Genomic DNA, 54,989 nt, shown 5'->3' with positions numbered 1-54,989 from the left:
CGCCCTCATCCGGCTCTGGGTCAACGGGGAGCCGCTGGACATCCGCACCGGCACGCTGCGTACCCACGAACGGGTGCTGGACCTGCGGGCCGGTGTGCTGCGCCGCGACACCGAGTGGATCTCACCGGGCGGCCACGGCGTGCGGATCCGCAGCACCCGGCTGGTGTCCCTGCCCCGGCGCCCGGTCGCCGCCGTCCGCTACGAGGTGGAGCCGCTGGACGGGCCGGTCGAGCTGCGGGTCTGCTCGGACCTGCTGGCCAACGAGAACGTGCCGCAACGCTCCGACGACCCGCGGGCCGCCACGGTCGTCCAGGACCCGCTGACCGCCGAGGCCCGCCGCTCCGACGGACTCGACGGCGTGCTCGTGCACCGCACGGACCGCAGCGCCCAGCGGGTCGCCGTGGCGGTCGCCCACCTGGTCGACGCGCCGGCCGTGGTCGCGGTCGACGGTGACTGCACGCCCGACCGGCTGCGGCTGACGCTCACCGGTCCGCTGGCGCCTGGCGAGCGGGTGCGCCTCACGAAGTTCGCCGCGTACGAGTGCGCCCCGGTGGACGGGACGCCTCCGGACGAGCTGGCCGACCTCGTGGTGGCCGAGGCGGCCGCCGCCCGCGCGGACGGCTTCGACACCCTGCTGGCCGCGCAGCGGGCGGCGCTGGACGCCGCGTGGCGCACCGCCGACGTGGAACTCGACGGCGACCCGGAGCTCCAGCAGGCCGTCCGGTTCGCGATCTTCCACCTGCTCCAGGCGGGCCGCCCCGACGGCGACCGGACCATCGCCGCGAAGGGGCTGACGGGCAACGGCTACGACGGCCACGTGCTGTGGGACACCGAGGGCTACGTCCTGCCGGTGCTCACCTACCTCGCCCCGGAGGTGGCCCGGTCGGCGCTGCGCTGGCGCCACGCTCACCTGCCGGAGGCGCGGGAGCGGGCCGCCGAGCTGCGGCTGGCGGGCGCCACGTTCCCGTGGCGGACCATCGGCGGCCGGGAGTGCAGCGGCTACTGGCCGGCGGCCACGGCGGGACTGCACGTCAACGCCGACATCGCCGACGCCGTCCTGCGGTACGTGGCGGCCACCGGCGACACCCGATTCCTCGCCGGGCCGGGCCTGGAACTGCTCGTGGAGACGGCCCGGCTGTGGCACCGTTTCGGTCACCGCTCCGACGACGGCGCCTTCCATCTGTTCGGCGTCACCGGCCCGGACGAGTACAGCGCGCTGGCCGACGACAACGTCTTCACCAACCTCATGGCGCGGCGCAACCTGCGCGGTGCGGCCGACGCCGCCGAGCGCTGTCCCGAGGCCGCCGCCGCGCTCGGGGTGGACGCCGCCGAGGTGGCCGCCTGGCGGGCCGCCGCCGACGCGATGGCCGTCCCGTACGACCACGAGCGCGGCGTGCACCAGCAGTCGGCCGGCTTCACGGCGCAACCCGAGTGGGACTTCGCGAACACCGGCGAGGACGACTACCCGCTCCTGCTGCACCACCCCTACCTGGAGCTGTACCGCCGGCAGGTGGTCAAGCAGGCCGACCTGGTGCTGGCCATGCTGCGCTGTCCGGGCGAGTTCACGGCCGAGCAGAAGGCCCGCAACGTCGCCTACTACCAGCCCCGCACGGTCCGCGACTCCTCGCTGTCGGCCGCGCCGCAGGCGGTGCTCGCCGCCGAGGTCGGGCACCTCGACCTGGCGTACGACCTGTTCGCCGAGTCCGTCCTCCAGGATCTGGCGGATCTCGGCGACAAGACCGCGGACGGGCTGCACCTCGCCTCGCTGGCCGGGGCCTGGCTGGCCCTCGTGCAGGGCTTCGGCGGGATGCGCGACGACCAGGGGGTGCTCTCCTTCGACCCGCGGCTGCCGCGCCGGATCGACCGGCTCGCGTTCCACCTGCGCTGGCGGGGCCACCGGCTACGGGTCACGCTGACCGCCGGGGAGGCCCGCTACGAGCTGCCCGACGCGGGACCGGAGGCCACCGTGGAGGTGTGGCACCACGGTGAACGTCTCCGGGTCGGCGTCGCGCCGGTGACCCGGCCGATGCCCCCGGTGCCGGACGCCGGGCCCGAACCGCCCTGCCCACCCGGCCGCCGGCCGCCGCGCCGGGCCTGACGGGACCAGCGGCGACGGCGGTCGAGCCGGGCCGCCGGGCTCGACCACACTCGCGACGGCGCCGGCCGAGCCGCGCCTGACCGGACCCGCGGCGGGCCCCCCGGCGGCTACTCGGCGGTGAGTCCGCCGGACATCCGTTCCCGGACCTTCGCCAGCTCCTCGAAGGCGTACGCCCAGTTGTGGCACTTGAAGCTGCGCAGCCCGTCGATGGCGGTGTGGCAGTCGGCGCAGCGGACGCCGGGGATGGCGTCGGGCACCTCGGTGTTGACGTACTTGCGGTCGCCGAGGATCACCATGGCGATCATCGTGCGGTCGTGGACCCCGTCGAGGGCCGACGAGACGATGTCGTACCAGGTCAGGCGCCGGCCGCACTTCGGGCAGTCCGGTTCGTCGCCGCTCACCCACAGGGGCGCGCCGATGCTGCGCGGCGGGATGCCGAGCAGCTTCTCCAACCGCCGTACGTCGGCGTCGGGGGTCGTCCACCGGTGCCGGCCGGGCAGCGCGGCGGGCGAGTCGTAGACGGCACGGAACAGCTCCGGTTCGACCTCGACGGTCTCGCGCTGACGGGTCATCGGCGTCCTCCTCGACGGTCGGTGCCCCCACCGTGGGTCCGCCCTGGCGGGGGGTGCAGCCGGATCAACGACACGACGGCCCGCCGGGTCGCCCGTCGGGCGGGCCTCCCGCCGAACGGGCGCCGGACGCCGGTCAGCCGATGATCTTCGCGAGGGCGCGGAGGCCCTCCACCACGTCGGCGCCGGTGGGCGCGTGCTCGGGGTCGGAGAGCATCTGGATGACCACCCCGGACATGAGCGCGACCTGGACCATGCCGAGGGTCCGCACGGAACGCTCCGACACGTCCGGCTCGGGGACGCTCTCCAGGATCGCCGCCATGCCGCTGCGCCCCTGCCGGATCCCGTCGGTGAGGTGCGGGAGGAGTTCGGGCTGCCGCTGTGCCTGCATGAACAGCTCCATGGAGGCCAGCCACGTCTTCGGGTGGGCGCGGGCCTGCGCGAGGAGTTCGTCCCACATCCGCTCGTACGCCTCGGCGGCGCCGAGGTCGGGCGCGTCGGCGGGGACGAGCGCCCGCCCGGACAGGTCACCCCACTCGTCGAGGATCGAGAACAGGGCCTGGAACAGCAGGTTCTCGCGGGAGCCGAAGTGGTAGCCGATGGCGGCCATGCTGACGCCCGCCGTGGTCGCGATGTCGCGGACCGTCGTGCGCTCGAACCCCTTCTCCAGCAGGCAGGTCTTCGCCCCGGCCAGCAGGGCCTCCCGGTTTCCCATGCCGAACAGGCTAGCAAGCCCTGGATCGAACGACTGAGACAACCGACTCAGGCGACCGCCTTGCGCAACCGCCTTGGGCAAACGCCTTGCGCGTCCGCCCAAATCTGCCCTACGGTTCTCCCCGACACCCGGTCTCACGACAGGAGAACCACCATGAACACCTCCCCCCGGCGCCGGAGGCGGCTCCTCACGGGCCTCGTCCTGGCCGCCCTCACGGCGACGGTCGGCGTTGCCGGCCCCGCGACCGCGGCACCCGGCCGTCCCGCCGTCGTCGAGACCGACAAGGGCGCCGTGCGCGGCACCGTGGCCGGTGGTCTCCGGACCTTCCAGGGCATCCCGTACGCCGCGCCGCCCGGTCGCTGGACCTCGCCCCGGCCCGCCGCACCCTGGTCCGGAGTCCGCGACGCCACCCGACCGGGAGCGGCGTGCGCGCAGCCCGTGGGCCTGCCGGTCGGCGTGCCGAGCGAGGCGGAGGACTGCCTCTACCTCAACGTCACGACCCCGGGCAGGAAGGGCGACGACCTGCCGGTCATCGTGTGGATCCACGGCGGCAGCCTGATGTACGGCACCGGCGACATGTACGGGCCGGACCGGCTCGCCGAGGACGCCGTCGTCGTGTCGATGAACTACCGGCTCGGCGTCATGTCGTTCCTCACCGACCCGGCGCTCGACGCCGGCACGGCGTACGGCTCCGGCAGCCTCGCCCTCGAGGACCAGCAGGCGGCGCTGCGCTGGGTCCGGGCGAACATCCGCGAGTTCGGTGGCGACGCCGGCAACGTCACGATCATGGGCCAGTCGGGTGGCGGATACGCGGTCTGCGACCACCTCGCGTCCCCCATGTCGGCCGGACTGTTCCACCGTGCCGTCGTCCAGAGCGCACCCTGCGCCACCGGCGGCTCCCGCACCCGCGCCGAGGCCGAGGCCGACAGCGCCGCCGTCATCGAGGCGGTCGGCTGCGCCGACGCCACCGACGTGGCGGCCTGCCTGCGGTCGGACGAGACCACGGTCGCCGAGCTGCTGGCGGCGTACGGCCCGTGGGGTGAGCCGCGACCGGTGTCCGGCACGCCGCTGCTGCCGCTCTCCCCGGCCGAGGCCTTCCGCACCGGGCGGTTCAACCGGGTGCCCGTCCTGATCGGCGTGAACCACGACGAGGAGAACGGCAGGTACGGCGGGCTGGAGGTCAACCCGGGCGGGGCGCCCATCCCCGCCGAGGCGTACGAGTCCGCGGTCCGCGACGAGTACGGCGCCGACGCCGACGCGATCCTGGCCCGCTACCCCCTGTCCGAGTACGGCAACTCGGCCGGCCTCGCCCTGTCGACCATCGGCACGGACCGGAACTGGTCGAACCCCACGTACGACACGGCCGGGCTGCTGTCGAGGTGGACGAAGACCTGGATGTTCGAGTTCGCCGAGGAGGACACCCCGTGGTTCGTGGGGTACGACGAGCCGAGCTTCCCCTGGCGCGCCCAGCACATGGCGGAGCTGGCGTACCTGTTCGACCTGGACCTCTTCCGGCCGTTGGACCGGACGCAGGAGCGGCTCGCCGACCGGCTGATCGGCGCCTGGACCCGGTTCGCCGTGGCCGGTGACCCGAACGGCGGCCGGGAGGGCGGCTGGCGGGCGTTCACGCAGCGGCGCCCGTACGTCCAGTCGCTGACCTCGGGTGCCTGGACGGCGACGGACTTCACCCGCGACCACGAGTACGCGTTCTGGTCGAGCCTCGCCTGAGACCGACGGCGAGCGTGGCGTACCTGTCGGCTATCGCCACGCTCGCCGCCCGTCCCGTGGTACGACAAGGTGGAGCGGCCGGAGGAGCGGCGATGGTGAGCGGACCGGAACGGCTGCTGCGGCACCGGGACGATCCGGCGCACGCGACCTTCCTCGAACTCTTCTTCGACCTCGCGTTCGTGTTCGCGCTCAACCAGCTGAGCACCACCCTGCTGGCCGACCTCAGCATCGGCGCCGCACTGCGGACCGCGCTCCTGCTCGCGGCGATCTGGTGGTTGTGGGTCACGACCACCTGGGCCGCCGACTGGTACGCCCCGGGCACGCGCGTCCTGCGGGTGCTGCTGGTCGGCTCCGCGCTCGGTGGGCTGCTCATGGGAGCGGCCACGCCGGAGGCGCTGGGCGAGCGGGCCGGGCTCTTCGCCGGCGCCCTCGTGGCGGTCGGAGTGTGCCGGGGCCTGCTCGGCATCGTCGTGCTGCGCCACCATCCACGCCGCCGGCGCAGCCTGCGGATCCTGTGCTGGTTCACCGCCGGCGGCCTGCTGTGGATGGCCGGGGTCTTCGCGCCGGCGGCCCGCGTCCCGCTCTGGACGCTCGCCCTGGTGATCGACTACAGCGGGCCCAGCCTGGGTTGGCCGGTGCCCGGCCTGGGCCGGGCCGCACCGGAGGAGCTGCGGCTCACCGGTCGCCACCTCGCCGAGCGGTTCCAGCAGGTCTTCGTCATCTCGCTCGGTGAGCTGATCCTGACGGCCGGTCTCGTCTACAGTGAGGTCGGCGCCCGTCCCGCCCACACCGCCGCGTTCCTGCTGGTCTTCGCGACGGCGGTGTTGCTGGGCCTGCTCTACGTCACCCCGGCCGGCCAGCAGCTCGCCCCGGCCATCGAACGCGCCGACCCGACCCGGCTCGGTCCGACGTCCGCATACCTGCACTTCGTGATCGTCGCCGGGGTGGTGACCACCGCCGCCGGAGCGGAGCTGGCCATCGCCCACCCCGCCGAGGCCGGGGCCGTGGCCGTCGTGGTGGCCGGGCCCGCGCTGTTCCTCACCGGGCGGTTGCTGCTCTCCGCCGCCATCCACCGGCGGATCTCCTGGCCGCGGCTGGCCGGGATACCCGTGCTGGCCGCGGTCGGCGTGCTGGCGGCGGATCTTCCGCTGCTCGCCGCGAGCGCGGGCATCGTGGTGATCCTGTCCGTGGTGAGCGTGGTGGACCGGGCGGGGGTCCTCACCGCGCGTCAGGTCGTCTGACCGCTACGCCTCCTGGCCGCGGAGCGCCTGGGCGACGGCGTCCCGCACGCGGGCGTCCTCGCGCTGCTTGCGCCGCGCGCGGCCACGGCGGGCGAGGCGGAGGGTCACGACGACCACCGCGACCAGCGCGGCCACCAGCAGCATCAGGGCCCAGGGACCGGCCCAGCCGTACGCCGTGCCCGTCACCGCCTCCAGCGGGGTGACGGAGCCGGACGGGTCGGTGAGCAGCGGGGTGAGGGTGGCGGTGGCGGCGAGCCGGATGGCGGGGCTCACGTTCCGGACCGGTGCCGTGACCGTCCAGCTCTCGCCGGGGAGCAGCTCCGGTGCCGCCGGAAGGTCGTCGGCCGTCGCCCGCAGCAGCCCGAACGGGCCGGCGACCGTGGCCTTCTGCTGGCTCGACAGCGCCGCGTTGCCGGTGTTGCGGATCCGGTAGGTGACGGTCGCGTCGCCCCGGCCGAACGGGTTCCACGTGCCGGAGTAGTCGACGTGCAGGTCCTCGACGGCGAGGCTCGGCTTCAGCTCGCCGCCGACCCGCAGCTTGATCCGGATGCCGAGGCGGCGGTCCACGTTGATGCCCTGGGCCTGGTCGGGCTGGGTCAGCGAGGTTAGGATGCCGCCCACGTAGTCGCCGGGCGTGGCGTTGTCGGGGACGTCGACCGTGAAGGGGACGGTGGCGGTCTTCCCCGGCTGGATCGCGACGCTGGCGGCACCGGCGCGGACCCACGCCCCGACGGCGACGGACTTCTTGTCCCTGGTGAGCAGGTCGAGCTGGCCGGCGTCGGTCGTGAAGCCGTCGGCGGCGTACACGGTCAGGTTCAGCGGCGCGGGACCCCGGTTGGCGACCACCATGGCGTCCTCGAGGTGACCACCGGGATTGACGGTGTAGCTGAAGCTGGACCGGGTCGCGCCGTAGCTGTTGGAGGCCGTGCGGACCGTCCAGGCGACGTCGCCGTCCGCCGCCGAGGCGGGGCCGGCACCGACGCCGACGGCCGCGACGGCGGCGAGCAGGAGGGCGGTCGTACGGAGGAACGTGGTGGTCGTGGTCTTCCAGCGCGTTGCGGGCGCGTGCATCTCTGGTCCTTGATCTTGGAGGGTGTGGAACGGGTGGCGGGGTAGGCGCCCGTAGGTGCCTACCCCGCTCTGCGGAACCGATCGGTCAGCTGCTCAGGGCAGTAATCGTGAGGGTGGCGCGGTAGCTGCCCTTCGCGACCTCGTTCGGGAACTTGAGGTCGAGGTCGGCGCCGAGCTTCGCGGTGCCGCGGGCGTGGCCCTGGTCGGCCGCACCGAGGCCGCGCGAGATCGCGAGGCCCTGGCCCTGGTCGTCGTACCCGGAGACCACGGCCGAGCCGGCCTGGGCCCCGGCGCCGGCCTCGACGACCTTCGGCGACCACCCGAGGTAGGAGCCGGAGAAGGTCTTGTCGCCGTCGCGGAAGTCGCTCACGTTGGCCGAGATCGACCACGGGGCCAGCGAGAAGCGGCTGTCCGACACGACGATCGGGTTGATCGAGCCGGTCGCCTCGAAGTACCAGCCGTTGCGCTCCTGGGCGGTGCCCAGGTTCACCAGGCCGTTGTAGCCGTCGATCGTCCAGCCGAACTCACCCGTCGCGGTGGGCACGTTGACCTGGATGTCCTGGCCGTTGCCGTGGTACGGGTGGATCGTCACCTTGTCGACGATCGAACCGACCGGCTCGCCCTCCGGTGTGTTGGTGCAGGAGAGGCCCTTCTCGACCGCCGCGTTCGGGGCCGCGCAGGTGCCGCTGCGGATGTTCTCGACGACCAGCTTGTCGGCCTTGACCTGGACCTTCACGTAGCTGCGGACGTGCTCCTGGTTCTGCACCGAGTTGTACCAGTAGCTGTCCGGGTTCAGCGGGTCGGGCCCGTTGCCGTGCGGGTCCTTGTCGGCCGGGTTCGGCTTCTTGATGTCGTAGTACTTCGAGCCCGAGGCCGAGTTGGCCGTCACGTAGATGACGCCGCCCGGGCCGGGGAACACCTCGGCCGCGCCCGGCTGCTCGGCCGGGTTCTCCTTCTGGCCGTTCTTGATGGCGTAGCTGCGGGAGTAGCTGTGGTCGTGCCCCTGCAGCACCATGTCCACGCCGAGGTCGGAGAACGCGGTCGTGAAGTCCTTCCGCCGCTGCTTGTTGTCGCCGTCGGTGGCGTGGCTGGCCGGCGAGTAGATGGAGTGGTGGTAGACCAGCACCGTCCACTTCGCCTCGGCGCCGTGCTTCTTCACGACGTCGGTGACGTACGCGACGTGCGCCGCGTCCCCGCCGAGCGAGCCGTCGGTCGGGTTGACGTAGCTGTTGCTGTTCAGGTCGATGAACAGCACGTCCTTGTAGATGTACCAGAAGTCACCGCCGGAGCGGGTCGACTGGTCCCCGTTGTAGTACTGGCTCGACCGGTCCGTGTTCGGGGTGAAGTGGTGCTGCTCCCAGGACTTGCCGCCCACGTCGTGGTTGCCGATGGTCGCCGCGACCGGGTACTTCCGCAGCTCGTCGGGGGCGAGGAACGCGCTCCACTGGGCCTCGTTGTTCGCGGACTCGACGTGGTCGCCGCCGGAGACCAGCAGCTCGATGTCCGGGTTCGCGGTGGTGGCGTACCGCAGGGTCTCCGCCCAGCCGGCCTGGTCCTTCGCGATGTCGCCGGAGGAGCCGATCTGCGGGTCGCCGAAGAACAGGAAGTCGTAGTCGCCCTCGAAGTCCTGCGTCCGGAAGGAGTACGCCGGCGACCAGCTGCCCTCGGAGCCGACCCGGTACGAGTAGGCCGTGTTCTCCTTCAGGTTGGTGATGGTGACGTGCCGGTTGTAGCCGGTGGTGGAGGTGTTCGCCGCGCCGACGGCGTCGAAGCTGACGGCATCGGCCGGGAACTCGCCGTTGACGATCGAGGCCGTCGGGGCGACCTGGACCTTCTGGGCGGTGTCGGCGGACGAGTACCAGGTCACGATGCGCTGGGTCTCGTTCGCGCCCACCCCGAGGATGATGCCGCTGTAGGTGGAGGCCTCGGCGGCGCTGGCGGCGGTGGTCAGACCGCCGGCCAGGGCCACGCCCAGCCCGAAGATGGCGGCGGCGGCCCCTGCGGCCACCCGACGCCGCGCACGCCCGGGGGCCTGCGCTGTGGTGCTCGGTCTCATCGATCTCCGTCCTTTTCCTGATGAGAGGTGTTGCGAGAGCGTCCTCAACGTGGCCCCGTCCGATGAACCGATCATGAATCCGGCCGGACCGGCTGGCATCGCTCCCACGAAGACCCGTGCGAGGTCACGCCCCGCTGACCCGCTGCACGAACCAGAACAGCCCCATGACGGTCACGCCCGCCGAGACCGCGCCCGTCGCCCAGAGGCCGGCCACCGGCGAGCGACGGCGCAGCACCGCCAGCAGCGGGAAGACCACGGCGATGATCGCGAGCTGGACCACCTCGATGCCGACGTTGAACACCAGCAGCGACCAGAGCAGTTGCCACGACCACGCCTCCTCGATGCCCAGCGCGCCCGCGAACCCCAGCCCGTGCACGAGGCCGAAACAGAAGACGACACCGAGGCGGATCCAGCCGGAACGGTCCAGGCTGAGGTGGCCGTGCCCCGCCGTTTCGAGGTCGGTGGCGTGGTCGCCGCGCCGCCAGATCCGCCACAGGTGCCAGCCGGCGACCACGGCGATGGACAGCGCGATGACGGGCTCCACGACGGCCGCCGGCACGTCGACCACCCCGAGGGCGGCCAGCATGAACGTCACCGAGTGCGCCAGGGTGAAGCTCGTGGCCGCGAGGACGATCTCGCGCAGGCGCCGGGACCCGGCGATGAGCGCCAGCAGGAACAGGATGTGGTCGAGGCCGGTCAGCAGGTGTTCGGCGCCCAGGCGGAGGAACTTCCAGAACCGCTCGTACCACGACTGGGCGGTGGAGAAGGACGGGTGGCCGGCGTCGAGCGCCGCGCTGCCGGAGGCGCCGTCGATCTCGTACGTGAGGATCGTCCTGGTGCCCCTGACGTAACCCTCGTCGTCGGCGAAGAGGACACTGCGCACCTCGTGCGCGTCGCCCCGCACCGGGCACGCCCAGTCGAGCAGCAGCCGGGCGTACGGCACACCCTCCCGCACACCCATCGTGTACGCGCCGACCTGCGTCGGCGTGCACTCCGCGCCCCCGGAGGCGACCGAGAACCGCTTCGTGACGTACCCGATCGTGGAGCGCTGGTGCGCGTTCAGGGCCGCGGCCATGGCCTCGCCGTCGCGGTCATCGAACGCGGGCTGGCCCTGCCGGAAGAGGGGGTCGTCGTCCTCGCTGTCGGCGGCGGAGACGACGAACAGGTCGTACTCGAGTTCCAGCGTCGTCCGTACGTGGCCGTCGTCGCCGACGGCGACGTCCCCGTAGACCGTCGACGTGAACCCGTGGGCGAGGGCCGGCGCGGCGTGCAGAAAAGTGATCACCGCCGCGGCGAGCCCCACGACGGTGATGACGATGCTTCTGGCGATCCGTTGCGACATGCTCATTCCTTCGGTTGGCCAGTGCACCGTGCACGTCCCGGATGAACGGGAACCGGTCGACCGACGAACCGTTGGCAAACAAAGACCCAGGCCAGGGCAGGGGCAGCGGGTATCCGGCGTGCCGTGCGATAGGAAGGAGCACGCACCCTCGTACGCCTGGAAAGGACGACCACGTGCGCCCCCCGCTCCGGGCCGTTGCCGTGCTGGCCGCGGCCGCCGCCCTGCTCGCCGGATGCAGTTCCGGCGACGACTGGTCGCAGCCGCGCCCCAAGCCCATCCCCGTCGGCGCCCTCGGCCCGGGGTTCGTCGACCCCTCCCACCCGCCGATCCCGGAGGGGACCGTCACCCCGCGGCCCGGGAGCTGGGACGCGGTCCACCCGCCGAAGGGGTACCGGGTCGTGCTGCTCACCGCCGGCGACGACGCCCCGACCCGGGCGCTCGCGACGGCGGTGAAGAGCTGGGCCGAGGACGAGGACGTCGACCTGCGGACCATCGTTCCCGCGGACGCGCACGACTTCGTGCCCAGCGTCGACCGGGCCGTCCGGATGCGCCCGGACCTGATCGTCAGCGCCGGCAACGACCTCGTCGACCCACTCGCGATGGTCACGCCGAACCACCTGTCGCAGCAGTTCCTCGTGGTGGGCGCCGAGCTGGCCGAGCCCACGCACAACGTCACGGCGGCCGACTGGTCCGGGGCGTCGTTCCGGGGGGAGGGGCTGGGCATGTCCTCGACGTACGACCCTGGCTCGTTCACGGCGGAGCGCTGCGCGGCGGCGGTGCGGGCCGGCGTGGCGGCCGTCCTCCACGACCTGACCGGCGTCGTGATCTGGCTCGACGAGCACCCGCCCGCATGAGGAACGGCCCCGGCGCGGGTCGCACCCGGGCCGCTCGACGAGCGTCGGTCAGCCAAGCGCCGGCGCTGGTCACGTACTCGCCGCCGTGCACCGGGTCCGATCCCGGCGCGCCACCGTCGATCCCCGCCGGGCGCCAGAAACGGCGCTGCCCGGCCGGTGACGCGCACCGGCCGGGCAGTCGTCCGGCTCTCGTCAGTTCCCGGCGGCCAGGTCGCCGAGGCCCTTCAGCATGTCGGCGAGATCGGTCGTCTCCCCGGCGGGCGGCGTCTCGATGGTCACCGGCTTGCCGTAGTCGGTGTAGTCCATCGTCATGTCGCTCATCGTGCCCATCACCATGTGGACCCGGCGCGGCCGGTACTGCTCGTCGACCCAGAGGTCGAGCGTGACCTCCTTGACGCCCTGCTTCGTCAGCTCCTGCTCGACCTGCGCCCGCATCTCGGCGTCGACCTGCCCGAGGTAGTTCGCCACGGGCGCGGTGACGGTGTAGTGGACCGTCCGGGCCCCGTTCACCGTCTCCTCGCCGACGACCGTGACACCCTCGGTGGCGAGCAGCGTCTTGACCTGCTTGGTCGGGTCGACGTCCTCGAACTGCTTGGAGAAGTCCATGCCCATCGGGGCACCGGCCGCGGCCACGTCCAGCTTGATCCAGCGCTTCCCGCCGATGCTGGCGCGGTCCGCCTCGGGGATCTCCACGTAGACGACGGCGCCGATCATCCGGACGGTGACCGGGGAGCCGTCCGGGCCCGTGGTCTTCATCTCGGCCTTGACCGGGTCACGGAGGTCCAGCACACCCTGCATCGAGAGCTTCTGGCCGGCCGCCGTGCCCTCCATCGCCACGGTCACCGAGTCGGACTTGTCGGTGGCGTCGACCGTCTTCTGCAGCGAGCCCTTGAGGTCGCTGGCGAGCAGCTCCAGCACGGTGGGCTGCTTCGGCTCCTCCGACGAGCCGGGCTTCGCGCCGCAGGCCGACACGGCGAGCGCCGTGAACGCGGAGACCGCGACGACGGTCGTCTTCTTCCACAGTGACACGTGACAGCTTCTTTCCCCGAAGGAGTCTGGGGGAGCCCCCAGATAGACGGACGACACGCTATATCAACGGGTCAACCCCGGACGGCCGCCCTCCCGCCGCACGACCGGCGGCGGAACCCGTCGATTCCGCCGGTCACGGGTTGCCGGCCGGCCCGCGGTCGGGGGACTCGTTCTCGCGCGCGTCGCGCTCGCGGGACCAGAGGATCGTCGCGGCCAGCATGCCGGCGGCCAGCAGGATCACCCCGGACACCGTCACCATCTTCGTCCCGTTGCCCACCTCGGGCAGCAGGAAGGCGGCGATGTCCAGCAGGAAGGCCGCGGACGCGACCACGGTCAGCGCGGCGGCCACCCGGTTGAGCCGGCCGTCCAGCCGTTCGCTGCGCAGCGAGGATTCGGCGAGCAGCGAGGCGTTGACGTGGGCGAGCAGCTTCTCCGCGCGTTCGTGCGTACCGTCGAGGCCGATCGTCTCGCGGGCCGCTATGTACGTGGCGCGGTGATCCTGGCCCGACTCGACGCGGTACGCGTCGAGTCGGTGGTAGTCGGCCCACACGCCGTCGAGGAAACGCCGGAACTCCGGCCCCTCCAGTCGGCCCGGCGCCGCCCGGGCCAGCTCGGTCAGTATCTGGAGCCCGCCGACGCTGGCACCGACCAGCACCGACTGCTGGGCGACGGCGATGTCCGCCGGCTCCAGCATCGTCAGGATCTCGTCGATCCTCTCCGGGGCCGGGTCGTCGTCCCAGGCGTACGTGTAGGGCAGCAGGATCCGGCAGTGGGCGCCCAGCACCAGGCCGGGCACCCGGCGGTCCGGCTCCCAGACGGGGTCCCGGGCGATGAAGTGGCAGTTGTAGCGGACGGCGCGGGGGTGGACCTCCGTCCAGTCGTCGGCGGAGGCCCCGCCCGGCGGCACCACCACGTGGGCGAAGAGCCCCGACTGCCGCGCACCGGCGAGCACGTCCCGCAGCAGCGCGCGGTCGGCCTCGCGGAGCTGGCGGTTGACCGAGGCGTCCATGGTGGCCAGCTCGTGGGCGTCCAGCTTCCGGAGATCGTTCGCGTGGCGCAGGGCGTACGTCAGGAGGACGGCGCCGGCGGCGAGGATCCGGATCCGGCAGGCGACGATCGTGAGGTCGGGGAGGCTGATGGCGGCCCGGACCATCGCCGTCAGATCGACCTCGACCGTCTCCTCCGAGTTGTAGGCCACCGAGCCGAGCGTCCCCGGTACGGGCCGGAGTTCACCGCGTCCCGGGACCACCACGCGGTCCACCGTCCGGTCGACGGCGGTGTAGTGCAGGGGATAGGCCCTCGTCTGTACGTGCAGGACATCGGTCATATCCCGGCCACCGCGACGTGCTCCGGGATCAGCTCCGTCTCGGGCACGACGGCCTCGCCGAGGTACCGGCGCTGGAGGTCCTCCGGACTGTGGTTGTCGACCGGACCGCCCACGACCGCCGCGATGTCGCTGGTCGTCAGGTACGTGGCGTCCTCGGGCACCGACCGCCTCCGGAACCACCGGCGCTGCGCCTCCAGCACCGGATGGTCCGCGGCGGCCGACGGCCAGTAGCTGACCACCGTGAGGGAGTCCGGGTCCGCCGAGACCCCGAGCCCGGTCACCGCCCGCGCGTCGTCCGGGGGCAGGTAGAACACCAGTCCCTCCGCCACGTACGCGATGGGCCGCCCGTCGGCGAACCGTCGGATGCGGTCCAGGAGCCGGCGGCGTGCCTCCGCGTCGTTGAGGTCCGCGGCGACGTGCTCGACCTTCCGCTGGTCGAGCACACCGGCCGCCCGCAGCTCGGCGGCGCGTCGCTGCTTGGCGGCCACGATGTGGGGCAGGTCGATCTCCATCGCCGCGGCGAACGGCAGCAGCCACGGGTACGAGGAGAAGCCGGCCCCGCACACCACGAGCACCGTGTCACCGCGCTTGTCCAGCGCCTGGCCGAGGGTCTCCAGGACGACCCGGCCGCGCAGCGACACGACCAGGTCGTCGTGCGGGTACACCTCGGCGGCGAATTCGTCCCACAGCTCCCGAACCGCGCCGCGTTGCTCCGCGGAGATCCACTCTGCCGCCAGCGGATCGGCGGCGAGATCCTCGCGCCGCGCTCGCGATTCGTTGACCAGGTAGGCGGTGAGTCCGACGTCGTCACGCACGTCCACATAGAACCACGGGGTGACAACGGGGCGGAACCGAGGACGTGAGCCGGCCGGAGTGTCGCAGTGTCCGGTGTGGATCGACGGTGCAGTGAGAGACGTGGATGTGCGGTAGTCTGCCGCGGAGCGTGATCACGCTGGGCGACCGGAGGGACACATGGGGGCAAGCCGGACCTCGTCGCACTGCCGACCGCCGGGGTCCGCACGATGACGAGACCCAGGAACCCGGGCGGGGGCAACGGCGACGGCGGGAACCCGCGCCCGGACGGCGACGGCGACGGCGACACCGGTACCCCTTCCGGGCGACGGCCCGGCACCAGCAAGGTCCCGGACAACATCAGCCAAGCCCACGACGAGCTGGCGAAGACGGCGGAGCGGGGCCGCCCGGAGGAAGAGGGACAGCAGCCGACCAAGCAGCCCGACTCCGACTCCACCACCTCCGACGGGGAGACCCCGGACGCGTTCGTCGACTCGATCGTCAGCGACCCGAAGTCGGTCGCCGGCCGGTCCGCCGAGGACATCGCGCAGCAGTTCAACGACGCGGGTTACCCGGCCACGGTGCAGCAGAGCACCAAGAAGGGCACCTCGGGCAACGCCGTGCAGGTGCGGATCCAGGGCCACCCGGAGATCACCAACATCCAGGTCCATCCCGGCGGCGGGCGCCACACGCCGGAGGGCTCGCCGTACTGGAAGATCTCGACGAGCACGGCTGGGAAGATCTGGGTGATTCCCGAGGACTTCCGGGGCGCGGACGACCTGAACGGAAATGTGGTGCGGTATGACGAATAAGCTCATCAAGGTCGATCGCGTCCGCTCCGTCGCCGAGGCGGTGGCGGTCGAGGAGCTGGGCGCCGGACTCGTCGGCGTCGCGCTCGACGAGGATCCCCGGTTCGCCGACCGGCGGGTTGTCTCCGCGGACCTGGCCGCGGAGATCGGCAGGTCGTTGAGCCGGGCGAAGTTCGTCGTGGAACTGGACTTCCGGGAGGACCCCCGCGAAGCCCTTCGCAGGGCGGAACTGCTCCGGCCCGACCTCGTCCAGCCGATCACCGGCGCGGTCCCGCCGGACGAGATGCGGGCCGCGCTGAGCGGGGCCGGCGTGGGCATCGTCTACGCGGGCATCGAGATCGCCCACGATGACGACCCCTCCTGGGTGCTGAGCCGGTACGCCGACACGAACGACCTCAACGCCGCCCTCTTCCAGGCCGACGTGCTGCCCGAGTACCGGAACTCCTGGGAGTTCCTGCGGGACGAGGCGCCCGAGTTCGAGGACGAGTTCCAGATCGGCGACCTGAACCAGCTCGGCCGTGACCACCCGCTGGTGGCCGCGTTCAATTTCACCCCGCGCAACGTGGGCGAGATCGTCGCCACCCTTCCGGGGATCCGGGGCATCGCGCTGACGCTCGCCGACAACGCCACCCGCACCGACCTGCACTTCCTGCGGTACGAGGCGGCGGTCGAGGTGTTGCACGCGCTGCGGTCCTGACGACCCGTCCGGCTCCACCTCCTGGCCGGTGCGGATGCGCACCGGCCAGGAGCCGCAGCGCCAGCCTGGTGTTCGTCGATGGCTGTTGGGACCATGGCGCCATGAACCCGGGCCCGCCTGACACTCAGGTCGAAGATCAGGTCTCGCGAGACGTTCTCATTGCGGCGTACACCGTGGTCGGCGCGCGTCGCACGTCACTGGACACGATGATGTGGCAGGTCCCCGCACTGGCCACCGCGGCGCAGGCCTTCCTTCTCACGATCGCCCTGCAGACGGACGGTTCGCGTGCCGCCCAGGCCATCGCAGCCGCTCTCGGCGCCGTCCTCGCTGTGCTGTCGGCACAACTGATGGCCAAACACCGCCACCTCGAAATGAGCGACAGCCGGTTGACGGAGCGGATCGAACGGCAGTTGGGGCTTGAGCGCGGTCTCGGAGTAGCTCCCCACGCCGCCGGCCGGCTCCGCCTCGGCGAACGCCAGCCGTGGTGGATCCGGCTGTCGTCGTACCGACTCTGGCTGGTCGGTGTGGCCACGTTCGGCGTCGCGGACCTGGTCGTGGCCTTCGACGCGATGGCGAACCTGGGTCTCCTCGGTTGAGCCAGGGCGTGCCGCGGGTCAGGCGATCGCGGCCTTCACCACCTCGATGATCTTCTGCTCCACCTCGGGGCTCCACTTCTGGATGGCGTACGACACCGGCCAGATGTCCCCGTCGTCGAGCGTGGCCGCGTCCTGGAACTCCAGCGTCGAGTAGCGGGTGTTGAACTTGCCGGAGTTCTTGAACGCGACGATGAGCTTGCCGTCGGCGTTCGCGTAGGCGGGCATCCCGTACCAGGTCTTCGGCGACAGGTCCGGAGCGGTGGCGGTGATGGTCATGTGCACGCGCTCGGCGAGCGCCCGGTCGTCCGGCGACATCTTCGCGATGCTGTCGAGGGCGGCCTGAAGCTCGTCGGCCTTCTTGGCGCCCTTCTTGCCCTGGGCGCGCAGCTCGGCGGCGCGCGCCTTCATCGCGGCGCGCTCCTCGGCGCTGAAGCCGTCGGATCCGGTGTTGACGTTCTCAGCGGACATGTCCAGGCTGCCTTTCGACGTTGCAGGGCTCGGCGCGGTGCCGGCCGTATGAAGGAAGGCTAGGTCGCGGCACATCCGGCCGCTTCTTGAATCCTGATCACGTTCAGGCCGGCGGTGGCAATCTCCCTTGCCGGTCGGACCAGCGACTGCGACGCTCCGTGCGTGATCGACAAGCCGGACGTCGACGAGCGGACGCTGGCGGCCGAGGTGGCCGCCGCCTGGGCCGTGGACGTCACCGATCTCGTGTTCATGCCGCTCGGGCTGGACGGGGACGCGTGGGCGTACCGGGTGGAGACGTCCACCGGCGAGCGCTACTTCCTCAAGGTCCGCCGTGGGAGGTTCACCCCGGCGGCCGTCCTGCTACCCGGCTTCCTCCGGGCGCACGGCGTACGGCAGGTCGTGGCACCGATCGACCTTCCCGCCGGCGGCACCAGTCGTGCCTTCGGGGGCTACGAGCTGCTGCTCTACCCGTTCCACGACGGCGGCAGCCGGTGGGCGCGCGGGCTCACCGACCGCCAGTGGACCGAGTACGGCGAGTTCCTGGGCCGGCTGCACGCGGTCCCGCCGAGCGACGACATCGCCGCGGTCCTGCCGGTCGAGACGTACCGGTCGACGGCGGGCGACCGGCTGCGGAGCCTCGGCGCTCAGGCCGCGGCGAGCGAGGTCCTCGGCGCGTTCTGGGACCGGTACGGCGCCGCGCTGCACCGGTTGTCGGAGACGGTCGACCGCCTCGCCTCCCGCGTGACGCACGCGCGACACGTCATCTGCCACGCCGACATCCACCCGGGTAACCTGATCGCCGACGGCGACGGCCCGCTGCACGTCGTGGACTGGGACGCGCCGATCCTCGCACCGCCCGAGCGCGACCTCATGTTCGTCTACAGCCAGGACTTCGGCGACCACCCGATCGACGCGCACCGCGCCGAACTCTTCCGCCGTGGCTACGGGCCGCAGGAACCGGACCAGACACTGCTGAGCTACTACCGCGGCGAGCGGCACCTCGACGACGCCGCCGCCTTCGTGCGCAGCATCCTCGATCCCGACGCCAGCCCGGAGGCGCGCGCCAACGACCTGCACTGGCTGACCCGCATCGCCGAGACGGTCGCCGACCCGAGCTACGCGCCCTGACCCTCCCCTGGATGGTGTTGACCTCAACCATGCTTGAACTTCTACGGTCGTGACGTCGTAGACGATCAAGCGAGGTAAGGAGCGCCATGACGCTCGACCAGATGACCGATGCCGAACTGGCAGCCCAGCCGGCCGCCTACTGGACCGGCCTGGCCTACGAGGCCCTCATCTCGTTCACCCGCGCCCGGCAGGCCGAACTCGGGTTCACGCAGCCCCAGTTCTGGCTGCTGCGCAACCTGTCGAGCAACGACCTCTCCCCGGACGGCCAGGGCATGACCATTCCTCAACTGCGGGAGGCGATGGCCACGTACCTCAGGCCCGAGGACGACCTGCACGCCGAGGCGGAGGTGCTGCTGGAACGCGGCTGGCTCCGCCGCGACAGCGAAAATCGGCTGTGGATCACCGAAGCCGGCGAGGAGGCGCGCGTACGCCTGAAGGCCCACGCGCCGGCCATCCGCGCCCGGATCCACGAGGGCATCGACGACGCCGACTACGTCGCCGCACTGAAGGTGCTGGGGAAGCTGATGAGGAACACCCAGGGCTCGTAGTTCCCGCCGGGCGCGGGTGGGCCGTCGCTCCACCCAGGGGTGGAGCGACGGCCCGATGTCGTCCACCCGCCGATCAGCCCTGCGGCCGACGACCCGGCGCGCACGCCGTTCCTAACATCCGTGTCAGCAACAAGCGAATGCAATCGAGCACGCCGAGCCCGATCGAGGAATCAGGTTGCGTCAGGTTGTTGCGAAAGATTGGCCCGCCCGGCGAACGACAAACCCGCCGGACGTACGTTAAGGAGCAGCGACGTGCGCGTTTTCCTCTCCCGTATCGCACTCATCACCGCCATCGCCGGCGGCGCACTGGCGGGCATCGCCGGGCCGGCCCACGCGACCAGTACGTATTGCGCTGGCCTCAAGGCGCAGTACACCAGCGACCTCAACATGTACCTCAAGTACAACACGCTGCGACTCACCAGCACCGACCCGGGAATGCGCCTCTTCTACGGCAGCCTGGCGAGCCGGTACTTCACGAGTTACCAGCAGGGCCTCGCCGCGTACCAGGCCACCTGCTGACGCTTGCAGTGCGGCCCGTCGACCGATCCCTCACGGCGGCGGCTCCCGGGCCCTGCCGGGAAGTCGCCGCCGGTCCCTCTCTGAGGATCGGCACGTTGGCCCATGACAATTGGTCCTCGGCGAAATCTTCTTTGCCCCCGCTCTCCTGTCGGCCGGGCTATGCCCGTCCCGAGGGGCATCACTCAATTTGTGCGTTCGGTGACTACCGGCGGCTGACACCGGTCGGGTGCGCGACGTCCGGGAGGGACACATTCCCGGCCGGGCCGGGATCCGTGCCGATGTGGACGGGAAACCCGGGAACGATGATCAGCTCATGACGCGACGAGGAGGGGGACAACAGTGAAACGGGTGGTGAGACTGGCCGGGGCGATCGGCCTGGGTACGGTGTTGGTTGTCGCCGGGCTGGCCGGCCCAGCCATGGGTGCCACGGACGACCCCTGGGGCGACGGGGCCGACCGCGAGCCGGAGGTGCTGCTCGTCGCGCCGGGGGACGTCGACCTGGAGAGCCCGCTCGGATGCGTGCTGCAGAAGACCGCCCAAGGGGTCGAGGTGGGCAGCGGGATCGCCGGGTGCGGGCTCGTCGACTTCGACAGCCCGGTCATGCCGGGGATGCACGTGCTCTTCCCGCTCGGGTCCGGTGGGTCCGACGACACCTACCACGGCACGGTCAACTGCGGGTCGAGTGTGGACCCGCGCATCGCTGGGCAGAGCGGCCAATGGGTTTTCGGCAGGCCCGATTCCTCCGACCCCTATCAGGCGCCCGGCCGCCAGTCCGGGGGCTGGTACAACGACGGGTCCTACCAGGAACTCGCCGACGAGGCCGACAGGCAGTGGCAGGAGTACGTCGAGGCGGTCAGGGAGGCGGCGAGGGGCGACACGTTCGGCGAGGACCCGGAGAAGGACCGGCAGCTGAGAGAAAGGATGAAGAAGGAGCAGGAGGAGGCGAACGAGGCCATCAGGAAGCGGGACGCCTGGAGGCCGGCGGTCGCCGACAGTGGCACCGGCGACGATGACGACGATGGCGCCGCCGCCCGACCCGGTGGCGAGGACGCGTGCGCCGAGGTCGCGATGTTGGTGGCCCACTGCAACGCGACCAACTGGCAGGCGACGGCGTGCCAGGAGGCGCTCGCCAGGATGAGTGGCTGCGACCCGTCCATCGCGATGCCCGGCCCCGACCAGAACGAGGCCTGCGAGGAGGAGGAGAAGCCCGACATCGAAACGGTGATTCAGACGCAGACGCTGATCTGCAGCATGCGGATCAAGCCCGAACCCGGCCAGGACCCGTGCGTCGGGCTCACCGTGGACAGCCGCCAGTTCCGGGGCTACCGGCCGACCGCCGAAGGCGGCCCGCCGTGCGGGAGCGAGGTGGCCCTGACCACCCCCGACCAGTGCCAGCCCACCCTCACCGTGGTCAGTGTGACCCAGCGGTGGCGCGACTACGTCGCCGAGGTGCTCAAGCGGGCCGGTGACAGAGGCGGTTTCGTCATCGTCATGCCCGAGCCGTACACCGGCGGCCCGAACGAACCGCGGACCTGCGCCCCGAAGTGCTGACCGCGGCGGGGCCCTCCGCCTGAACCGTTCCGACCGACCGACACGCCGGCGAAGCCCAGGTCAGCGACCTGGGCTTCGCCGCAGGTCGCCGATGTCACGCCGGTGGAGTGGACCGCCAGGGCCCTGAACCTATGGATTGCCGGCGAGTCGGCCGGATGGGGTGCGGTACGAGGTCATCCGGCCTGCTGGCGCGCTTCTCGGCCGGGTTCGGCTGGCCCGGTTGCTGTACTTCGCTGCTGTACTGCTGGCGTCGATAGCTCGGCCTGCCTGGTCCAGCCGAGGAACCGGCGGTGCAACACGCCGGCCGGCGTCCAGGGCATGTCCTCGGCGGCTTGGACGAGGTAGGAGCCGAGGTACAGGGCCAGCGACACCGGAGCGTCGGCGTACTCCGCCCGTAGCTCCCGCTTGCGGGTCGGGCAGGGCCAGGGCAGGCCGCAGCCTCCGCAGCTCCAGATCGGCATGACCGGGCCGTGGGTGGTCACCGCACACCCTCCAGGAACCGGGCGGTGATCGTCCGGGCCTGCTGGCTGGTCGCCCACTCCACCTGCCAGCACGGGTACGGAGTCAGCCGTGACCACCAGGCGCGACAGCCGGCGCACATGCCGTCGAGCCCTCGGACGTGAACCGCGAGGATCGCTTGCTCCCGTCCGTCGTTCACTGCTCCCCTTCCCTCGGCCAGTGGCCACGATTGATCGGAATCCGATGCCGGACGCGACAGGGCAGCTCGGCTCCGCACCGGCAGACCCGCCGCCACCGCCGCCAGCACCAGACCGGCCGATGCCGCCGCGCGAGAGTCATCGCTGCGGCGAGCAGGTACTCCTCGTACGAAACACGCCGCACCTGATCTCCCCCTTGGGTGCCGTTGACGGCACGGCGGCCCGGGCCTTGGCTGTTCATCCGACCGCAGCACCTGCCAACCCACCGTACATACGTAGGACTGTAGATACAATAACCTGTAGAACTGTTGGACACGTAGCGTCACATTCGTGATCGACCCCAGCGCGGATCGCGCAGTGTTTCGGCAGCTCGCCGACCTGCTGCGTGACCGGATCACGTCCGGCGATCTCGCGCCCGGCGCGTCGCTGCCCAGCGAGCTGCGACTGGCTCAGGAGTATGGACTGAGCCGGACAAGCGTCCGGCAGGCCATCTCCCTGCTCCGGTCGGAAGGGCTCGTGATCGTCCAACCCCCGCGCGGGACGTTCGTCCGCAGCATGGAGCCGACCGAGACGGTGACCCTACGCAAGGGCGACACCGCCTCAGCCCGGATGCCCACCCCGGCGGAACGCAAGGAGCTGGACATCGGCGAAGGCGTCCCGGTCCTTGTGGTCTTTCGTGCCGATGGCTCTCGTGAGGTGTACCCCGCCGACCGCATCCGGATCGGCCGTTAGCAACAGCCGGCTCCCGGTGAGCTCTCGCTTACAAGTTCTGAGCGCTTCGTTCGGCGGGGTCCGTCCGCGTCTGCGACCTCGGGCGAATGCCCGCGTCCGGCCACCGCCGGCCGTCTCGGCCGGTGCTGTCACCGTTGCTGTCGACAGCTACGGCCAGGACTCCCACACTGCCAGGGGGCTCTCTCGAATCGCCCTGGCCTGCGGTGGTCGTGACCTGCGACCAAGCGGTCACTCTCCCCGCCAGTCCCCGTCAATCACCCGCCGCGACCTACGGACCTGGCATGGATCTGGCACGTGTCGTCACTCCCGCCAGTTCACCAACTACAGGTAAGGCGGCCCCGGCCGGCCTGGTCATCGCGCCGGCACGCCTTGCTACCTGGGCAGATGTCGTCACCAATGGTCGTCGTTGGTCGCTCTCGACCGACCTCCGACGGCCTGGTGACGGCCTGGACCTGGTCCTCGTCGACCCGCCCGGAACCGGCGCGCCCCGGCCCGCTGTGATCCCTCGCTTGGATGCTCCCCGTCTCGCCTCAGGCGCGCATGTCTAGCTTCGCCCGCCGCGCCCTTCGCCACACCGGCATATCGTTGTTGCGGCGCGGCCTGGAGTGCGAGTCATGGACGCCTGCGAGGCAGAGGCGGAACATTGGTTTCCGCCGGTCAGACGAGGCATCGTCTGAGTACCGGGGTTACATCCCTCCGGGCCGCGCTCATGTCCGTCTGGATCCGCCCCGATCGTCACCCACTTACTCACTCACATTGTGGGGTCGATGGGCTCAGACCAGCGCTGATGCTGCCAGATTGGTTGCCAGATCACCGAGGACACCAGTACCAGAGCCAACGATCATCTTCGTCCAGACCACCTTGCCTCCTTCGTCGATCTTCGTCAGAACTGCGGTGGAGATCAGCGAGAAGATAAAGGCGAGCAGCATGATGGGTAGCGCTAGCCCCAGGTTCAACCCTGGTCTCAGCCCATCGACGTGCCCATAGTAGACGCTCGCATAGAGCGCTGCGCATGCGCTCCGTGCGGGTGCGTCCGCACACGTCCCGGACGTCGCCTCGCCGCTGCCCTCCCTGTCCGGCCCGACGGCTGTCGACACCCACCGACCGATGTCGTCCGAAGACCTCGCGCGGACTGTCAGCTTGGGAAACGCATTGATCTTCACAGGTTGTGGGCCGATGTCGGACGTAGGCTCACGTGGCGTGGCGACGGCTACGGTCAGCCGTACCGGGTTCGGCCCTTGGTGACCCCTACATCGGGCACGGATCGGGCACGCGTTCCCGATATCTTTGCGCGGTGTCTGACGGTCCTGGCATGTCGCTGACGGAGATGGTGCGGTCTTACCTGGATGACTCCGAGGTAACCCTCCTTCCCGCGGATCCCGCGACCGAGGTGCGCCGGAACACCTGGAGCTACAGCGTCTCCCCGACGTCCGTTGACGTGCCGCAGGTCGTCGCAGCGCTCAACTTCGTCGCGGACGAGCTCCGCCAGCGCCTCGCCGGTCATACCGGCTCAGGCACATTCTATGCGTGGTACGACGCACAAGCAGGCCAGCTACGCTGCTCCCTGTCATCCCAGCCAGCGGAGAGCCTTCCGTTCGGAGCGCCTTACCTCGCCACCACGGATGCCGCCAAGGTTGTGCGCATGGCTGCGGGTGACCGCCATCGGGGCGTTGTCTTGTGGGGCAACCTTGCCGACGTTGACGAACGCGCAGACCCCGATGCGCCAGACGACGAGCTAGCAGCCCCGTTCCCCGTGTGGTGCGCCGAGGTGCCGTGACACACTCGACCACTCGCTTGTAAGTTCTGAGCGCTTCGTCCGGCGGAGTCCGTCCGCATCCGCGACCTCGGATGCTCGTCCCCGCCCGGTCCCCGATGGCCGTCCTCGTCCGCGACGGTTGCTGTCACCGTTGCTGTCGACGGTCATGCGCTTCGAGCGCCATCTTCGCGGAGGTACAGGGTCACCCGCCTCCTCAAGAAGGCCACCCGGGTTCGCGCCCGTTCAGCCGCAAGGTCGGGGTATCCCTATGCAGTCCACCATGCCCTAACCTGTTCCTGTGGCCATCATCGGCAACTCTGACTGGCACGTGATCGGACTCGTCGACATCCGAGAGCCCGGCCGCTACGAGATCCTGTTCAAGAACGGCGGCATCGGAGTCGGCATACGCTTCTTGGACGCGCCGGCGCAGGAACCGATGGTTGTCGACGACGATGGGGTCGCCCACCCTTGCCGGATCTGCACCTGCTGTGGCAACTGCGCCTGCGGTTACGGGTACGGTGGCCGGACACGGTGCCGCGACTGCGGCGAATACAGCAGCTGGGTGGCCAGGAACGCTCCGCTACTTGAGCGCTACCTCGCCGCCGTAGGCCGGGACGACGCGTTTGTCCAAACGAATGGTCGCACCCACGTCGTGGGATGCCCATCTCTGAAGAGGACCATCAAGGACGCGACGGAAGCCATCGATGCCGGTTGTTCACACCGGCCCGAATGGGTTCATGTGCCCGAGGTCGTCACGGCCGAGGCGCTGGGGCGACGAAGGCGATGCGCGGTTTGCTGTCCGGACGTTACATTGCCTGCGAGCAGAGGATCGGTCCGCGGCCACCAAGGCCGTTACGTAGCCCATGACGGCGCCTCAGGGTCCTGACGGTAGTGCAACCTTGCCGCCTGTGAGCTAGCCCTTCTGACACCTGGCGTTGAACTGTCGCCCGTCAATCGAACCGTCCGGGGAAGCCGGCCAACTCGGACGCTGAGCTGCGCAAACACTTGGCGTCGGTGTTCTTCATTGGTCACCGCTGGTCCCCCTTTGACGGCCTGGCGACGGCCTGGACCTGGTCCTCGTCGTCAGTGCACAGGGCAGTTCGTGACGGTCGACGATGACGGAAGCCACGTAGGTGCCCGCGATCGCCGTATGCTGGCTGCCGACCAGCGGCCAGGAGGACGACTCGCGTGGGGGGATGGGTGAACGTTGACCGCGTCGCAGTCATCGTTGCGATCATCGCTGTCATCGTCTCAGTCGCTTCGGTCGTCTACGGCCGCAGGCAGGCCAACATCGCTCAGGAGGCTAAGCAGGAAGCCCGCCGGTCCGCTGACGCCGCCGAGCAGCAGGTGAAGATTGCGGAGGCGGCGAAAGATGAAGCCCGGCGGGCCGCCGACGCCGCGAGCGACGTGGCAAGGATGGAGGCCCGCCGAGACCACCTCGCCGGCGCCATTAGAGACGTGGAACTGCTCGAGGTCGAGTCGCGCCAGCATCCCACCTTGCCGCATCGCAACCTGTTCGCGGTGTTCAAGAACAGTGGGCACCGCGTCTACCGCTACTCCATTCAGGTCGAATACAACACCAACAGTCATAGTCCCGTCGGAACGGGACGTATCGATGCCGGCGAGACGGTTGCCGTGTACTTGCTGCGGGACGGTGTGCCATACGGCGGGATCGTGGCGTGGTTCGACGGCGAGTGCCCCTGCGACCAGCCGGACGGCGACCAAGGGCACTGGCGGAAGTTCTGGCGGGCACCCGCCCCTGTGGTTCCTCAGGACGAGCCACCCAACGTCCACTGACAGGTGGGGAGTCTGCAACCCCTCGCTTGTAGAACTGCGCACCTCGTCCGGGCTTGTCCGTGTGCCCCTCTTCGACCTCGCGGCTGATCCGCACCCCGCCTGCGTCGTCCGCCGGGGTTCGGCCCCGCTGCTGTCATCGTTGCTGTCGACAGCGATGGCGTTCACGCCTCTTGATCACCTAGGCCGGCAAATCCACGCTCTCCGCTGGCCCAGGTATGCCCCACGGCGCTCCACTCAGCCGTTCTCCAACCGCTTGATCTCCGCGTCGACCTCGGCTAGAACCTGCGCCAACGTCGGGCACTCGGCGGCGTGCCACTCACGCACAAACACATCACCGGAGTCGTCTTGAATGACTTCGGCATGCCATGGCATGCAGTCGTGGCAGGGCCAGATCTCGTATCCCTCGGCGAATAGATCGACGGACATAACCGGCGCGGAGTAAGTCGTGTTTGGTCTGGGCCGTGGTGTGTCAGCCATCGTTCCTCCTGAGGCGTGACAGCTTGAGCGGATACGCTGCTGCTAGTACGGGTAGCCCCACTCCTCGTACAAGTATTGCTCTAGGACTCTCTGACGCTTCTGCTTAAGTTCCTCAATGCTCACTTCCTTCTCAGTGAGGTCCAGTGTTCGAAGCGGAAATATCCACTGGTTCATGACGGCGCTGAAGTCATCTTCAGTAGCCGACCCTTCTTTGTGCAGCTTTCCATCCAGCATTGACTGGAGAATCTTGCTATTTATTTCGCGGACTTCCCACCACGGCATGGAGTCGTCTATCGACACGTCTTTCCAAGCCGCACAAACCACATCTAGACCCTCCCTGGAAGTTATGCCCATACGCGCTAAACTCGATACAAGTGCGGGAAGCCTGGAAGAAATAAAACACACTGGATCTTCGCTTGGGCCCCACCAGATGAGATCATCCTCGGCCTCCACGAGATCCACATACAAGATTCGTTCTCGTTCTGAGATCGGTTGGTTGCGGAATATCCAGTCCACATCGTTTGGTCCATCAAGGTAGTGGGATTGCCTCAACGAATCCACATACCCGCGAACCTCCCCGAGGCTGGCAGGACTTCCATGGTATGCCGAGGCATACAGGCAGCGCGCAAGGTGCGAATAAAACCAAGAAATCTGCGTGGACCAAGCCCTCCCGTCTCGCGGATCGGTCCGCACCAGATCCAGCAGGATTAGAACTTTCGCCGCCTCCTCCAACACGAACGCCTCAACTATGCCCGCGCCATGAGGCCGCTCAAGCCGCTCTAAGTGCTTCGCATCTTCATATAACCTGGCCACCTGCCGGGTTAAGGCTTCGAGACCCTCGGCTATAAGGTCAAACCGCCTCTTGATAGGGAGCTGCAGGATAGCTTTCAGTCGGCGTGGCTCCATGGCACTCCCAACATGTCTAGATTTAGGACCGGCTAGCTGCGATCGCCCATCGCAGCCCAACGCCGCAATACAGGCTGCAAGAAATTCATGGTGCCGTTCGTTCTAATGATCGGCCCTTGAAAAACAATCTCTTCGTCGTCACCCCGCGTAAACGGGATGATGCGCTCGTCAACTCTGCCAGCGCGGGTGATTCCCACGATTTGCAGAGCTTCCCCTCTCCCCGGCTGCTCACTAACGGGTTTATCTTTCTGCCAGTCAGGCCCCTCTGGGAACGCTAGCCACATCTCGGCGACCATTGTTAGCCCATCGGCGTCTAGCCGCTCGACCTCGTCCGCCACCAAGTTCATCGCAAGGAATTTGCCCTGCGGATGTTCGACAATAATCGGAAGAATTGTAAGGGTTTCGTCACCCTTCAGAAGCGTGACGAAGGTTGCATGGAACTTACTTGCAGCAAGAACGCGCTTAGCCGCATCAGCCAACTGCGGCACTCTATCAATCGCGTTGCCATGTACCTTGAACTCGCCGAATTTCGACTTCGCCATTTCGAGGATGTCGTCATTCTGCTTCAGCTTGACGTATTGGGGGCCAACGTCGGCACCATTGGCCAAATTGATATACGCATTCCTGGCATCGTCCGAGATGCCCATGCATGACGGGTAGTGAACGAGTGATGAGGTGACGCAATCCGGCTCTCGTGGGGCTAGATCACACGCTCCGACCCCTGATCGATGATGAGCTTCGGCAATGATGGAGGCGATCCGGCCATAAGCGTAGGAGGTGGCTGCCAACAACTCCCGATCAGGAAGAAGTCGGTCAACCCATCGCCTCTGAATTGCTAGCACTCCCAGCGGCGGCAACACGAGAGTCCTCAAAACAGTCACCAAGATCTGTTGCGTCGTAAAGCGCGGCGGAAGCGTTAGTATCTTCTCGTGTTCTGTAAGCCAGTCCAAGGTGACCTTCACCTTGGCCTCACTGTGCAATTCGAGGTCAGACTCCTTCACTATGCGGTTCCTCGCCTTCTGCACCCAGCGAAGGACCGAGTCGCCTCCCACTTCCTTCTGCCACTTCCCATACCACTCCTGAAAGCCTTCAAGCTTCGCTTTTTGCTTCTGAAGCAACCAAGTTACGTTCCGAAGATTCTGGATCAAGGCATTGAGATTCATCCGGAAGTCTTCGGGGCTCATGTAGCTATCGGCTGTGCGATGCCAGTGCACATGGCAGTCCATCAGCCGGCGGTGCGCATCGGGGATAGGGCAGGAGGGGAGCATGCCCTACTCTACCCTCCTATAAGGAGCGCTACGTCAAGCGAGAATTGACTTATTAGCGTTCGAACCCGGACGGGCTGGCGCGATGAGGCTGTGGTGGGGATGCGGCGCGTGCACTCCCGGGCAGGCCCCTGGCCTGCCGGCAACGCCGGCCCGAGGGGCCGCAGAGGCTCCGGGGTCAAGGGCGGCCCGCAGGGTCGTCGCGCAGCGACGCGAAGCGCCCTTGACCCCGGAGGGGCGGCCCCGCACACTCCGCGCCGCATCCCCACCACGGCCGGCGGTGACTCGCCCTACGACGCGGCGGTGCGACGGCCGCCGCGCGGCCGGCTGCCGGCCCACCAGCTCCCCACCCAACGGTCTGTCGTTCTGCGGCGGCCCTCCGGGCTTTCCGCTCTCCGCGCCAGCCGCCGGGCGTCAGGCGTGACGGCCGCAGAGCGACAGCGGCAGCGGCCGGCGCGCGCCCTGGCGGCGGCGCGTGCGGCCCGTTGTGGGCCGCCTTGATAGACGTAGAGAAAGTCCTCCCACACCGGCCGGCAGCCGGCTGTCCGATTTCGGGACCTGCATGACAGATCGGTATCGGGACCTGCGTGACACTCTGCCGAGGTTGGCCAGAGCGGGGACGTCGGCGGAGCCGACTCACTGACTCGGCTCACGCTCCGGACAGTCGGCGTGCAGCCACATTGCGGCCAGATCCAGGCTCGTCACGATCAGCCTTCCGGCGAGACAGACGATTTCGTGTCGGCACCCGTGCTCGTGCGGCAGCACTTCGTCCAGCATCACGTCCTGGAGCTGGGCCACATCCCGGCCGCGGTCAGCGGGCTCAAACGTCAGGCTCTGCACGCCGCTGTAGCGGATCGTCAGGTCGTCCTCGTGTTTCCAGCAGTTGTGCCGTAGGTGCAGCTCAAGCCAGCGGCTTCCGCCCGTTTCACCGGATGTCAGTCGCGCGGGCTTCAGGTCCTTGACGCATCGCTGGCCGAAGAAGTCGTAGTGGCCGGGGTCCGTAGCGAACCTGCGTGCTCCCTCGGGCAACGAGTGAGCAAGCGACGGCAACTGCTGGAGGTATACCTCGGCATCCAGAGCCATGCCGTGGCTGGTCCGCTCAACCCTGACGTACCTCACTACCGCGCCCTTTCGATCTCGCCACCCGCAGCCCGTACTGGTGGGCGCATCATCGCACCTGCGGCGGAGCGAAGGAGAGATCGTCTAGCCGGACGGTCACCCACGTCCCGAGACTGATCTGTCACGGACGTCCTGAGACCGACACGGCCGGCAGCCGGCCGTTCCACCCCGACACGGGGGTCACGGCGGGTTGACGTGTCAGCACCCGGTGCTATCCTGGCGCTCGTCGAGCACGCCAGCGCGGCCTTCCCGCCGGATCGCTGGACTCGACGTCGGAGATGTTGAGCGGCCTTCCTGCCGCTGATGCGGGCTACGTCCCGCCGGCTCTCGATCGCACCGGCCGCTGTGCCGGTCCCCGAATCCGCTGATCGGCCCAGCACGGTCCTCCCTGCCGTCCACGATGGCCCGGATTCGCGCACCTCACGGGTGGGGGCAGCCTGCGGCGACCCGCCGGATGCCGATATCCCAGGCTCCCCACCCGTGCCGGCCCCAATTGCCAAGTCCACGAGCGTGAAAGGACATGACCCATCGGCGGGAAGTGGCAAGACCACGATTCCGCCCTCCGGCGTCAGCCGCCCTCTCGGCGGTGCCAGGAGACACGACGAACACCACCAGCGGACATGCGTCCACGGCTGGTGGTGCTTCGTCTCCCGTCCCTGCCACCCCCTGAAGAGGAGACAGTCGTGTCCACCCCGCTCACCATCTACCGCCCCGGTTTCGCCGTCGGCCGTGACGCCCAGGTCCTGCACCGCGCCGCCTCTCCGGAGTTCTCCGGCTGGCTGGAGCACACCCGGCCCGCTGGCGGCTGTGCTCGCCCGATCCGGCTCACTGGCACCATCGCCGCCGTCGAGCGAGACACCGGCCGCATCACCGGCCAGCTGCACACCGACGAGCTGCCCGACCGGACGCTCTACAAGGCGTGCGGCAACCGCCGCGAGTCGGTGTGCGCGGACTGCGCCTGGGTCTACCGGGGCGACGCCTACCAAGTCGTCTGTCGCGGTCTGACCGGCGGCAAGGGCGTCCCCGCCTCGGTCGGCCGGCATCCGGTCGTCTTCGCCACCTTCACCGCTCCGTCCTTCGGCCCGGTCCACCACCGGCAGGTCCCCCGCCACACCTGCCGCAACCGGCAGCGCTGCGACTGCCGACCCGCGCCCTGCCGCGCCCGCAGCAACGCCGGCACCTGCCCACACGGGCAGCCCGCGGTGTGCTTCGCCCGCCACGACGCCGACGATCCGCGGCTCGGCCAGCCGTTGTGCCTGGACTGCTACGACCACGACCACCAGGTCGTCTGGAACTACTTCTCCGGCGAGCTGTGGCGGCGCACCAAGCAGGCCGCCGACCGCCGCCTCGCCGCCATCTGCCGCAAGCGCGGCATCCCCTTCGTCCGGGTCGTCACCGCCTCCAGCAAGGTCCGCTGGGTGCCGCCCGTGCGGGTGTCCCACGGCAAGGTCGCCGAGATGCAACGCCGGGCCGCCGTGCACTTCCACGTCCTGCTGCGCCTCGACGGCGTCGACCCCGACGACCCGGACGCTCTCGTGCCGCCACCGGCCGGCATCACCGTCGACGATCTGGAAGACGCGATCCACGTCGCCGCCCGGCAGATCACCGTCACCACGCCCCCGCACCCCGACCAGCCCGACGGCTGGCTGATCGCCTGGGGCGAGCAGGTCGACCTCCGTCGCATCAACACCGCTGGCGGTGAGCTGACCGACGGCAAGGTGGCCGCCTACCTGGCCAAGTACGCCACCAAAGCCACCGAAGCCATGGCCACTCGTCCGCCCGGCTCACCCCTGCCACGATCGACGACTACGCCGATCCCGAAGGCGACCACCTCGCCCGCCTCATCGACGCCTGCTGGCACCTCGGCCGCCCCATCCACACCGACACCAGCAGCGGCGCCGCAACCGCCGACCACCGTCAAGGCAGCCTTGACGTCAAACCCAACGTCTACGGCGGCCTGCGCCGCTGGGCGCACATGCTCGGCTTCGGCGGCCACTTCCTCACCAAAGCCCGCCGCTACTCCGTCACCTTCCGCCTGCTCCGCGACACCCGCACCACCTACCGCCGCATCGAAGACAACGAACCGACCGACACCTTGACTGTCGGCACGCTGACCTACATCGGGTCTGGCTGGCTCACCGAAGGTGACGCCTTGCTCGCCAACACCGCCGCTCGGCAGCGACGTGAGAGCAGGCGCATCGGCCGGGAAGAACTCGCCCACGAAGCCTGGCTCACCGGAGCCGCCGCATGACCCACGACCTCCGCCCCCGCTGGTACTCGCCCGCAGAGGTCGCCGTGTTGCTCGGCTTCGGCATCTCCAAGGTCAAGATGAAGATCGCCACCGGCGAACTGCGTTCCATCAAGGACGGCAAGTACCGCCGCATCCTCCCCGAATGGGTCGACGACTACATCCGCGAACAGGTCGAACGCCAGGAGGCCGCCTGATACCCGGACGCGCCCGAGCCAACGGCGAAGGGTCGATCTTCCCCTACCGGAACGGCTTCGCCGCGTACGTCTGGGTCGAGAAGCCCGACGGCAAGCGCGGCCGGAAGTGGGTCTACGGCAAGACTCGCGAGGATGTCCATGACAAGTGGATCAAGCTGCACGGTCAGGCCAAGGCTGGTCCTGTGGCGACCCGCTCGCCGACGATGGGGGAGTACGCCCGCTACTGGCTGCGGGAGATCGTCAAGCCGAACCTGGCCCCGGGCAGCTACGTCACCTACGAGGTGGTGGTCCGGCTCTACCTCCTGCCGGGGCTGGGCCGGAAGCGTCTCGACAAGCTCCGGGTCAGCGACGTGCAGACCTGGATCAACGAGGTCGGGCGGACCTGCCAGTGCTGCGCCCAGGGCAAGGACGAGCGGCGCAAACCCGCCCAACGTCGCTGCTGTGCCCTCGGCCGCTGCTGCCAGGACCTGCCCTCGGCAACCAGCGTCACCCACCTGCGGACCGTGCTCCGGACGCTGCTGTCCCAGGCAATCACCGAAGGGCTGATCTCCCGCAACGTCGCGTCCCTGGTGAAGCTGCCTCCGGTACGGAAGCGCAAGCGGAAGGCGTGGACGAGCGACGAGGCGCGGCGCTTCCTGGAGTCGGCCCGCGCCGACGACGACCCGCTCTACGCCGCGTACGTCCTGGTGCTGGTGCTCGGTCTGCGCAAGGGCGAGATGTTGGGGCTAACCTGGGCCGACGTGGACCTCAACGCGGGGGAGCTGACCATTGATCGGCAGCTCCAGCGAGTCGGTGCCGAACTGCTGCACCGGGAGACGAAGACGGCCGCATCGGACGCCACCTTGCCGCTGCCGGACATCTGCACCGTGGCGCTCGGCCGCCGTCGCGCTGCGCAGACCGCTGCCCGGGACACTGCCGGCCCGGCCTGGCAGCCCTCCGACCTGATCTTCACTACCCGCTACGGCCGGCCGGTCGAGCCGCGCAACTTCAACCGCTTCTGGGATCGGCGCTGCGACGCGGCCGGGGTCCGGCGGATCGCGGTCCGGGATGCCCGCCGTACCTGCGCGTCCCTCCTGGCGGACCTGGACGTGCACCCCCGGGTGGCGATGCAGATCCTCCGGCACGCCCAGTTCGCCATCACCATGGAGATCTACACGGTGGTGTCCTCGGCGGCCACGCGCGACGCCCTCAAGCGGCTCGGCAGCGCGCTGGACCAATAGGACGTACGGCCTCGGTCGGGACGTCGAACGCTTCCGCTTCCAGTCCGGCCCGCTACCGGTCGCCGTAGTGGTAGCGGCAGGCGATGATCTCGACGTCGTCCTTGGTGATCCGATACACCAGCCGGTGTTCGCGATCGATTCGGCGGGACCAGAAGCCGGACAGCTCTCCCCGCAGGGGTTCCGGCTTGCCGATGCCCTCGTATCCGTTGCGCATCACGTCCGCGATGAGGTCGTTGATGCGCTTGACCAGCTTCCGGTCGGTGTGGCTGAGGTACTGGTTCCAGGCCGTCGCGGTGAAGACCAGCCTCACGCGACGTCCCGCACGGTGGCGGGGTCGATCAGGTCCCGCTCGGCCGCGTCGCCCTCCTCAAGCTCCGCGATCGAGCGGCGCAGGGCTGCGGCGTTGGCCGGGTTGCGAAGGAGGTACTCGGTCTCCTTCATCGACTCGTACTCCGCGAGCGGCACGATGACCACCGGTTCGTGGCCCGACCGGGTCACCACCACCTCCTCCGCGTCGTTGATGACGCTGTCGAGTTCGGCGGCCAGGTTCTGCCGTAGCTGGGTGAAGTTGACGGTCCGCATGACCACCTCCGGGGTAGGTACAGAAAATTGTACCTCGGGTGGGTCTGCCTCTCGTCCCTGGTCGAGCTGGCGGTGGATCCACGGGTGCTGCTGTACTTCCCTGCTGTACGGGCCAAGATCACGGCGCAAGCGGCCCCACGAGGAGACGGTGACCTGCGTACGAGTGGGCCGCCAGGGACTCGAACCCTGAACCTATGGATTAAAAGTCCACAGCTCTGCCATTGAGCTAGCGGCCCGCGCGCTCAGGTTACCGGAACTCGACCCGGAGCCACCCTCCGCCGCCGCGCCGCTCGGCCCAAGGCAGCAGCGAGTCAGGACGTAACGACCCCCAGCGCTCCGCGCCGGCGGATGATCGGCGTACGACGGGCAGGCATGGACGCGCCGGCCTGGGGAACTGGTCGGGCATGCGGTCGAGCAGCGCACCGGCGGTCGCGGCGTCCGGCGAGGAGATCGGCCCGGACGGCGTACGCGAGCCGGGCGGCGAGGTGCACGCCTGGCTGCCCGGGCAGAACCAGACGGTCTGCGGGCTCCCGCTGAGCCGGGCGCGGCTGCGCCGCTTCCCGCACGTACGGTTCGACTTCTCCTCGACCGACGTGCTCACCGACGCGGATGCGATCGGCCGCATCTGCCCGCGCTGCCTGGCCGCCACGCAGGGCCGCCGGCGGGACGAGAAGCACGGCTGGGTCCGCCACGCGCCCCGCCCGTGAACGGGCCGGCCGGCACGTATAGGGGCGGTCTGGGCGGGTACGGGTCGGGCATGCGGATCGTGGTGGTCGGGGCGAGCGGCAACGCCGGGACGGCCCTGTTGCGCCGGCTGCGCCGGGAGCGGGGCGTGGAACTGGCCGGGGTGGCCCGCCGGCTGCCCGGCCCGGACGCGGGCGAGCCGTACGACCAGGTGGAGTGGCACTCGTGCGACGTCGGCCTGCCGGGCGCGGCCGACCAGTTGGCGGAGGTGTTCGCCGGCGCCGGCGCGGTGGTGCACCTGGCCTGGCAGATCCAGCCCAGCCACGACCAGCGGGTGCTGCACCGGACCAACGTCGGCGGCAGCCGCGCGGTGATCGACGCGGTGGTCCGGGCCAAGGTGCCGGCCCTGGTGTACGCGTCGTCGGTCGGTGTCTACGCGGCCGGCCCGAAGAACCACCCGGTGAGCGAGCGCTGGCCGGCCACGGGGGTGCCCGCGTCGTCGTACAGCCGGGACAAGGCCGAGGTGGAGGCGATGCTCGACGAGGTCGAGCGCGAGCACCCGGACCTGCGTGTCGTACGCATGCGGCCCGGCCTGAACTTCCAGCGCGACGCGGCCACGGAGATCAGCCGCTACTTCCTGGGGCCGTTCGCGCCGGTCCGGCTGCTGCGGTACGGCCGGATCCCGCTGGTGCCGGCCAACCGCCGGCTGCGGATGCAGGCGGTGCACACCGACGATGTCGCCGAGGCGTACGCCCGGGCGGTTCTGGGTGACGCCCGCGGCGCCTTCAACCTGGCCGCGGACCCGGTGCTGACCCCGGAACTGGTGGCCCGGCACTTCCACGGCTGGACGGTGCCGGTCGGGGCCCCGCTGCTGCGGATGGCCGCGAGGCTGACGTGGTACGCGCGGTTGCAGCCGGTCGACGCCGGCTGGGTGGAGCTGGCGCTGAACGTGCCGCTGATGTCCAGCGAGCGGGCGGAGGCGGAGCTGGGCTGGCGGCCGCGCGTCGACGCGGTCTCCGCTCTGAAGGAACTCCTCGCCGGCATGGCCGAGCGCGCCCACACGGCCAGCCCGCCGATGTCCGGGGCACGGGACCTGCCGGGCCGCCTCGCCGCCGTCCTCCGGGGCCACCCCGCCGGCCACACCAACCCCTACTGACGAACCCGCCGCGTCCCCGCCCTGGCCGATCCGCCCCCGGGCTGGTTGATCATGAGGTTAGCGGGCGTCGTCCTCGGCGTGTCGGCTCGCTAACCTCATGATCACCGGACCGAGGCCGGGCCGGGCCGGGGCGGACCCGGGTCGGCCGGGGGGTCAGCTCAGGTGGGAGCCGGGGGTCGACGGGTTGCGGGCGCCCAGGAAGAAGATGCCCGGGTAGCCGCTCGTCTCGAACTGGCCGCTGCGGTTGCGGCGCAGGGTGGAGTCCTCGATCGTCATGGTGCCGGTACGGTCGTTGCTCACGAAGAAGATCGCGCCGCCGCCCTCGTTGGCCCGGTTGTCCCGGATCACCGTGCCGGCGATCCGTACGGTGAACCGGTCGCCGTCGCAGTAGATCGCCCCGCCACTGCCGCCGCCCGGCGTGCCGGCCTTCGCCGGGTTGGCGCCCCTGCCGACCGCCTGGTTGCCGGTGAAGACGCTGTTCAGCACGGTCCACGACACGCCGATGCTGCTCAGCGCGCCGCCGTTGGCGCAGGTGCCGTTCTCGAAGGTGCTGTTCACGACGTACACCGGCCGGTTCTCGTACTGGCTGAGCACCCGCAGCGCGGCGCCACCCAGGTCCGGGCCCGTACGGTCGCAGCGGTTGCCGACGAAACGCGTGTTGACCACCTTCACCCGCCCGCCCCGGACGAAGATCGCCCCACCGCCGCCACCCTCGGTCGTGTCGCCCGTGGAGTTGCCGTCGGCGAAGGTGATGTTCTGGACGGTGAGCTGCGGGTGGTCCTGGTTCTGGCAGTGCGAGGTGGTCCAGCCCTGCTTGGCGTCGCACGTGTTCATGTAGAGGATGCGGCGCTTCCCCTGCCCGCTCAGGGTGACCCTGCCGCCGCCGTCGAGCACCACCCTCGGGCCGTTGGCGTTGCGTACCTTCGCCGTGGCGGCCATCCGGATCGTCACCGGGTCCGGTCCGCAGTCGAACGTGATGATCCCGCCGGCCGCGACCGCCTTCACGACGGCCGCCGAGGTGCAGCTCGCCGGGGTGCCGGTGCCGACGGTCCGGGTCGGCTTCGACGTGTCCACCGCCCGCGCCTCGGCGGGCACCGGCGCGTCGCCGTCCGGGTTGCCGACCCGGAACACCGCCGGCCGCCGGGACGGTGACGGGCTCACTCCGGGGCCACCGAGGCCCGTCCGGGCCGCCGGCGTCGCCTGCTGGGCGGTGGACGGCGACGCTCCCGGGGAGGTCGTGGCGGGTGCGGCGGCTGGCGTGGCGGGTCCGCCCGTGCCGCAGGCGGCCAGGGCGACGAGGCCGGCGGTCAGCAGGACGACGACGGGCGTGGCGCGCACCCACCGATGCTAGAAGGCGGTCGGGCCGCCGGAGGGGTCATGCCGGGCCGGCTTAACCCGCTGCTAAGCCGATCGCGACCGGATCGATGCCCGGCGGGCGGGCGGCTCGCCGCGCCGCCGGGGTCGCCCGGCAGGGACAGGCCGAACAGCGGCGACCGGGGCCGGCGGGGAAGCGGCGCCATGCGCCGCCGGCCCTCAGGCGATCGAGAGGGCGTACGCGGCCAGGAACCCGGCCACCGTGATGAGCCCGACGAGCAGGTGCGCGTTCTCGAACGCCTCGGGGACCATCGTGTCGGTGACCATCGCGAGGATCGCCCCGGCGGCGAGCGCGGTGATCGCGGCCAGCAGCGCGGGTGACGCGCCGCCGAGCAGGACCCGTCCGGCCAGCGCCGCCACGCCCCCGAGCAGCGCGATCCCGGTCCAGAGCAGGAACACGAAACGCCGGCTGCGGCCGGCCCGTCGCATCCCGGCCGCGCTGGACAGGCCCTCCGGCACGTTGCTGAGGAACACCGCGGCCACCGTGACGAGACTGACCGTGTTGCCGGTGAGCAGGCTCGCGCCGATGACCACCGATTCGGGCACGCCGTCGAGCACGGCGCCCACGGCGATCGCGGACCCGGAACCGGGCCGGTCCTTCTCGGTGGGCTGCCGGCCCGAGCGTTTGCGGTGCCGGGCGCCGTGCCGGGCCAGCGCCACGTTGGCCAGCGTGTAGGCGACGGCGCCGCCCGCCGCTCCGATCGCGGTCGGGAACGTCCCACCCCGCTCGTGCGCCTTGCCGATCAGCTCGAACGCCGCGGCGGAGAGCAGCACGCCGGCGCCGAACGCCATGATCGAGGCGTTCACCCACTGCGGCACCCGGACGTACCAGCCGGTCACCGCCCCGAGCAGCAGCGCCGATCCGGCCAGCAGCCCCCAGCCCCCCGCCTGCAACCACTCCGGCACGTTCCCGACCTACCCGTCCCTCGTGTGGGGGCAAACCGATGCTGGGCCGCCGGTGTCAGAAGTCGGCGAAGAGGTACGGCAGCTGGCGCGGGAAGATGCGGCGCAGTTCGGCGGCGGCGTCGGCCGGCACCTCCCCGTACCCGCGTAGCTGCACCTCCACCGGGTCGAGCACCCCGTACGCGAGGGCGGAGAGCCCGGCGGCCGTGAGCGTGGCGGTCGGCGCCGTCGAGGCGGCGGCCGTCCCGTCGCGCAGCTCCAGGGCTCCCGTCGTGCCGTCGAGCAGGTGCGTCCCCGCCAGCCAGCGGTCCCCGGTCAGCTCGACCCGTACGCGGCCCGGCCCGGCGGGCAGCCCGGCCAGCGCGTCCATCGTGAGGAGCCGGGCCATCGGCGCCGACGAGTCCGGCCGGGATATCCGCGCCTCGACGTGCACGGCGAGGTCGGTGAGCCACAGTTCGGGCAGCTCGTCGGCGGGTATGCGGACGCTGACGCGCTCCACCTGGTCGACGTGCCGGGCGAAGAACTGCAACAGCAGCGCCCGGGCGTGCGGGTCGGTGGCGAGCAGGTCGTCGGCGGCCAGCTCGCCGCCGTGGTTGTCGATCCGGTACGTCACCGCGCCGATCACCGCGCCGTCGAGCCGGGCGGTGAGCAGCCAGTGTTCGTCGCGGTCGCGCACGTCCACGTCCCGGTAGTCGGGGAAGACGGCGAACCCGTGCCGCTCGCGGAGGCAGCGCTCGGTGAACGCGCGCCACACCGGGTAGCCGGCGCCGATCCGCTCCCAACCCACCTCGCCGGGCAGGTCGGCGCGCAGCAGAGGGTGCAGGTCGGCCGGCGAGAAGGTGGCCGTACGCGGCTTCGGCAGCCCGACGTAGCCGAACCGCTCGTAGAAGCTGGGCCGGAACGGATAGAGCGCCGTGAGGGCGTGCCCCTCGTCGCGCATCTCGTCGAGGAGCTGGTGGATCAGCGCCCGGACGTGCCCCCGGCGGCGGGCGAGCGGGTGCGTGGCCACCCCGGCGACGCCCGCCATCGGGAGCACGGCGCCCCGCAGGTTCTGCCGCATCGGGATGGCCGACGCGGCGGCCAGCGTCTCGCCGTCCTCCTCGACGATGAGCGTCCGGTTGCCCTCGTTGTAGGGCAGGTAGCGCCGGAACTCCTCGGCCCGGCGCGGGCTGCGCGGCGACGCCTCGAAGGCGTACGCGCCGAGCACGAAACTGGTGGTGAGGCGTTCCTCGGAACTGACGCGACGGATGACCACGGTCACGCCACCACGGTGACGTCGGAGACCACCACGGTCACGTTGTCCGGCGCGCCGGCCTGGTGGGCGAGCTTCACGAGCTGCTCCCCGCAGAGCTGCCGGTCGCCGTACGCGCCGAGGGTCACGGCGATCGCCTCGTCGTCGACGTAGTCGGAGAGGCCGTCGCTGCACAGCAGCAGCCGGTCGCCGGCCTGGACGGTGAGCGTGCCGATGGCGGGCGGGCTGTCGGCCCCCTGCACCGCCCGCGTCACGAGGGAGCGCTGCGGGTGCTGCCGCGCCTGCTCGGGGGAGAGCGCACCCTGGTCGACCAGCGCCTGCACGAACGTGTCGTCCCGGGTGAGCTGCGTCAGCTTGGTGTCGCGCAGCAGGTAGCACCGCGAGTCACCGACCTGGGCCAGCACGAGCGTGTCGCCGGCGAGCAGGGCGGCGGTCAGCGTCGTACCCATGCCCTCGCGGGCCGGGTCGACGGTGATGGCGGCGTGGATGCGCTGGTTGGCGGTGCTCACCACGGCGCGCAGCGCCTCCGCGGCGGCCTCCGGATCGGTCGGTGGGGTCAGCTCGTCCAGGATCCGGATGACGATCTCGCTCGCCACCTCCCCCGCGGGCAGCCCTCCCATGCCGTCGGCGACGGCAACCAGCCGCTCACCGGCGAGGGCGGAGTCCTCGTTGTTGGTCCGGACCAGACCGATGTCGTTGAGGATGGCCGAGCGGAGGATCAGCGTCATGCGCCTAGCTTGCCAAGAACACCCCACCCGCGTCTCTACGCACTACTGCGTAGGGTTGGGGAATGATGCCGGTGTCCATGGTCGGGCGCGCCGGTGAGCTGGCCGAGCTCGACCGGGCGTGGTCGGCCGTGGTCGCCGGCCGGGGACGGACGCCGGCCGTCGCGGTGGTCAGCGGCGGGGCAGGGGTCGGCAAGAGTCTCCTGGTCTCCGCCGCCCTGGACGTGTTCACCCCACGCCCGGCCGTGGTGCTCTCCGGCGCCGCGCGCGTGCACAGCCCGGCCCCCTACGACTGGCTGGCGGCCGTCCTCAGCGGGCGCGACACGAGCCGCCTCGACCTGCCGTCCGACGCGCTGGCCTGGTTGGCCCAGCACCCGGAGGCACCCCGCGAACGGTACGCACCGGGCGCGCTGCTGCGCCTCGCCGTCCGGACCGTCCGCCTGCTGGTCGGCGACGGACCGGCCGTGGTCGTCGTGGAGGACCTGCACGCGCTCGACCCGGCGAGCCTCAACCTGATCGGGGAACTGGCCACCGCCCCGGACCTGCCGGCCCTGCTGGTGGTGGCCACCCGGCCCGCCGAGGAGGCGGTGACACCGGACCTCGCGCTCCGCGCCCTGTCCCGGCTCTGCGGCGTACGCGGCGTCGTGCGCCAGCACCTCGGGCCGCTGCGCCCCGGCGACGTCGCCGAGGTGCTGACCCAGGTGTACGCGGGCACGCGCCCGTCCGGTCGCCTGGTCACCAGCCTCTGGCGGCGTACCGGGGGCAACCCGTTCGCGCTGACCGAGCTGCTCGCCGCGCACGCCGGCCAGCCGTTGGAGGCGCTGCTCCGGCCGGCTCCGTCGCCCCGGACGGCGGCGGTGCCCCGCCCGGCGGGCGGCCGTCGCCGGACACCGCCGCGCGCCGCGGACCCGTCCGGGCCGGACGGCGCGGAACTGACCGGCCGGGAGATAGAGGTGCTGGGCTGCCTCGTGGCCGGGATGTCGAACAAGCAGGTCGCGAAGGCGCTCGGCATCTCGGTGCGGACGGTCACCGTGCACGTGTCGAACCTGCTGCGCAAGACGGGGGCGGCGTCCCGGACGGAGGTCGCCCTCTGGGCCGTCCGGCACCGGCTCCCGGTGACGGCGCCCGTCGACGGCTGAGCCGCTGCCGGTGGCCCGGTCGGGCCGGTCGAGCCGGTCGGGCCGGTCGGGCCGGTCGGCGCCGGGCGAGGCACGCCGCCGCAGGGCCGGTCAGCGGCGCGGTCGGTCAGCGGCGCGGTCGGTCAGCGGCGCGGGTAGCGCAGCAGCAGGCTCGCGTCGACCTCCTCGTCGCCCACGGCCGCGTAGCTGTGCGGCACGTCCGAGGTGAAACGCAGGTATCCGCCCGCCGCGGCGGTCGACGGCGCGTCCGCCGGGCCGGCGCGCAGCACCCCGGCGAAGACCGTGACGTGCTCGGTGACGCCGGGCTGGTGGGCGGGGGAGAGCTGCCCGGCGCCGGGGGCGACCCGCATCCGGTACAGCTCGTACGTCGCGTCGGCGTCGGTGAACACCTCGAGCAGGGTGGCGTGGACCGCCGCGCCGTGCACGGTCGGCGTCGTGGCCGGCTCGGCGAGCACCGCCGTCAGCGGTACGCCCAGCTGCGCCGTCACGGCGTAGAGCGTCTCCAGGGTGGGGTTGCGGGTGCCGTTCTCCAGGCCGGAGAGGGTCGCCTTGCCGACACCGGCGAGCCGCGCCAGGGCGGAGAGCGAGATCCCCCGCTCCTCGCGGAGGCTGCGGACCCGCGCGCCGATCACGGCCGGGTCGGCGTCGAGGGCACGGCGGCCTGGTGACGGCTGGGGCATGCCGCTATGGTGCTACACGCGATCGTTCCGTAAACGGAACGCGGGGGAAGGGTGGGCGAGTGGGACGCATCCAACCGGTGCTGGCCGGCGTGGTGACCGCGCTGGTCGGCTTCGCCAGCTCGTTCACCGTCGTGCTCGCCGGTCTGCGGGCCGCCGGGGCGGACGCCGGGCAGGCCGCCTCGGGGCTGCTGGCGCTCTGCGTGGCGTCCGGGCTCGCCGCCGCCTGGCTCGGTCTGCGGTACCGGCTGCCGATGAGCGTCGCCTGGTCGACCCCGGGCGCGGCGCTGCTGGTGGCGACCGGTCCGGTGCCCGGAGGCTGGCCGGCGGCCGTCGGCGCGTTCCTCGTCTCCGGTCTGCTGATCGTGGCGGCGGGGCTGGTGCCGCCGCTCGGCCGGGCGGTGGCGGCCATCCCGAAGCCGGTGGCCGGCGCGATGCTCGCCGGGGTGCTGCTGCCGCTCTGCACCGCACCGGTACGCGCCCTGGTCGAGGTGCCCTGGCTGGCCGGCCCGGTCGTCGTGGCCTGGCTGGTGCTGCACCGGTTCGCCCGTCCCTGGGCCGTGCCGGGCGCGCTCGTGGTGGCCGTCGCGGCGATCGCGTCGACCTCGACCGGCGCCGGCCTCGACGGGGTCGGGCTGCGTCCGGTGTTCGAGTTCACCCCGCCGGCCTGGAACGTCCCGGTCCTCATCGGACTCGCCCTGCCGCTGTTCCTCGTCACGATGGCGGCCCAGAACGTGCCCGGGATGGCGGTGCTGGTCGGCTACGGCTACCGGCCGCCGTTCACCGCCGCCCTGCGGGCCACCGGTGTGGCCGGGCTGCTGGCCGCCCCGGCCGGCGGACACGCCGTGAACCTCGCCGCGATCACCGCGGCACTGGCGGCCGGGCCGGACGCCCACCCGGACCCGGACCGCCGGTGGATCGCCTCGGTGACCGCCGGGGCCGGGCTCGCCCTGCTCGGGCTGGGCGCCGGGGTGGCCACCGCGCTGGTGGCGGTCGCGCCGCCGGTGCTGATCGAGGCGGTCGCCGGGCTCGCGCTGATCGGCGCGCTGGCCACGGCGCTGACCTCGGCCGTGAGCGAGCCGGACGGGCGCGAGGCCGCCGTGGTGACCTTCGTGGTCACCGCCTCCGGCGTGACCCTGCTCGGCGTGGGCGGCGCCTTCTGGGGGCTGGTCGCCGGCTGCCTGATGCTGCTGCTCTTCCGCCGCCGCCGACCCGCGCCGGAACCTGCCTCCGAGCCGGCCCCGGAGCCGGCCGCCGAGTCGGAGTTGGCCCCGGAGCGGTCCGTGGGGTCGGAGCGGGCCGCGGAGTCGAAGCCGGACGCCGGGCCGTCCGCGCGGCCGCCGGTGTCGACCCGCTACTGATCCCGAGCTGACCCGCCAGCTGCCCGAGGCCCTGTGACGGGGGTCGGATCGCGGTGACCGCCGTCCATGCCTGGTCTGGCCGGTCGCGCTCGTCGTGCCGCGAGGGGCGTGGCAGGCACGGACGGGTGGACGGGCGCCGAAGTGGTCAGTTCGTGGCACCGCCCTGCCGGGGCGCTGTCGAGCTGCCCCATATCTGGGGCGTGCTGGATAAGGGCGAGCTGCTCCATATCTGGGGCGTGCTGGATAAGAGATGGTGCTCTCCCTGCGCTGCCGCTGCTGGATGAGAGATGGTGCTCTCCCTGCGCTGCCGCTGCTGGCTGAGGGATGGTGCTCTCCCTGCGCTGCCGCTGCTGGATGAGAGATGGTGCTCTCCCTGCGCTGCCGCTGCTGGATGAGAGATGGTGCTCTCCCTGCGCTGCCGCGTGCTGTTCAACCGCCCCGCTGCGGGTGGCCGCCCGCCGTGCCCCATATCCGGGGCAGCTCGACAGCCCCCTGACGACACTGTCGGCCCCCGCTGTCGACGCGGGGGCCGACCCCGGAAACGGACGGGCGGAGGAAGCCGGTACTCACTCCTCGGCGGGGAGGTCGCCGACCGGTACCTCCAACCGGACCCGGCCGTCGTCCACGGCGGCGACCCAGTCGGCCGGCACGTAGACCGCTCCGGTGGCGGCGAGTTCGGTGGTGACCTTCAGGTAGCCGCCGTGCAGGAGGCGGGCCGCCAGGTCGGCCGGTACGTCCGGCTCCTCGACGGCCGTCGACTCGATCAGCTCGTCCAGGCTGCTGCCCGGGTCGGCGCTCGGGGCCTGCACGGTCACCGCGTTCGGGTCGCCCCGCTGGACGAGATCCACCGTGCCGACCTCGATGCCGTCGGCGTCGATCACCGGCATGCCCGTGGTGATCCGGGAGATGGTCTGCTGGTCGCCCTGCTGCCTCATTCCGTCGCGGTTCCCGGGGCGGTGCGCCGCTAAACGCTGGGCGGTCTCCAGCCGCTCGGCGGGCGGGGCGACAGCTCCCGCCAGGTGTCCGGCCCTTCGAGCAACGCCCGGACCGTCTCCTCGGCCTCGTCGGCACTGTCGTACTCGTAGAAACGGGAGACCCCCTCCGCGCCGCCGGCCCGCTGCTCGACGTGCCACCGGTCGCCGTCGACACGGAGGAAGACGTCCCGCCGTGCCAGCCGCCCCCATTTCCCGTTCCACCAGTGCTTCCGCTGCTCCATGCGCGGACTCTATCGAACACACGTACGAGAATGTGCGGCCCCTGCGGGATTCCCGCAGGGGTCGGTGTGCCGGTGCCGGATTCAGCGCCCGGTGGGCGGTTCGTTCCGGCCGAGCACGTCGTCGAGGGCGCCGCGCTGCTGCGCCGGCGTGCGGTGACCCGCCGCCACGAGCGCGTCCCGGATCTCGGTGAGCAGCTTGATCTCCTCGCTCGGGGCGGAGGGCGGCGGCTCCTCGCCCCGGCGCCGCCGCTCGGCGAGCTTGTTCATCGGGAAGACCACGAGGAAGTACAGCGCCGCCGCGGTGAGCAGAAAGGTGATCACCGCGTTGACGAAGGCGATCCAGTCGAACTCGATGCCCCGGAACTTCGGGGCGGTGCCGGAGAGGCCCTTGTCACTGCCGGTGACGACCAGCACGATGACCCGGATCAGCGGGTCGAGGAACGACTTGGTGAGCTGGGTGACCACGCCCGTGAACGCGGCGCCGATGACGACACCGACCGCCAGGTCGACGACGTTCCCGCGCATGATGAAGTCTTTGAAGCCCTTGAGCATCCGCACTCCCGTGCTGTCCGGTTTCTCGATCCGGGACAACCTATGCCCTGGGCGTCGGCTCCAGAAAAGACCCGGCCTCGCGGGCCGCCCACTCCGGGTCGCCGGCGCGGATGGCCGCCACCAGCCGTGAGTGGTCCACGTAGCGCTCCGGTGTCAGCGACTCACTCATCGCCTGGGTGAGGCTGCTGCGCAGCGCGGTGCCGACCGAGGCGTACAGCTCGGCCAGCATGGCGTTGTGCGCGGCGGCCACCACCGCCGTGTGCAGGGCGGCGTCGGCCTCCACGAACTCGTCGACCCGGCCGCCGTGCCAGGCCGCCTCGCGGGCGGCGAGCGCGCCGTCGAGGGCCGCCAGGTCCTCGGGCGTACGCCGCAGCGCCGCGAGCCGGGCCGCCTCCACCTCGAAGGCCCGGCGTACCTCGATCACCTCGGCCGTCCGGTGGTCGCCGACCCGGCGGGCCACCACGGGGGCCAGCTCGTCGGTCGACACCACGTACGTCCCAGAGCCCTGCCGGCACTCCAGGACGCCCGCGTGCTGGAGCGCCCGGACCGCCTCGCGGACCGTGTTCCGTCCGACCCCCAGCGCCGCCACCAGTTGCGGCTCGGTCGGGATGCGCCCGCCCACCGGCCACTCGCCGGCGAGGATCCGCTCCCGGAGCTGGGCGATCGTCTGGCGTACGCGGTGGCCGCGCGGCGGCACCGACGGGGAATCGACCGAGGGTGGCACTGGTTACATCACCGGCCCGAAATTCATCCCATGATTGTAGGTTCAACAGCATGACACCGCCGCCCCCACCCGCGTCCGCCGGCTCCTCCGTCGCCGCCGAGGCGCCCCCCGTGCCGGGCGCGGTGGCGTCGGGCACGGGACGCAGGGCGCACCCCGCGACCGGTGGCGCGCTGGTGCTCGCCGGCATGCTGCTCGTCGCCGTCAACCTGCGCGCCGCCGTGACGAGCCTCGGGGCCCTGCTCGACGAGGTGCGCGACGGGCTGGGCCTCACCGGCACGATGGCGGGCATCGCCACGACCCTGCCGACCATCGCGTTCGCCGGTCTCGGGGCGCTCACCCCGTGGTTGGTCCGCCGGGTGGCGCCGGCCCGGGTGCTGGTGGTCGGGATGGCGGCCCTCGTCGTCGGCCAGGTGCTCCGGGCGGTCACCGACTCGGCGCTGGTCTTCCTGCTCACCAGCGCGCTGGCGCTCGCCGGCATCGCGGTCGCCAACATCCTGCTGCCGATGCTGGTCAAGCAGCACTTCCCGCACCGCACCGGGCTCGTCACCGGGGCGTACACCATGACGTTGACCGCGGGCACGACGGTGGCCGCGGCCTCCGCGGTGCCGATCGCGCACGCGTTCGGTTCCTGGCGCGCCGGCCTGGGCGTCTGGGCCGGGCTGGCGGCGCTGGCCGTACTCCCGTGGGTGCCGCTGGCGCTGCGCGCCCGGTCGGTCCCGCGGCGGACGACCGCGACGGCCGTGTCCCGGATCCGGCCGGCCCGGACCCGGCTCGGCTGGGCGATGGCGGTCTACTTCGGCGCGCAGTCGCTCAGCGGGTACGCGATCATGGGCTGGCTGGCCCAGCTCTTCCGGGACGCGGGTTTCCAGCCGGAGCAGGCCGGGCTGCTGCTGGCCGGGGTGACCGCGCTCGGCGTGCCCATCGCGCTGCTGATGCCGACCGTGGCCGGCCGCCTGCGGACGCTGCACCCGCTGGTGTTCGGGCTCACGGCGGCGTCGACCGTGTCGTACGTCGGGCTGGCGGTGGCGCCGCACGACGCCGCGCTGCTCTGGGTGGGCCTGCTGGCGCTCGGCCAGGGGGCGTTCCCGCTGATCCTGACCGCCATCGGGCTGCGCGCCCGGACCGCGGACGGGACGGTGGCGCTCTCCGCGTTCGCGCAGAGCACCGGCTACCTCATCGCGGCGCTGGGTCCGCTGCTGGTGGGCGTGCTCTACGAGCGGACCGGTGGGTGGACCGCGCCCATCGGCCTGCTGCTGGTCGCGCTCGCGGTGCAGACCGGCGCGGGCATGGTGATCGCCCGTCCCCGGCACATCGAGGACGAGGCGTGAGAGCGGACGCTCAGGAGGAGGCCGGCGTCGGGTCGCCCGCGACGGCCTGCTCGACCGTCGGGTACGTCTGGAGCACCTCGACGAGGCCACTGACCTCGAGGATGCGCAGCACCCCGCGTTGCGGCGCGGCCAGCCGGACCACACCGCCCGCCTCGTCGCAGCTGTTCTTGGCCCGTACGAACACCGACAGCCCGGTCGAGTCGCAGAAGGAGACCTCCGCGAGGTCGAAGACCAGGCGGTTGCGGCCCTTGTCGAGCAGGTCGGTGATCTGGTCCTGCAGCTGGGGTGCGGTCGCCATGTCCAGCTCGCCCGCGACCGACACGACGACCACGTCGCCGCGCTGTTCCGTGTGCACCGTCAAGGACATTCGCCAGACCTCCTGTTATCGGTGGAACGGTATCCCACGAATCGGGTCGTACGCAGAACGGGAGCACCCGTCGCGTGGCCGCCGTCATTCCGTTGCCCTCCAGCAACTAGTTCGTGGGCTGCGGTGATAGAGTCCGGCCGGTCCTGATCGAGGGGGGTTCGTCATGGCGTTGAACGCCGAGGAGAGCGGCCGGTTCGCGGCCGTGCTGACGGACGGCGCTGAGAAGGTCACGCAGCGTTGGACCGAGGCCGTGGCGGGGTCGCTGCGGGGCCGCCTCAGTCAGGCCGAACTGCGGCGCCAGATCGAGGAGCTGCACCGGGCCCTGCTCACGGTGGGGGAGCAGGGACCCCTGGACCTCGACGCCGAGCACGCCGCCGAGCTGCGCGCGGTCCTCGGCGAGTTGTCGCGGGACCGGGCCCGGCAGGGCTTCTCGGCCACCGAGACGGCCATCAGCGTCTTCGCGCTGAAGGACGTGCTGCTGGCGGTGCTCGAGGCCCGCGGCGGCGAGGGGACCCTGCGCGACTACGTCGCGTTCTCCGGCCTGATCGACCAGATGGGCCTGTTCACCTTCGAGAGCTACGTCCGGACCAGGGAGAGCCTGATCGCCGACCAGGCCGAGCAGTTGCTCGAACTCTCCACCCCGGTGGTCAAGCTCTGGGAGGGCGTCGTGGCCGTGCCGCTCGTCGGCACGCTCGATTCGGCGCGGGCCCAGGTGGTCATGGAACGGCTGTTGCAGACGCTGGTCGACACCAGCTCGCCGTACGCGATCATCGACATCACCGGTGTCCCGGCCGTCGACACCCAGGTGGCCCAGCACATCCTGAAGACCGTCGTGGCGGCCCGGCTCATGGGCGCCGACTGCATCATCTCCGGCATCCGGCCGCAGATCGCGCAGACGATCGTGGCGCTCGGCATCGAGTTCGGCGACATCGCCACCAAGGCCAGCCTCGCCGACGCCCTCCGGCACGTCCTGCGCCTCACCGGCGTCGAGACCGCGCGCCGGCCGCGCCGGGAGTCCTGATGGAGCGGGTGCCGATCCTCAAGATCGGCGACATCCTGCTGGTCTCCATCCAGGTCGACATGTCCGACCAGACCGCCCTGCAACTCCAGGAGGACCTGGCCGAGCGGATCGTGGCGACCGGCAGCCACGGCGTGATCATCGACATCACGGCGCTGGACATCGTCGACTCCTTCGTCGGGCGGATGCTCTCCACCATCGCGTCGATCTCGAAGGTGCTCGACGCCGAGACCGTCGTGGTCGGGATGCGCCCCGCGGTGGCCATCACCCTGGTCGAGCTGGGCCTGTCGCTCAACGGCATCCGGACGGCCCTGAACGTCGAGCGGGGCATGGAGCTGATCGCGGCCGCGCGTGCGGACGACCTCGGGCACTCCGACGGGGTCGACGACGCGGGCGACACGGACGTCGAGACGACGGCGTCGCCGTGACCGCGGGCATCGACCTGGGTCAGCCGCAGGTGCAGGCGATCCGGAGCGATGAGGACGTGGTGCGTGTCCGGCAGCTGGTGCGTACGGCGGCGGTGGCCGCGAAGCTGTCGCTGGTCGACCAGACCAAGGTGGTCACGGCGGCCAGCGAGCTGGCCCGCAACACCCTCGTCTACGGCGGTGGCGGCAGCGTCGAGGTGGCGACCGTGGACAACGGGCTGCGCCGCGGGGTGCGGATCGTCTTCGCCGACTCCGGTCCGGGGATCGCCGACCTCGAACTGGCGTTCACCGACGGCTACACCACCGGCAGCGGCCTCGGCCTCGGGCTCAGCGGCGCACGACGGCTCGTCGACGAGTTCGCCATCGACACCGGAGCCGACCGTGGCACCCGCGTGACCGTCGTCAAGTGGGCCCGATGAGGGAGGACGCGGTCACCGACCGCGGAATCTGGTTCCGGCTGGAGGCCGGGAGCACGGGCAGCGTCGTACGGCGGGCCGTCGAGCGGCTCGGCCAGCAACTGGAGCTGGGCGACGCGCGCACCGCGGACCTGGCCATCGTGGCCGCCGAGCTGAGCAGCAACCTGGCCAAGCACGCCGAGGACGGCGTCCTGCTGCTGCGCCCGGTCCGCGGCGAGCGTGAGGCCGGCGTGGAGCTCGTCGCCATCGACGCCGGGCCGGGCATGGCGGACCTCGGTCTCTCCTCCCGGGACGGGCACTCCACGGCCGGCACCCTCGGTATCGGCCTCGGCGCGATCGTGCGCCAGGCCAGCTGGTTCGACGGCTACTCGCTGCCCGGCCGGGGCACCGTCCTGGCCGTCCAGGTCTGGCCGTCGGACGCGAACGGCACACCGTGGGTGGGCGCGCTGACCCGGCCGCTCAGCGGCGAGGCGGTCAGCGGTGACGGGTACGCCGTCCGGGTGGCCGACGGGCGCCGCCAGGTGCTGGTCTGCGACGGCCTGGGACACGGCCCGCTGGCTTCCGCGGCCAGCGACGCGGCGATCGCCGCCTTCCACGCCGCGCCGGCCGCGCCGCCGGCCGTGGTGGTCGAGTACCTGCACCGGGCGATGTCGCACACCCGCGGCGCCGCCGTGGGCGTGGCGGAGCTGGACCCGCCGGCCGGCGTGCTGCGCTACGCCGGCCTGGGCAACATCACGGCGCAGGTGGTGGCGGGCGGCCGGCGCCGCGGGCTGGTCTCGCTGCCCGGCATCGCCGGGCACCAGCGCCCGACCGTACGCGAGTACGAGTACGGCCTCGAACCGCAGGACCTGCTCGTCATGCACAGTGACGGTGTGGTGGACCGGTGGCAGCTCGACGACTACCCGGGGCTCGCCGCGCGCTCCCCGCTCGTCGTGGCGGCGACCGTGCTGCGGGACGCCGGCACCCGCCGCGACGACGCCTGCGTGCTGGTGGCGAGGGCCGGGGAGTGACGTTCCCGTCCGACCGCCCGCCGCTGCTCCAGATGGTGCTGCGGGTCGAGCAGGACATCTTCGTGGTCCGGCAGCGGGGCCGCGAGGTCGCCGCGGCCGTGGGACTGGAGCACCAGGACCAGGTCCGGATGGCGACCGCGCTCAGCGAGGTGGCCCGGGACCTGCTGCGCGCCGTCGGCGGCGCCGATGTGATCTTCTACGCCGAGCCACGCCCCGACGGCCGGTGGCACCTGCGCGTGGACCTCGTCCCGGTCGGCCCGCTGCCCGACGGCCGGTACGTGCCGCAGTCCGGAGCGGTGGCGCGTCTCGTGGACAGCCTGGGCGTCGTCGGGCTCGGCCGGGATACCGTCGTGAGGATGTCCCGACGCGTGCCGGTCACCGCTCAGGCGCTGACCCCGGAACGGCTCGCCGAGCTTCGTACGGAGCTCGGCCGCAGCGTGCCGGGCAGCGCCCTGGACGAGTTGACGGCGCAGAACCAGCAGCTGATCGCGGCGCTCGACGAGGTACGCAGCCAGCGGGACGAACTGGCGGTGCTCAACACCGAGCTGGAGGAGACCAACCGCGGTGTGATGGCGCTCTACAACCAGCTCTCCGAGGAGCTGGAGGAGACGAACCGCGGCGTGGTGGCGCTCTACGCCGAGCTGGACGAGAAGTCGGCCCAGCTCCGGGCGGCGAGCGAGTCCAAGAGCCGGTTCCTGGCCAACGTCAGCCACGAGCTGCGGGCGCCCGTCACGGCGATCATCGGGCTCGGCCGGCTGCTCGCCGACTCCGCCTCCGACCCGCTCACCGAGGAGCAGGCCCGGCAGGTGGGGTTGATCCGCTCCTCGGCCGCCGACCTGCTGAACCTGGTCAACGAACTGCTCGACCTCGCCAAGGCGGAGTCGGGACGGATCGAGCCGACCTGGGCAGACGTGGACCTCCGGCCGGTGTTCGGGCAGCTGCGCGGCACCCTTCGCGCCCTCGCCACCCGACCCGAGGTGGAACTGGTCGTGGAGGAGCCGCCGAGCCCCGCCGTCCTGCGTACCGACGAGGTGCTGCTCGCCCAGGTGCTGCGCAACCTGCTGCACAACGGGTTGAAGTTCACCGAGCGGGGCGAGGTACGGCTCCGGGCGAGCCGGCGGGACGAGGGCTGGGAACTCACCGTCACCGACACGGGCCCCGGCATCGCCCCCGACCTCCACGATCGGATCTTCGAGGAGTTCTACCAGGTGCCCGGCACCACCCGGGCGTACGGCACCGGCCTCGGCCTGCCGTACGCGCGGCGCCTGGTCACCCTGCTCGGCGGCACCCTGCACCTCGACAGCGAGCCGGGGCGGGGCAGCACGTTCACCGTCGCTCTACCGGCGAGCGGAGCCTGAGGTGGCCACCCACCCGACCGTGCTGGTGGTCGACGACAACAGCGCCAAGCGGTACCTGCTCGTCAACTGGCTCACCCGGGCCGGGTTCGGGGTGATCGAGGCGGAGAACGGCGCGGAGGCCCTGGCCCGGGTCGAGAGCGGGGACGTCGACCTCGTGGTGCTCGACGTCCGGCTGCCCGACGTGAGCGGCTTCGACGTCTGCGAGCGGATCAAGGACGCCTACCCGGCCGTGCCGGTGATCCACGTGTCGGCGCACGCGGTGGACGTGGTGGACCGGGCCCAGGGGTTGACCCGGGGCGCGGACGCCTACCTGACCGAGCCGATCGAGCCGGACGAACTGGTGGCCACCGCGCACGCGGTGCTCCGCTACTACCAGGCGCGGCAGCGGGCGGAGTTCCTCGTCGAACGGCTCCTCGCGCTCGCCGACACCACGGTGGCGGTGCACACCGCATCGACGTTCACCCGGCTGCTCGAAGCGGCGGCGGCCGGCGCGGCGCGGATCTTCAAGAGCCCGGCGGTGGTGGTGGCGGAATCGTCCGACGGAGACTGCCTCGCCGCCGTCGCCACCGGCACCGACGCCGGCACCGTCATCGTGCCGTGGACCGTCGACGACAGGGACGTGCCGATCGGCGCGACGGTCCGGGTCACCGACCCGGCCGAATGGGCGCTGCTGGACTGGCCGGCCGGCGACACGCTCACGGTGGCCGCGGCCCGCCTGCGCGACGACCGCCCTCCGCTCTACGTCGTGGTGCCCACCAGCACGCAGACCGCCCGGACGCCGGTGCTCGTGCAGTTGGCGCAGAACGTGACGGCCGCCGTGGAGGCGCAGCGCTCCTTCGACGAGGAGCACCGGATCGCCGTCACCCTCCAGCGCAGCCTGCTGCCGCGCCGGATCCCCGAGGTCAACGGCCTGGACCTCGCCGTGCGCTACGAGCCGGCCAGCGCCCGGACCGAGGTGGGTGGCGACTTCTACGAACTGGTGATGCTGGACGGGCACCTGCTGCTGGCCGTCGGGGACGTGGCGGGGCACTCGCTGCACGCGGCGACGGTGATGGCCGAGCTGCGCCACGCCGTCCGCGCGTACGCCGTCGAGGGGCACCAGCCGGGGACGATCGTGCACCGGGTCAACGAGCTGATGCGGACGCTGCTGCCGAACGAGTCGGCGACGCTCTGCGTGCTGCTCCTGGAGCCGTCCACCGGCCGGGTCCGGCTGGCGAGCGCCGGTCACCTGCCGCCGGTGCTCAGTGTCGACGGCAAGGTCGAGTTCGTCGAGCACTCGGCGCCGCTGCTCGGCGTCCGGGCCCGTCGGCCGGAGGATCTGGAGTTCGTGCTGCCGGTCGGCGCGACGCTGGTCCTCTACACCGACGGCCTCATCGAGCGGCGGGACGCCACCATCGACGAGGGGCTGTCCGCGTTGGCGGGCGCCGCGACGCAGGTCGACGACGACCTGGACCGCTTCTGCGAGCGGCTGCTCGTCGAACTCGCCCCGAACGAGATCAACGACGACGTGGCGGTGGTGGCCCTGCGGCGCAGGTAGCCGGGCCAGCGCCGCCCCTGCCCGCGCGGCGCCGGCGCGGGCCCGCGACAGCCTGGCGGCGTCAGCCGACGGAGCGGGCGTACGCGGCGGGCGACGTCCCCGTGACGGCGGTGAACTCGCGGATCAGGTGCGCCTGGTCGCTGTAGCCGAGGTCGGCGGCGAGCCGCGCCCAGTCCGGTGGCGGCCCGTCGGCGGCCTGCTCGATGGCCTCCTGGATCCGGTAGCGACGGATCACCCACTTGGGACCGACGCCAACCCGGTCCAGGAAGAGGCGCTGCAACCGCCGGGTGGACAGCCCGTGGCGGCGGGCGAAGGCGTCCACCCGCAGCACCGTGCGGTCCGTGCGGATCTCCTCCACCAGCCGGATCACCTCGTCGGTCACCGGGTCCGACGCGGGCGCCCAGCCGGTGAGCAGGGTGTCCAGGACGTGGCAGCGCTCGGCGTCCGTACCGTCGCAGGCGCCGCCGGTGTGGTCGCGCGCCGGCGGCCAGCGCCCGGCGAGGTCGGCGAACGACCGGCGCAGGCCGGTCAGCTCGGCGACCGGCCCGGGCCAGAACGGGCGGAAGCCGCCCGGGCGGAACTGCACACCGCTGACCCGCCCGCTGCCGACCAGCGTGATCGAGAAGAGTTCCCGCCCGACGCCGGCCACCTCGGCCGTCTCCGGGCCGTCGCCGTCGCGGCGGAAGACCACGTTGACGGCCGGATGGGGTACGACCTGCTGCGCGAACGGCTCGGCGAGGTCCCAGTCGACGAACCAGTAGTGCTCGACCCACGGGCGCAGCGCGGGCGCGGGCAGGTGGCGGCGGAAGCGGACCTGTCGCAGCAGCCGGCCAGGTGCCAGGATGCCCCGGCTGTCGCCCCGCGGCCGCTGTCGCATTTCTTCAAGACCACCCTCATAAGCTGGGCCTATGGCAACCCAGACTAGCGATCTGCTGGCGGCGGCGGCGCCACGGACGGTCGCGGTGGTGCGGGGCATCGCCGACGACCAGCTGCACCTGCCGACGCCGTGCCGCGACTACTCCGTACGGGATCTGCTCAACCACCTCTACGAGGTGGTGGTCAACTTCCAGGACCTGGCCGCGAAGCGGCCGGTGGAGTGGGCGGAGAAGCCGGACTTCCTCACCGACGGCTGGCGCGACCGGTTCGAGGTGGAGACCGGCAAGCTGATCACCGCCTGGTCCGACCCGGCCAGCCTGGAGGGCATGTCACCGGGGATGGGCATGCCGCAGACCACGGTGGGCGGCATGGTGCTGCTGGACCTCACCGTCCACGCGTGGGACCTCGCCGTCGCCACGGGGCAGCCGTACGCGGCGGCGCCCGAGGCCGTTCCCGTGCTGCACGACCTCACCGAGAACCTCGCCCCTACCGGCCGGAAGATGGGCGTGTTCGCCGACCCGGTGCCGGCCGCCGACGGCATGCCCGACCTCGACCGCCTGCTCGCTCTCACCGGCCGCGACCCGGCCTGGGCCGGTTCGGCGGGTACGGCCGTCTGATGCCCCGGTGACGGGGTGAGCCCGCCACCCCGCGCTCCGTCACCGCTGTAACGCCCCCCGCGCGGGCAGCGCTGTGAGCCGTGGAGGCCCGGACGGTCGGGTCCCACCGAGGTCCGGACGGGCCTCGACGGCAGCAGCCTTGGAGCGATACAGATGCACGACCAGCCGAGCGCCGTACCGC

58 protein-coding genes, 1 tRNA gene and 2 pseudogenes (2 of these 61 cut by a window edge) are annotated in these 54,989 nt (G+C 71.3%); 31 read left to right on the top strand and 30 right to left on the bottom strand.

Annotated features, from left to right (window positions below; all coding sequences use genetic code 11):
• Positions 1–2,098, top strand: the 3' portion of a protein-coding gene (locus tag OG994_RS23535) for a glycoside hydrolase family 65 protein (protein ID WP_328853776.1). 224 nt of this gene lie to the left of the window's left edge; the window shows 2,098 of its 2,322 coding nt (coding positions 225–2,322); its start codon lies beyond the left edge, outside the window; its stop codon occupies positions 2,096–2,098.
• Positions 2,099–2,205: 107 nt separating this feature from the next.
• Here OG994_RS23535 and OG994_RS23530 read toward each other — a convergent pair whose 3' ends face one another.
• Both OG994_RS23530 and OG994_RS23525 read right to left on the bottom strand, forming a co-directional pair.
• Positions 2,206–2,670, bottom strand: coding sequence for a hypothetical protein (locus OG994_RS23530; protein ID WP_328851005.1), 465 nt, complete (start codon positions 2,668–2,670; stop codon positions 2,206–2,208).
• A gap of 133 nt (positions 2,671–2,803) precedes the next feature.
• Positions 2,804–3,382: a TetR/AcrR family transcriptional regulator gene (locus OG994_RS23525; protein ID WP_328851004.1), complete on the bottom strand. Its 579-nt coding sequence runs from the start codon at positions 3,380–3,382 to the stop codon at positions 2,804–2,806.
• 153 nt (positions 3,383–3,535) lie between these two features.
• Between OG994_RS23525 and OG994_RS23520 the strand changes: the two genes are divergently transcribed.
• Positions 3,536–5,110 carry a carboxylesterase/lipase family protein gene (locus tag OG994_RS23520; protein WP_328851003.1) on the top strand — a complete coding sequence of 525 codons (1,575 nt, stop codon included), beginning with the start codon at positions 3,536–3,538 and terminating at the stop codon, positions 5,108–5,110.
• 92 nt (positions 5,111–5,202) lie between these two features.
• Positions 5,203–6,351, top strand: coding sequence for a low temperature requirement protein A (locus OG994_RS23515; protein WP_328851002.1), 1,149 nt, complete (start codon positions 5,203–5,205; stop codon positions 6,349–6,351).
• A 3-nt stretch (positions 6,352–6,354) separates the two neighbouring features.
• On the opposite strand, the gene OG994_RS23510 is transcribed toward OG994_RS23515, so the two are convergent.
• The 3 genes from OG994_RS23510 to OG994_RS23500 all read right to left on the bottom strand — a co-directional run bounded on the left by OG994_RS23510 (position 6,355) and on the right by OG994_RS23500 (position 10,820).
• Positions 6,355–7,422: a COG1470 family protein gene (locus tag OG994_RS23510; protein WP_328851001.1), complete on the bottom strand. Its 1,068-nt coding sequence runs from the start codon at positions 7,420–7,422 to the stop codon at positions 6,355–6,357.
• Positions 7,423–7,507: 85 nt separating this feature from the next.
• Positions 7,508–9,478 (bottom strand): metallophosphoesterase family protein, encoded by a 1,971-nt coding sequence (locus OG994_RS23505; RefSeq protein ID WP_328851000.1) that lies wholly within the window; start codon positions 9,476–9,478, stop codon positions 7,508–7,510.
• 124 nt (positions 9,479–9,602) lie between these two features.
• Complete coding sequence (locus OG994_RS23500) at positions 9,603–10,820, bottom strand: HupE/UreJ family protein (RefSeq protein WP_328850999.1); 1,218 nt, start codon at positions 10,818–10,820, stop codon at positions 9,603–9,605.
• Positions 10,821–10,993: 173 nt separating this feature from the next.
• On the opposite strand from OG994_RS23500, the gene OG994_RS23495 reads away from it, so the two are divergent.
• Positions 10,994–11,674, top strand: coding sequence for a type 1 periplasmic-binding domain-containing protein (locus OG994_RS23495; protein ID WP_328850997.1), 681 nt, complete (start codon positions 10,994–10,996; stop codon positions 11,672–11,674).
• Positions 11,675–11,866: 192 nt separating this feature from the next.
• Here OG994_RS23495 and OG994_RS23490 read toward each other — a convergent pair whose 3' ends face one another.
• From OG994_RS23490 to OG994_RS23480, 3 genes are all read right to left on the bottom strand, one after another.
• Positions 11,867–12,703: an LppX_LprAFG lipoprotein gene (locus OG994_RS23490; protein WP_120328104.1), complete on the bottom strand. Its 837-nt coding sequence runs from the start codon at positions 12,701–12,703 to the stop codon at positions 11,867–11,869.
• Positions 12,704–12,836: 133 nt separating this feature from the next.
• Positions 12,837–14,030 carry a hypothetical protein gene (locus OG994_RS23485; RefSeq protein ID WP_120328103.1) on the bottom strand — a complete coding sequence of 398 codons (1,194 nt, stop codon included), beginning with the start codon at positions 14,028–14,030 and terminating at the stop codon, positions 12,837–12,839.
• Entirely contained in the window at positions 14,027–14,845 is an 819-nt protein-coding gene (locus OG994_RS23480; RefSeq protein WP_328850996.1) for a class I SAM-dependent methyltransferase, read from the bottom strand. The genes OG994_RS23485 and OG994_RS23480 overlap by 4 nt, the downstream gene beginning before the upstream one ends.
• A 207-nt stretch (positions 14,846–15,052) precedes the next feature.
• Here OG994_RS23480 and OG994_RS23475 point away from each other — a divergent pair, with 207 nt between their 5' ends.
• From OG994_RS23475 to OG994_RS23465, 3 genes are all read left to right on the top strand, one after another.
• A complete protein-coding gene (locus tag OG994_RS23475; RefSeq protein ID WP_120328102.1) occupies positions 15,053–15,634 on the top strand; it encodes a hypothetical protein in 582 nt (193 codons plus the stop codon).
• Entirely contained in the window at positions 15,624–16,328 is a 705-nt protein-coding gene (locus OG994_RS23470; protein ID WP_328850995.1) for a beta/alpha barrel domain-containing protein, read from the top strand. The genes OG994_RS23475 and OG994_RS23470 overlap by 11 nt, the downstream gene beginning before the upstream one ends.
• A gap of 101 nt (positions 16,329–16,429) precedes the next feature.
• The gene (locus tag OG994_RS23465) at positions 16,430–16,924 is read left to right on the top strand and encodes a hypothetical protein (RefSeq protein ID WP_328850994.1); all 495 of its coding nucleotides are present in this window, start codon (positions 16,430–16,432) and stop codon (positions 16,922–16,924) included.
• A gap of 18 nt (positions 16,925–16,942) precedes the next feature.
• On the opposite strand, the gene OG994_RS23460 is transcribed toward OG994_RS23465, so the two are convergent.
• Entirely contained in the window at positions 16,943–17,392 is a 450-nt protein-coding gene (locus tag OG994_RS23460) for an iron chaperone (protein ID WP_328850993.1), read from the bottom strand.
• 162 nt (positions 17,393–17,554) lie between these two features.
• Between OG994_RS23460 and OG994_RS23455 the strand changes: the two genes are divergently transcribed.
• The 4 genes from OG994_RS23455 (at position 17,555) to OG994_RS23440 (ending at position 21,138) form a co-directional block, all read left to right on the top strand.
• On the top strand, positions 17,555–18,520 hold the full coding sequence (locus OG994_RS23455) for a phosphotransferase enzyme family protein (RefSeq protein ID WP_328850992.1): 966 nt from the start codon (positions 17,555–17,557) through the stop codon (positions 18,518–18,520).
• 86 nt (positions 18,521–18,606) lie between these two features.
• Positions 18,607–19,068, top strand: a complete 462-nt coding sequence (locus OG994_RS23450) for a MarR family winged helix-turn-helix transcriptional regulator (RefSeq protein WP_328850991.1) — start codon at positions 18,607–18,609, stop codon at positions 19,066–19,068.
• Between the two features lie 252 nt (positions 19,069–19,320).
• The gene (locus tag OG994_RS23445) at positions 19,321–19,587 is read left to right on the top strand and encodes a hypothetical protein (RefSeq protein WP_120328097.1); all 267 of its coding nucleotides are present in this window, start codon (positions 19,321–19,323) and stop codon (positions 19,585–19,587) included.
• 348 nt (positions 19,588–19,935) lie between these two features.
• Positions 19,936–21,138, top strand: a complete 1,203-nt coding sequence (locus OG994_RS23440; RefSeq protein ID WP_328850990.1) for a hypothetical protein — start codon at positions 19,936–19,938, stop codon at positions 21,136–21,138.
• 173 nt (positions 21,139–21,311) lie between these two features.
• Here OG994_RS23440 and OG994_RS23435 read toward each other — a convergent pair whose 3' ends face one another.
• Positions 21,312–21,620 carry a hypothetical protein gene (locus tag OG994_RS23435; protein ID WP_328850989.1) on the bottom strand — a complete coding sequence of 103 codons (309 nt, stop codon included), beginning with the start codon at positions 21,618–21,620 and terminating at the stop codon, positions 21,312–21,314.
• A pseudogene (locus tag OG994_RS23430) lies at positions 21,617–21,934 on the bottom strand (hypothetical protein); the annotation flags it as partial. The pseudogene OG994_RS23430 and the gene OG994_RS23435, both read right to left, overlap by 4 nt.
• Before the next feature lie 190 nt (positions 21,935–22,124).
• Between OG994_RS23430 and OG994_RS23425 the strand changes: the two are divergent.
• Entirely contained in the window at positions 22,125–22,526 is a 402-nt protein-coding gene (locus OG994_RS23425; protein WP_328850988.1) for a GntR family transcriptional regulator, read from the top strand.
• A 773-nt stretch (positions 22,527–23,299) separates the two neighbouring features.
• Here OG994_RS23425 and OG994_RS23420 read toward each other — a convergent pair.
• Complete coding sequence (locus OG994_RS23420; RefSeq protein WP_328850987.1) at positions 23,300–23,455, bottom strand: hypothetical protein; 156 nt, start codon at positions 23,453–23,455, stop codon at positions 23,300–23,302.
• Positions 23,456–23,838: 383 nt separating this feature from the next.
• Between OG994_RS23420 and OG994_RS23415 the strand changes: the two genes are divergently transcribed.
• The 3 genes from OG994_RS23415 to OG994_RS23405 all read left to right on the top strand — a co-directional run bounded on the left by OG994_RS23415 (position 23,839) and on the right by OG994_RS23405 (position 26,079).
• Positions 23,839–24,303: a hypothetical protein gene (locus OG994_RS23415; protein WP_328850986.1), complete on the top strand. Its 465-nt coding sequence runs from the start codon at positions 23,839–23,841 to the stop codon at positions 24,301–24,303.
• Positions 24,304–24,580: 277 nt separating this feature from the next.
• Entirely contained in the window at positions 24,581–25,168 is a 588-nt protein-coding gene (locus OG994_RS23410; protein WP_328850985.1) for a hypothetical protein, read from the top strand.
• 302 nt (positions 25,169–25,470) lie between these two features.
• A complete protein-coding gene (locus OG994_RS23405; protein WP_328850984.1) occupies positions 25,471–26,079 on the top strand; it encodes a hypothetical protein in 609 nt (202 codons plus the stop codon).
• A gap of 234 nt (positions 26,080–26,313) precedes the next feature.
• On the opposite strand, the gene OG994_RS23400 is transcribed toward OG994_RS23405, so the two are convergent.
• From OG994_RS23400 to OG994_RS23385, 4 genes are all read right to left on the bottom strand, one after another.
• Positions 26,314–26,556, bottom strand: coding sequence for a hypothetical protein (locus OG994_RS23400; RefSeq protein WP_328850983.1), 243 nt, complete (start codon positions 26,554–26,556; stop codon positions 26,314–26,316).
• Between the two features lie 42 nt (positions 26,557–26,598).
• Positions 26,599–27,462, bottom strand: coding sequence for a hypothetical protein (locus tag OG994_RS23395; protein WP_328850982.1), 864 nt, complete (start codon positions 27,460–27,462; stop codon positions 26,599–26,601).
• 32 nt (positions 27,463–27,494) lie between these two features.
• Positions 27,495–28,646 (bottom strand): hypothetical protein, encoded by a 1,152-nt coding sequence (locus tag OG994_RS23390; protein WP_328850981.1) that lies wholly within the window; start codon positions 28,644–28,646, stop codon positions 27,495–27,497.
• Positions 28,647–29,363: 717 nt separating this feature from the next.
• Positions 29,364–29,810 carry a hypothetical protein gene (locus OG994_RS23385; protein WP_328850980.1) on the bottom strand — a complete coding sequence of 149 codons (447 nt, stop codon included), beginning with the start codon at positions 29,808–29,810 and terminating at the stop codon, positions 29,364–29,366.
• A 719-nt stretch (positions 29,811–30,529) separates the two neighbouring features.
• Between OG994_RS23385 and OG994_RS23380 the strand changes: the two are divergent.
• The 3 genes and pseudogenes from OG994_RS23380 to OG994_RS23370 all read left to right on the top strand — a co-directional run bounded on the left by OG994_RS23380 (position 30,530) and on the right by OG994_RS23370 (position 33,511).
• Positions 30,530–32,097: pseudogene (locus OG994_RS23380) on the top strand (replication initiator).
• Positions 32,094–32,291 (top strand): excisionase family DNA-binding protein, encoded by a 198-nt coding sequence (locus OG994_RS23375; protein WP_107075187.1) that lies wholly within the window; start codon positions 32,094–32,096, stop codon positions 32,289–32,291. The pseudogene OG994_RS23380 and the gene OG994_RS23375 overlap by 4 nt, the downstream one beginning before the upstream one ends.
• Positions 32,291–33,511: a tyrosine-type recombinase/integrase gene (locus OG994_RS23370; protein WP_328853774.1), complete on the top strand. Its 1,221-nt coding sequence runs from the start codon at positions 32,291–32,293 to the stop codon at positions 33,509–33,511. Before OG994_RS23375 ends, OG994_RS23370 begins: the two co-directional genes overlap by 1 nt.
• Before the next feature lie 52 nt (positions 33,512–33,563).
• Here OG994_RS23370 and OG994_RS23365 read toward each other — a convergent pair whose 3' ends face one another.
• The 3 genes from OG994_RS23365 to OG994_RS23355 form a co-directional block, all read right to left on the bottom strand.
• On the bottom strand, positions 33,564–33,821 hold the full coding sequence (locus OG994_RS23365) for a Txe/YoeB family addiction module toxin (protein WP_120328095.1): 258 nt from the start codon (positions 33,819–33,821) through the stop codon (positions 33,564–33,566).
• Positions 33,818–34,093 (bottom strand): type II toxin-antitoxin system Phd/YefM family antitoxin, encoded by a 276-nt coding sequence (locus OG994_RS23360; RefSeq protein WP_120328359.1) that lies wholly within the window; start codon positions 34,091–34,093, stop codon positions 33,818–33,820. Before OG994_RS23360 ends, OG994_RS23365 begins: the two co-directional genes overlap by 4 nt.
• Positions 34,094–34,257: 164 nt before the next feature.
• Positions 34,258–34,329: transfer RNA gene (locus OG994_RS23355), tRNA-Lys, on the bottom strand.
• 168 nt (positions 34,330–34,497) lie between these two features.
• On the opposite strand from OG994_RS23355, the gene OG994_RS23350 reads away from it, so the two are divergent.
• Positions 34,498–34,800 carry a hypothetical protein gene (locus OG994_RS23350; RefSeq protein WP_328850979.1) on the top strand — a complete coding sequence of 101 codons (303 nt, stop codon included), beginning with the start codon at positions 34,498–34,500 and terminating at the stop codon, positions 34,798–34,800.
• A gap of 50 nt (positions 34,801–34,850) precedes the next feature.
• The gene (locus tag OG994_RS23345) at positions 34,851–35,933 is read left to right on the top strand and encodes an NAD-dependent epimerase/dehydratase family protein (RefSeq protein ID WP_328850978.1); all 1,083 of its coding nucleotides are present in this window, start codon (positions 34,851–34,853) and stop codon (positions 35,931–35,933) included.
• Between the two features lie 153 nt (positions 35,934–36,086).
• On the opposite strand, the gene OG994_RS23340 is transcribed toward OG994_RS23345, so the two are convergent.
• The 4 genes from OG994_RS23340 to OG994_RS23325 form a co-directional block, all read right to left on the bottom strand.
• The gene (locus OG994_RS23340) at positions 36,087–37,271 is read right to left on the bottom strand and encodes a hypothetical protein (RefSeq protein ID WP_328850977.1); all 1,185 of its coding nucleotides are present in this window, start codon (positions 37,269–37,271) and stop codon (positions 36,087–36,089) included.
• A gap of 195 nt (positions 37,272–37,466) precedes the next feature.
• On the bottom strand, positions 37,467–38,213 hold the full coding sequence (locus tag OG994_RS23335) for a ZIP family metal transporter (RefSeq protein WP_328850976.1): 747 nt from the start codon (positions 38,211–38,213) through the stop codon (positions 37,467–37,469).
• A gap of 55 nt (positions 38,214–38,268) precedes the next feature.
• The gene (locus OG994_RS23330; RefSeq protein WP_328853772.1) at positions 38,269–39,465 is read right to left on the bottom strand and encodes a GNAT family N-acetyltransferase; all 1,197 of its coding nucleotides are present in this window, start codon (positions 39,463–39,465) and stop codon (positions 38,269–38,271) included.
• 2 nt (positions 39,466–39,467) lie between these two features.
• The gene (locus OG994_RS23325; RefSeq protein WP_328850975.1) at positions 39,468–40,190 is read right to left on the bottom strand and encodes a PP2C family protein-serine/threonine phosphatase; all 723 of its coding nucleotides are present in this window, start codon (positions 40,188–40,190) and stop codon (positions 39,468–39,470) included.
• Positions 40,191–40,252: 62 nt separating this feature from the next.
• On the opposite strand from OG994_RS23325, the gene OG994_RS23320 reads away from it, so the two are divergent.
• Positions 40,253–41,326, top strand: coding sequence for a response regulator transcription factor (locus tag OG994_RS23320; RefSeq protein ID WP_328850974.1), 1,074 nt, complete (start codon positions 40,253–40,255; stop codon positions 41,324–41,326).
• A 122-nt stretch (positions 41,327–41,448) separates the two neighbouring features.
• Here the strand turns inward: OG994_RS23320 and OG994_RS23315 are convergent, their stop codons facing one another.
• Positions 41,449–42,006, bottom strand: a complete 558-nt coding sequence (locus OG994_RS23315; RefSeq protein WP_120328040.1) for a helix-turn-helix domain-containing protein — start codon at positions 42,004–42,006, stop codon at positions 41,449–41,451.
• 59 nt (positions 42,007–42,065) lie between these two features.
• Here OG994_RS23315 and OG994_RS23310 point away from each other — a divergent pair, with 59 nt between their 5' ends.
• Positions 42,066–43,364 (top strand): benzoate/H(+) symporter BenE family transporter, encoded by a 1,299-nt coding sequence (locus OG994_RS23310; RefSeq protein ID WP_328850973.1) that lies wholly within the window; start codon positions 42,066–42,068, stop codon positions 43,362–43,364.
• A 566-nt stretch (positions 43,365–43,930) separates the two neighbouring features.
• Here the strand turns inward: OG994_RS23310 and OG994_RS23305 are convergent.
• From OG994_RS23305 to OG994_RS23290, 4 genes are all read right to left on the bottom strand, one after another.
• Positions 43,931–44,299 (bottom strand): hypothetical protein, encoded by a 369-nt coding sequence (locus OG994_RS23305; protein ID WP_328850972.1) that lies wholly within the window; start codon positions 44,297–44,299, stop codon positions 43,931–43,933.
• 29 nt (positions 44,300–44,328) lie between these two features.
• Entirely contained in the window at positions 44,329–44,580 is a 252-nt protein-coding gene (locus tag OG994_RS23300; protein ID WP_328850971.1) for a hypothetical protein, read from the bottom strand.
• A gap of 81 nt (positions 44,581–44,661) precedes the next feature.
• Complete coding sequence (gene mscL, locus OG994_RS23295; RefSeq protein WP_328850970.1) at positions 44,662–45,132, bottom strand: large conductance mechanosensitive channel protein MscL; 471 nt, start codon at positions 45,130–45,132, stop codon at positions 44,662–44,664.
• A 40-nt stretch (positions 45,133–45,172) separates the two neighbouring features.
• Entirely contained in the window at positions 45,173–45,856 is a 684-nt protein-coding gene (locus OG994_RS23290) for a FadR/GntR family transcriptional regulator (RefSeq protein ID WP_120328036.1), read from the bottom strand.
• Between the two features lie 50 nt (positions 45,857–45,906).
• On the opposite strand from OG994_RS23290, the gene OG994_RS23285 reads away from it, so the two are divergent.
• Positions 45,907–47,184: a CynX/NimT family MFS transporter gene (locus tag OG994_RS23285; RefSeq protein WP_120328035.1), complete on the top strand. Its 1,278-nt coding sequence runs from the start codon at positions 45,907–45,909 to the stop codon at positions 47,182–47,184.
• A gap of 10 nt (positions 47,185–47,194) precedes the next feature.
• Here the strand turns inward: OG994_RS23285 and OG994_RS23280 are convergent, their stop codons facing one another.
• A complete protein-coding gene (locus tag OG994_RS23280) occupies positions 47,195–47,551 on the bottom strand; it encodes an STAS domain-containing protein (protein WP_120328034.1) in 357 nt (118 codons plus the stop codon).
• A 163-nt stretch (positions 47,552–47,714) separates the two neighbouring features.
• On the opposite strand from OG994_RS23280, the gene OG994_RS23275 reads away from it, so the two are divergent.
• From OG994_RS23275 to OG994_RS23250, 6 genes are read left to right on the top strand one after another with little or no spacing between them, the layout of a single operon-like run.
• A complete protein-coding gene (locus tag OG994_RS23275; protein ID WP_328850969.1) occupies positions 47,715–48,572 on the top strand; it encodes an STAS domain-containing protein in 858 nt (285 codons plus the stop codon).
• Entirely contained in the window at positions 48,572–48,997 is a 426-nt protein-coding gene (locus OG994_RS23270) for an STAS domain-containing protein (RefSeq protein WP_120328032.1), read from the top strand. Before OG994_RS23275 ends, OG994_RS23270 begins: the two co-directional genes overlap by 1 nt.
• The gene (locus OG994_RS23265) at positions 48,994–49,413 is read left to right on the top strand and encodes an ATP-binding protein (protein WP_120328031.1); all 420 of its coding nucleotides are present in this window, start codon (positions 48,994–48,996) and stop codon (positions 49,411–49,413) included. The genes OG994_RS23270 and OG994_RS23265 overlap by 4 nt, the downstream gene beginning before the upstream one ends.
• Entirely contained in the window at positions 49,410–50,420 is a 1,011-nt protein-coding gene (locus tag OG994_RS23260) for a SpoIIE family protein phosphatase (protein WP_328850968.1), read from the top strand. The genes OG994_RS23265 and OG994_RS23260 overlap by 4 nt, the downstream gene beginning before the upstream one ends.
• A 32-nt stretch (positions 50,421–50,452) precedes the next feature.
• Positions 50,453–51,778 (top strand): ATP-binding protein, encoded by a 1,326-nt coding sequence (locus OG994_RS23255; protein WP_328853771.1) that lies wholly within the window; start codon positions 50,453–50,455, stop codon positions 51,776–51,778.
• A 1-nt stretch (position 51,779) separates the two neighbouring features.
• Positions 51,780–53,315, top strand: coding sequence for a SpoIIE family protein phosphatase (locus OG994_RS23250; protein WP_120328030.1), 1,536 nt, complete (start codon positions 51,780–51,782; stop codon positions 53,313–53,315).
• 61 nt (positions 53,316–53,376) lie between these two features.
• Here OG994_RS23250 and OG994_RS23245 read toward each other — a convergent pair whose 3' ends face one another.
• Complete coding sequence (locus tag OG994_RS23245; RefSeq protein WP_120328029.1) at positions 53,377–54,192, bottom strand: helix-turn-helix domain-containing protein; 816 nt, start codon at positions 54,190–54,192, stop codon at positions 53,377–53,379.
• Between the two features lie 31 nt (positions 54,193–54,223).
• Between OG994_RS23245 and OG994_RS23240 the strand changes: the two genes are divergently transcribed.
• Complete coding sequence (locus tag OG994_RS23240) at positions 54,224–54,808, top strand: TIGR03086 family metal-binding protein (RefSeq protein WP_120328028.1); 585 nt, start codon at positions 54,224–54,226, stop codon at positions 54,806–54,808.
• 153 nt (positions 54,809–54,961) lie between these two features.
• A protein-coding gene (locus tag OG994_RS23235; RefSeq protein WP_120328027.1) for a hypothetical protein crosses the window boundary here: on the top strand, positions 54,962–54,989 show its 5' portion. It continues 395 nt past the right edge of the window; 28 of the gene's 423 nt are visible here — the first part of the coding sequence; its start codon is at positions 54,962–54,964; its stop codon lies off the right edge, out of view.

It is taken from the genome of Micromonospora globbae (assembly GCF_036184225.1).
GTDB classification, from domain to species: Bacteria; Actinomycetota; Actinomycetes; order Mycobacteriales; family Micromonosporaceae; genus Micromonospora; species Micromonospora globbae.
The sequence above is the reverse complement of the archived record's forward strand: the minus strand, read 5'-3'. Positions and strand labels throughout refer to the sequence as shown.

Excerpts from the sequence above, each read along its gene's own strand:
- OG994_RS23395 (WP_328850982.1), bottom strand. The coding sequence starts at position 27,462 with ATGGAGCCACGCCGACTGAAAGCTATCCTGCAGCTCCCTATCAAGAGG.
- OG994_RS23350 (WP_328850979.1), top strand. The coding sequence starts at position 34,498 with ATGCGGTCGAGCAGCGCACCGGCGGTCGCGGCGTCCGGCGAGGAGATC.
- mscL (WP_328850970.1), bottom strand. The coding sequence starts at position 45,132 with ATGCTCAAGGGCTTCAAAGACTTCATCATGCGCGGGAACGTCGTCGAC.
- OG994_RS23390 (WP_328850981.1), bottom strand. The coding sequence starts at position 28,646 with ATGAGCCCCGAAGACTTCCGGATGAATCTCAATGCCTTGATCCAGAAT.
- OG994_RS23485 (WP_120328103.1), bottom strand. The coding sequence starts at position 14,030 with ATGACCGATGTCCTGCACGTACAGACGAGGGCCTATCCCCTGCACTAC.
- OG994_RS23460 (WP_328850993.1), bottom strand. The coding sequence starts at position 17,392 with ATGTCCGCTGAGAACGTCAACACCGGATCCGACGGCTTCAGCGCCGAG.
- OG994_RS23520 (WP_328851003.1), top strand. The coding sequence starts at position 3,536 with ATGAACACCTCCCCCCGGCGCCGGAGGCGGCTCCTCACGGGCCTCGTC.
- OG994_RS23475 (WP_120328102.1), top strand. The coding sequence starts at position 15,053 with ATGACGAGACCCAGGAACCCGGGCGGGGGCAACGGCGACGGCGGGAAC.
- OG994_RS23375 (WP_107075187.1), top strand. The coding sequence starts at position 32,094 with ATGACCCACGACCTCCGCCCCCGCTGGTACTCGCCCGCAGAGGTCGCC.
- OG994_RS23320 (WP_328850974.1), top strand. The coding sequence starts at position 40,253 with ATGATGCCGGTGTCCATGGTCGGGCGCGCCGGTGAGCTGGCCGAGCTC.
- OG994_RS23280 (WP_120328034.1), bottom strand. The coding sequence starts at position 47,551 with ATGTCCTTGACGGTGCACACGGAACAGCGCGGCGACGTGGTCGTCGTG.
- OG994_RS23500 (WP_328850999.1), bottom strand. The coding sequence starts at position 10,820 with ATGTCGCAACGGATCGCCAGAAGCATCGTCATCACCGTCGTGGGGCTC.
- OG994_RS23360 (WP_120328359.1), bottom strand. The coding sequence starts at position 34,093 with ATGCGGACCGTCAACTTCACCCAGCTACGGCAGAACCTGGCCGCCGAA.
- OG994_RS23525 (WP_328851004.1), bottom strand. The coding sequence starts at position 3,382 with ATGGGAAACCGGGAGGCCCTGCTGGCCGGGGCGAAGACCTGCCTGCTG.
- OG994_RS23470 (WP_328850995.1), top strand. The coding sequence starts at position 15,624 with ATGACGAATAAGCTCATCAAGGTCGATCGCGTCCGCTCCGTCGCCGAG.
- OG994_RS23270 (WP_120328032.1), top strand. The coding sequence starts at position 48,572 with ATGGAGCGGGTGCCGATCCTCAAGATCGGCGACATCCTGCTGGTCTCC.
- OG994_RS23510 (WP_328851001.1), bottom strand. The coding sequence starts at position 7,422 with ATGCACGCGCCCGCAACGCGCTGGAAGACCACGACCACCACGTTCCTC.
- OG994_RS23240 (WP_120328028.1), top strand. The coding sequence starts at position 54,224 with ATGGCAACCCAGACTAGCGATCTGCTGGCGGCGGCGGCGCCACGGACG.
- OG994_RS23515 (WP_328851002.1), top strand. The coding sequence starts at position 5,203 with ATGGTGAGCGGACCGGAACGGCTGCTGCGGCACCGGGACGATCCGGCG.
- OG994_RS23305 (WP_328850972.1), bottom strand. The coding sequence starts at position 44,299 with ATGAGGCAGCAGGGCGACCAGCAGACCATCTCCCGGATCACCACGGGC.
- OG994_RS23415 (WP_328850986.1), top strand. The coding sequence starts at position 23,839 with ATGTCGCTGACGGAGATGGTGCGGTCTTACCTGGATGACTCCGAGGTA.
- OG994_RS23275 (WP_328850969.1), top strand. The coding sequence starts at position 47,715 with ATGGCGTTGAACGCCGAGGAGAGCGGCCGGTTCGCGGCCGTGCTGACG.
- OG994_RS23255 (WP_328853771.1), top strand. The coding sequence starts at position 50,453 with ATGGTGCTGCGGGTCGAGCAGGACATCTTCGTGGTCCGGCAGCGGGGC.
- OG994_RS23260 (WP_328850968.1), top strand. The coding sequence starts at position 49,410 with ATGAGGGAGGACGCGGTCACCGACCGCGGAATCTGGTTCCGGCTGGAG.
- OG994_RS23300 (WP_328850971.1), bottom strand. The coding sequence starts at position 44,580 with ATGGAGCAGCGGAAGCACTGGTGGAACGGGAAATGGGGGCGGCTGGCA.
- OG994_RS23385 (WP_328850980.1), bottom strand. The coding sequence starts at position 29,810 with ATGGCTCTGGATGCCGAGGTATACCTCCAGCAGTTGCCGTCGCTTGCT.
- OG994_RS23400 (WP_328850983.1), bottom strand. The coding sequence starts at position 26,556 with ATGGCTGACACACCACGGCCCAGACCAAACACGACTTACTCCGCGCCG.
- OG994_RS23315 (WP_120328040.1), bottom strand. The coding sequence starts at position 42,006 with ATGCCCCAGCCGTCACCAGGCCGCCGTGCCCTCGACGCCGACCCGGCC.
- OG994_RS23245 (WP_120328029.1), bottom strand. The coding sequence starts at position 54,192 with ATGCGACAGCGGCCGCGGGGCGACAGCCGGGGCATCCTGGCACCTGGC.
- OG994_RS23285 (WP_120328035.1), top strand. The coding sequence starts at position 45,907 with ATGACACCGCCGCCCCCACCCGCGTCCGCCGGCTCCTCCGTCGCCGCC.
- OG994_RS23505 (WP_328851000.1), bottom strand. The coding sequence starts at position 9,478 with ATGAGACCGAGCACCACAGCGCAGGCCCCCGGGCGTGCGCGGCGTCGG.
- OG994_RS23450 (WP_328850991.1), top strand. The coding sequence starts at position 18,607 with ATGACGCTCGACCAGATGACCGATGCCGAACTGGCAGCCCAGCCGGCC.
- OG994_RS23325 (WP_328850975.1), bottom strand. The coding sequence starts at position 40,190 with ATGACGCTGATCCTCCGCTCGGCCATCCTCAACGACATCGGTCTGGTC.
- OG994_RS23345 (WP_328850978.1), top strand. The coding sequence starts at position 34,851 with ATGCGGATCGTGGTGGTCGGGGCGAGCGGCAACGCCGGGACGGCCCTG.
- OG994_RS23465 (WP_328850994.1), top strand. The coding sequence starts at position 16,430 with ATGAACCCGGGCCCGCCTGACACTCAGGTCGAAGATCAGGTCTCGCGA.
- OG994_RS23420 (WP_328850987.1), bottom strand. The coding sequence starts at position 23,455 with ATGCTGCTCGCCTTTATCTTCTCGCTGATCTCCACCGCAGTTCTGACG.
- OG994_RS23530 (WP_328851005.1), bottom strand. The coding sequence starts at position 2,670 with ATGACCCGTCAGCGCGAGACCGTCGAGGTCGAACCGGAGCTGTTCCGT.